Genomic DNA, 53,601 nt, shown 5'->3' with positions numbered 1-53,601 from the left:
GCCCCCACCGAGATCCTCGCCCGGCAGCATTTCGAGCGGCTCAAGCCCCTGGCCGGCGGTCTGCGCCTGCGCCTGATGACCGGCCGCGACCGGGCCGCGGAGCGCAAGAGCACGCTCGCCGCCCTCGCCGCAGGCGAGATCGACATCCTGGTCGGCACCCATGCCCTGTTCCAGGAGGCAGTCACCTTCCGCGATCTCGGCCTCGCGGTGGTGGACGAGCAGCACCGGTTCGGCGTCCATCAGCGCCTCGCGCTGGGCGCCAAGGGCGAGGCGGTGGACTTCCTGGTCATGACCGCGACGCCGATCCCCCGCACCCTGGCGCTGACCTTCTTCGGCGACATGGACGTCTCGATCCTCGACGAGAAGCCCGCCGGCCGCCAGCCGATCCGCACGATCACCCTGCCCACCGAGCGGATCGACGAGGTGGTGGCCGGCCTCGCCCGGGCCATCGCGGGCGGCGAGCGGGTCTACTGGATCTGCCCGCTGGTGGAGGAATCGGAATTCGTCGACCTTGCCGCCGCGGCCGAGCGCTTCGACGACCTGCGGCAGCATTTCGGCGATGCGGTCGGGCTGATCCACGGCAAGATGCCCGGCCCCGAGAAGGATGCCGCCATGGCCCGGTTCGCCGCCGGGGAGACCAAGCTCCTCGTCTCGACCACCGTGGTGGAGGTGGGCGTCGACGTGCCCGAGGCCACCATCATGGTGATCGAGCACGCGGAGCGGTTCGGGCTGGCGCAGCTGCACCAGCTCCGCGGCCGGGTCGGGCGCGGCTCGAAGGCCTCGTCCTGCCTGCTGCTCTACCGGGGCCCGCTCGGGCAGGTGTCGCGGGCCCGGCTCGAGATGATGCGCGCGAGCGAGGACGGGTTCCGCATCGCCGAGGCCGACCTGAAGCTCCGCGGCGAGGGAGAAGTGCTGGGCACCCGGCAATCCGGCATGGCCGCGTTCCGGCTCGCCCGCCTGGAGAGCGATGCCGCCCTGCTGGAAGCCGCCCGCGACGATGCCCGCATGATCGTCGAGCGCGATCCCGGACTGAAGAGCCCCCGCGGGCAGGCGCTGCGGGTGCTGCTCTACCTGTTCGAGCGCGAGGCTGCGATCCGCTTGATCGGCGCCGGATGAACGGTTTCGTTCAGGAACGTCCGGTGTTCCTGAACGGTGGGGGCGGGAATCGCCCTCGCTCGGCCAAGCCGGGAGGCCGATGCCGCAATGTCACAGGCTCTCGGGAAAGATCAATCTTATCAACAGCTTGTTGGGATCATGCGGAAGCTTGGCCGCGTCCCGGCGGCGGCCCGGCAGGCTCCGGACAGGCCTTGCGATCTTGCATCAGCCATATTCTTCCCTTAACTGGAGATGAACGAATGGCCCGGTAAGCCGGGACATCACGGACGAATCTGGAGGACGGACATGTCGAACGGACTGTTCCAAAACCTGCCGGGCTCCCACGAGATGGCCGGTATCCAAGCCCTGCCGACCGAGCCCTGGCTGCTGCCGATCTCGGATCGCGCCGCCGAGGCGGCCGGCAAGACCGCGGACGAGTTGCAGGCCGCCGTGCGGCGGGCCGCCCGCCCCTTCTGGCTGGCCGCCAACGGGCTGTGCATCGCGCTGGGTCTCGCCCTCACGCTCCAATGCGCCGCCGGCTGGGGGCCGACGCCCCCCCGCAGCGCCGTGACGGTCGCGCAGGCGACCCCGCCGACCATCGCTCCGCAGACGGCTTCGCTGCAGCGCTGAGCCGCCGCGGAACGGACGGGATTTCCAAGGCATTCCAGGCCGGTCCGCACCTGTGCGGGCCGGCCTTTTTCGTCCGCCCTGCAGGCGGCATCGGCCCCGCCTTCAGGGGCTTTCCGAGGGAGACGACGCAATCCGGCGGCGCGTCACGCCGCGCGGGCGGCCGCGACCGGGTCGCCGTGTTGCGCGCGCGGTGACGGGTCGATCTCGGAGCCGGGCGGGCGCCGCGCCCGAAGCGAGCCTGGCCCGGAAGCGCGGCCTCACGCGTCCTGCGGCTCCCGACGCGACACCGTTCCGCCGGCCTGCTGGGCGGTCCGCAGGGTCGCCGCCATGGCGTTGAGGCGCCCCTGCGGATCCTCGGGCTGGATCACCCCGGCCGACATCACCAGCTTGGCGGCGTCGTCGACGCTGATGGCGAGTTCCACCACCTCGGCGCGGGGCAGGTAGAAGAAGAAGCCCGTGGTCGGATTGGGGGCGCAGGGCAGGAAGACGCCGACGAGTTCGTCGGCGGGAGCGCCCCGGGCGCGCAGCGCGCCCTCGACCTCGTGGCCGGCGGGAGCCGACAGGAAGACCACGGACCATGTGCCCTTCACGGGGAACTCCACCAGCCCCACCGTGCGAAACGACGTGCCGTTGGCCGAGAACAGGGTCTCGAAGATCTGCCGCAGGCCCTTGTAGAGGCCGGAGATCACCGGCGTCCGCGCCAGCAGGACCTCGCCGAACTCGATCACCGAACGGCCGACGAGGTTGGCCGTGAGGAAGCCGAGCAGCGTGACCGCCAGGAACGCGATCACGAGGCCGAGGCCCGGGATCGAGAACGGCAGGTAATGGTCCGGCAGGTAGCTCGCCGGCACCAGCGGCTTCACGAACGAATCGATCAGCGCGATGAACCACCACGTGATGTAGGCGGTGATGGCGAGGGGGCCGGCGACGATGATCCCGGTGAGGAAGTAGGTGCGCAGCCGGCCGCGCGCGCTGACCCGCGTCTTCGGGGCGCCGCCGCCCGCGGCGGCGTCGGGCTCGGGAATCTGGATCGGCGGGGGAATCGGCGGGGGACTCGGCGCCACGGGTGCCCTCTCGGCCGCACCACGCGCGGCGATGAAGCTGCGGGGATCGTCCCCCGGGAGCAGAGGTAGCGGTTGCGCCTGTCCGCCTCAAGGGCGGCCCCCGGTCCCGGCGACCCTCAGGCATCCGGAGCGGGCTGCCGGACGGCGGGTGCCGGCATCGCGTCCCGGGGAATCACGGCGCCGCGATGCCCGATCACCGCCCTGGCGAGGCGATGGGCCTCGCCGGCGGCGGCCTCCGGTGCCAGCCCGGCGATGCGCGCGGCGAGATAGCCGGCCGCGAAACTGTCGCCCGCGGCCGTGGTGTCGACGACCCGCACCGCCGGCCCGGCCGGCACGGCGGTGTCGGCCGCCCCGTGCAGCACCCGGGCGACGGGCCCGGATCCGCTGGAGGCCTTGAGCACGATCTCGGCCCGACCGCGATGGCGCAGCACCTCGTCCGCCCCCGCCGCGCCGAAGAGCCAGTCCAGATCCTCCGCCGAGGCGAAGATCAGGTCGGCCAGCGCCAGGGCCGCGCGGAAGGCCGCCCGGGCCTCGTCGTGGTCGGGCCAGCCGCGGGGCCGGTAATTGGTGTCGAAGGCCACCCGACCGCCTCGGTCCCGCAGGCGCGCCAGCGTCCCGAACAGGGTGGCGCGTCCGGTCTCGCCGTAGAGTGAGAGGCTGATGCCGGACAGGTAGACGAGGTCGTAGCCGGCCAGTGCCGCCTCGGTCTCGGCGGCGCCGGGCTCGGTGAAGAGGTCCCGGGCCGCGGCGCGATCACGCCAGTAGTGGAAGCTGCGCTCGCCCGCGGCATCCGTGCGGATGATGTAGAGCCCCGGCATCCGGCCCGGCAGCCGCCGGACCCGGTCGAGGCCGATGCCCTCGCGGCCCCAGGCTGCCGCCATCGCGTCGCTCCAGACATCGTCGCCCAGCGCCGTCACGTAATCGACCCTGACGCCGAGACGCGCGAGATAGAGCGCGGTGTTCAGCGTGTCGCCGCCGAAGCCCTGGACGAGGGTCCCGTCCGGGCGTTCGGACAGCTCGACCATGCACTCGCCGATGCAGGCGACCCTCATGCGGTTCCTCCCGGTGTGCGGCCCACCTCCCCGCATTGTTCGGCCCGACCTGTCAACCGTCCGCCGGCGCGGCCGCACCGGATCCCGGATCCGCGCCCCTCCGTGCGGACCGGCGACCGATTGAACACGCGACCATGGCCGCCGGCGCGAGGTGATGAGAATAAATATTTGCTCCGTAATATTTATGAAGTCGTCTTGTAGCTCGGCGTATTAAAATATCTTAGTTATGAATATGGATCGCGATTTATCCAATATTCAATGAATAGCTCGGGGAAATATGGCGTTGCCAAGCCTCTTTCTCGGAATAGATCCAATGTTATCGCGGATGATCATTGTTTTGAAACATGCGTGAGCGAGACACGGTGCCAACTTTTGCGGGGGCACTGATCGAGAGCCGGTCGCGATGCGGTTCAGGCGGCGCGCCGCGGGGGCGGATGAGGGTTCCGCAGGCGGGATGTCCGTGTTGCGGAGCGTGGCAGGCGCAAGCCCGCAGGTCATGGGCTGCATCACGATGATCTGGGTCGGATTGGATGGGAATGCTGTATTGTAAAATAAATTCCGCAAAACATTTTACGTTATTGCTTGAACATTGAGCTTAATTATGAATTAATCGCAATAAAAACCCCTTGTTTGGATGTGTGGAACGATGATATGGTCCGCGCGGTGCTGAGATGTTCCATACTGCTTTAAGCGCTCTGACGTTTTCTTCGGGAGAGTTCCTGACTCTCACGGAAAGTCGTGGGATGAGCGGTGCGTGGAGCTGGGTCTTCGCGGGTGGGGAGCAGATCTGGTCTCCGGGATTCTACCGGTTGCTCGGTCTGGTGCCGAATGCCGCGAAGGCGCGCTATGACCTGCTGCTCAGCCTGATCCACCCGGAGGATCGGCACCTGATGCCGGCGCTGACCGATATCCGGCAGGGGCATGTCCCGCGCGAGGTCATCGTGCGGGTGATCCGGCCGAACGGCACGGTTCGCACCCTGTCGCTGACGATGGAGATCCGGTTCTCGACGGAGGGGCGCCCCGTCGCCCTCAACGGCACGGCGCTCGACGTGAGCGACCGGGAGCAGCTGGCGCGCCTGCGGCAGGAGGAGCGGCGGCGCCAGGGCGCGCTCTATCTCACGGAGCACATCACGACCTTCTCGATGGGCCTCGATCGCATCCGCGAAATCCCGTTCGCGGTCGCCCAGGTCCACGGCCTCCCCCTCGAGGAGATCTGCGCCGATCCGTATCTCCTGATCGTTCCGGAGGAGCGGAGCGCCTTCCAGGCGGCGGCCGCGGAGCGGATCGAGCGGCGGGCGTTCTTCCAGGGCACGGCCCACGAGCGTCTCGCCAACGGCGAGCTCTGGCATTTCCGGATTCTCACGATGCCGATCTGGGACCTGGACGGGACCTATCTCGGGCGTGGCGGCCTCAAGTACCCTGTCCGCAGCCATGCCCCCGTGCCGGTCGGCGCGCACGAGGGCCTGGAGCACTCCGTCACCGGGCACCATCTGCGCGCCGCCCGGGCCCTGCTCGACTGGTCGATGATGGATCTCGCCCAGGCGAGCGGCCTGTCGCATTCCACGGTGCGGCGCTTGGAGGAGGACAGCGAGCATCGGGGGAGCCGGTCCCGCCTGCACGCGGTCGATGCGTTGTGCCGGGCGGGCGTCCGCTTCGTTCCCATCGATGACGGGACCCTGGCCGTCGCCCGGGTCTGAGCCGTGCCCGCGCGCGGCGGGCCCCCACGGGGCAATCCTGCCGCGCCGGCCCGCAGCCCGGATCCGCGCCCGCCCGTCTCGGCGCCCGGATGGGGCGTCGAGGGGCGGTGCGGACCGGGTTTCGCTCAGGCCGCCTTGTGGCCCAGCTGGATCGCCTTGGCGATCTCCGAGCGCTTGGCGGCGTAACCCGGGGCGACCATCGGGTAGTCGGCCGGCAGGCCGTACTTGGCCCGGTAGCGCTCGGGCGTCAGGCCGTGCGCGGTCAGGTGGCGCTTCAGGGTCTTGTAGGACCGGCCGTCGATGAAGCTGATCAGGCCATCCTGCTGGATCGAGGACTCGATCTGTGCGGCGGTCGGGCCGGTCCAGCCCGCACCGGATCCCGAGGCGCTCCCCTGCAGGACCGTTATGGCCGTATGCACCTGATCGATCAGAACCGGCAGGTCCCCCACCCCCACCGCGTTCCGGGACACGTAAGCCGCAACCAGTGAAGCCGTGCACTTGATCAGATCTGTGTTCAGATCTGAGGCCTTTTCGTTCAATTCGATCGTATTCATGTATCCCCCAGTGTGTAGAAACGAAGCTTGAGCATCGGCGCACCGACAAATCCGAACTCTTGATCGTGATTTGCCGCCCGATCATGCTCCGAATTGCTTCGAGTCTGCCAAGATTGGCGCGTAACAATACAAAAACTGTGCGATTTGTCTACAGTTTATCTTAAGATGTGCTTTGAACACAATTTGTTCTTGCGAGGCAACATGAGGTTGCCCTCTCGGGAGGCTTCGCAAATATTGCGCAGTGGCGGCGTTTGCTGCGGCGGGCTGCGGCCGATGACTGCGAATGGTCGCGCGATGACAGGCTGTGAGCGGCCGAATCAGTCGCGGAGACGTGGGACAATCCGGGATGCCGCCGGGCCGCCGGGCCGCGGGAGGCGCGGGCGAGGCGGCGGCACGGTCGTCGTCCCGGCCATCCGCGACCGGCGCGGGGGCCCGTGCGAGGCCGCGATTAACAAAGTCCTCAGGCAAGTTGTGGATCGTCGTCTCGATCGTGCGCCTCGCGCGCTCCTCAGACCTCGTGCGTGTCGGGAGCCTCGCTCCGGCCGTGACGGCATGGCGGGATCTGTGCGAGAGGCTCGTTGACGCGCGCTTTCGAGGGCGACCCCTATGTCCGGACCGTGTTCGACCTCTATCCCGCGTGCGCTCTCGGCGCTCGACGCGCCCGGACCGGGCGGTGCGGACGCCGCCGGCGGCCGGATGGCGCCCCTCTGGATGCTCCTCGTCGGGCGGGCCGCGGTCCGCCGCCACTGGCACCTGATCGTCGCCACGGGCCTGCTGTGGTCGTCGCTCGGCATCCTCGTGGCGATCGATTCCCTGGATGGGGCGCTCCACGTTCCGGACCGGTGGTTCGGCCTGATCCTGCTGGCGGAGGGCGTGAGCTCCCTCGCCGCCGGCCTGTCCGCACTCGGCGCCGCCCGCCGGCTGCGCCTGTTCAAGGGCGTGCTGCTGTCGGTCATGGCGGTGCTGATCATGATGGCCACCCGGCACAGCACCTTCCTGCTCGCCATGATCTTCGGCATCGCCTTCACGGTGGACGGCGTGGTCCGGATCACGATCGCGAGCCTGCTGAAGTTTTCCGGCTGGCGGATGTCGGTGGCCCTGGGCGGCCTCAGCATCGCCTTCGGCCTGTTCCATCTCCAGCCCTGGCCGACCTGGTATGCCGGCACGGTGGGCTACTGCATCGGGATGTTCCTGATCCTGAACGGGGCCAACCTCGCGCTGGCCGGGCTGCGCACCCGGCGCCTGGGCACAGCCGAGCCGGCCGCCTCCGTCGGCAACGCCGAGCCCGGCAGCCTGACGGTCTATGTCTGGACCCCCACCGGGCAGGCGACGACCCCCGCCGGCCAGCGGCTGATCCGGCGCTACGTCGCCTCCGTCGACAAGGCGGGGCGGTTCTCCACCGGCCACGCCGCCCTGCAGCAGGGCGACGACCTCTACATCAGCCACTATCCCGCGGTGGAGATCGACCGTTCGCCTGCCAACCTGCGGTCGAGCCTGCGGGCCGGCCCCGAGAACGACGTGCCCGGACGCTTTCTGCCCTCCCACGAGGCGGAGGTGGCGGATTGGTGCCCGGCGACGGTGGCGGTGACGCTCAACGGCATCGACGCCGCCCGGTTGCGGGCGTTCTGGGCGTACTACAGCGCCGACACCACCTACAATTTCATCAGTCGCAACTGCTCCACCACGGTGGCCCAGGCCTTGGACATCGCGGTCGAGGGCGCGTTCAGCCGCGGCGGTCATCCCTGGCGGCAGCTCGCCGCGGCGCTGACCACGCCGGAATTCTGGGCGGCGGCCTTCCTGCGCAACGGGGCGCGGTCGATGACCTGGACCCCGGGCCTCGTGCTCGACTACACGCGGGCTCTCAGCGCCCTCGTCGATCCGGCCTCGCCGGTCCCGTCGATCGCGTGGCGGCGGGTCGGATGGCGTCTCCTGCGCAACTGGCGGGCACGGGGTCTGACGCCGCTGAGCCCGCTCACCCAGCAATCCTCCGTGCGGGGGGGCGGACCGACCGAGGCCTGACCGGGCCTCGACCGGAGCCTTGTTGGCCGAAGCCTTCTCGGTGGAAGCCTTCTCGGTCGAAGCCTTGGTCGCGGCGCCCCGCTCAGGGATCCTTGCGTAAAGCGGGGGGGCGACCGGCGGCGAGATCGGCCGCGATGGTCTGCATCACCGCGAGCGTGTCGATCTCATCCTGCTCGGCGCCGTGATCGCTGAGCTTGACGATCACCGTGCCGGTCTCGCGGTTCACGTAGATGTACTGGCCGTAGACGCCGATCGCCGAGATGTCGTCGTCCTCGCCCCCCGGGGCGTGCCACCACTGGGCCGAGTACTGCCAGCCGTCGACGTCGCGCCGGGCCGGCGTCATGATCCGCTCGATCCAGCGGGCCGGGACGATGCGGTTGGCGTTCAGCCGGCCCTGGTCGGCCACCAGCAGGCCGAGGCGGGCGAAGTCGCGGGCCGTCGCGTTGATGCAGCAGAACGCCTTCTCGACGCCGCCGGGCCGGTCGAGGTTCCAGGTGGCGTCGGCCTGGGCACCCATCGGCTTCCAGATCCGCTCCGAGAGGATGTCGGCCAGGGGCTTGCCCTCGACCCGGGCGAGGATCAGGCCGAGCAGCTCTGTGTCGATGCTGCGGTAGCGGCCCTTGCTTCCGGGTTTGAACGCCAGATGCGCGTTGTCGCGCACGAAGGCCGTGATGTCGCGCGTCAGGTACATCCCCGCGGTACCGGTCAGGGGATGCCGGGGATCGTAGTTCTCCGGCACCGCGATCCCGCTCGCCATGTCGAGGAGGTTGCGCACGGTGATCTGACCGAACACCGCGCCGTTCTTCAATTCGGGCAGGAGGGCGGAGACCCGGTCGGTCTCGGCGAGCTGGCCCCGCGCCACCGCGGCGCCGACCAGCAGCGAGACGATGGACTTCGCCACCGACCACGAGGGAAACAGCGTCTCCGGTCCGGTTCCCGCGCGCTGCCATTCGTGGATCAGCACCCCGTCCTGCACCACCAGGAAGGCGTTGGTGTGGGTCGCCGCCAGCACATCCATCAGCGGGACGGTCTTCCCCTTCCAGGGGACGCGGTCGAGGATCGGGCGCGGCCGGGCGGGCAGATCGCTCGCCCGCGCGGGGGCCTGGACGATCCGGCTCGGGAACCACGTGCCCACCGACGACGGCTCGATGACCGCAAGGGCCGTCAGGGTGACGGGGTCGGGGACGTTGATCAGCGCGGCGGCGGTCCAGGCGCAACCCAGAACGGCGGCGCCGCCCGCCGCCGCGATCACGCCCCAGCGGCGGCCCCGGCGCGTGCGGGCCGGAGAGTCCGGGATCGCCAAGGACGCGGTCATGCTGGGTCTGTGTCGCTCTGGATCGTCGCTGTCGCGCGGCCGCCATCGCGGCGGTGGGCCGGCGCGCAGCCACCATGCGCAGGAGGGCTTAACGAAAGCCCCAATCGGCCCACGCCCGGCCGCAGAACCGGGCGCGGTGCGCCTGGCTCATCGCCCGCGAAGGTCCGGGACGCTGGTTCGGAAATGTTCATGGATCTGTGGCCTTGTGTCGGGCGGCGGCCGCCGATGTCCTGCGGCCGATTCGAAGCAGACTTGGGCCGGCCCTGCGCTCCTCCGTCTGCTCGGGCGTCCGATTCCAAACAGGTTCTACACGCCTCGACCGCCCGATTCACGCAGCCTGTGCAGCCCGAAAGTTCGCCGTGCCATGAATCCGTTTCTGATCCTCGGGCTCGCTATCGGCGCTGAGGTCACCGCCACCCTGGCGCTGAAGGCCGCCGAAGGCTTCACGCGTCCGGGACCGACGGTGATCGTGGCCCTCGGATACGGGACCGCCCTGTGGCTGATGTCGACCAGCATGGACCTGCTGCCGATCGGCGTCGTCTACGCGATCTGGTCGGGGATCGGCATGATCGGCGCGGCGCTCGGCGGCGCGTGGCTGTACGGCGAGGCGATCAACCCGACGATGCTGGCGGGCATCGCGGTGATCGCCGTGGGCGTGACCATCCTGGCCGCCGGCCAGGGCCAGCACTGAGGCCCGGGTTCAGGCCCGGCCCCGAGGCGGGAACGCCCTCGCCACATCCTCGCCGCGAACGTGCCGTCAAGCTTGGCCTTCGCCCGGTCGGAGCGGAACACCGCCCGACGCGGCAGGCTGGGGGGAGCACGGAGCGCACATGCATGCAGGGTAGCGAGAGGACGAAGGTCGGTCCTGCACTGATTGTCCTGGCGGTAGCCGGGGGCCTGGGGGCCTGCAACACCGCTTCGCCGGTTCTCACGACGGGGTCGATCCCCGACCGCAAGCCGCCGATGGTCGTCAGCGATGCCGAGCGCGATTGTCTCGGCCGCGCCATGTATTTCGAATCGAACCGGAGCGACAGCGACGGGCTGGTCGCCGTCGGGACGGTGGTCATGAACCGGCTCGAGAATGCGGTCTTCCCGGGGGGCATCTGCGCGGTTGTCGGCCAGCCGGGACAGTTCGCGCCGGGCGTGCTCACCAAGCCGATGCAGGAGAAGGACCTGCTGAAGGTTGCCGATGCCGCCGATGCCGTCCTGGCCGGCGAGCGCCACCCGAAGGTCGGGAAGGCGATGTATTTCCACACCGCCGGCCACCACTTCCCCTACACCAACATGCACTACGTGGCCGTCGCCGGGGGCAATGCCTTCTACGAGAAGCGCGACAAGCGCATGGCGAAGCAGGACAAGCCGGATCCGCAGGACAAGCCGGGCGCACCGGCGGCGCCCGCCCTCCCCGCGACGGTCCTGACCTTCGCGGCCGTACCCGCGCCCCCGTCCGCGAGCCATTGACAGCGCACGCGCGACCCGGCCGCCGCAGCCTCTGAAGGCGGCTGCACGGCCGGGCTTCGATCACCCAGCCGCCGCGTCCGTCGCGCGCAGGTTCCGGGCCTCCTGACGAGCGGCCGCCAGGACCCGTTGCCGGCTCCGCGGCTCCCGCAAGGCATGCCACAGGCGGAGCAGCTCCAGGGTCGGCATCGGGTCGCAGTCCGATCCGGACGCGCCTCCGGCTTCGGAGCCGGATTCCTGGAAGAAGATCTCGACCGGACTTTCGAGTGCCTCGGCCAATCTCCTCAGCAGAACGTCGGCTTGGCCGGGCGGGATCATGGGGCCTCCTGTTTCTGCGCGGGCGATCGAACCCGATCCATACCTTTAAGTTGTATGCTCGGCATTCAACCAGGTTACCGCCCCGCCATGTCCGACGAAGACGGTTTTGACCGCATGGTGGAGACGGCCATCGCGGCCCATCAACTCCTGGCCCTACACGGCACGTCGACGATGCAGCTCCTGTCCCGGCTGCTGCTGATGGAAATCGGCACGGAGATCGCGGCGCGGCGCGATGCCGAAGCGGCCGCCAACGACAATCCAGATGTCCCGGAGGCGTAGAGCCCGTTTCGCCGGCCGCGGAAGCCGGGTGGCCGTCCTCGGCGAGACCGGCTTGACCCGCAATCATGCGCGCCGTGAAATGGAACGAGCGGGCAAATCTGTTGATCGGCCTCTCCGCCCGAGCAGGCGGCATTTACACCGACGGGTAAACGCCTAGCTTGTGGGTAGAAACTACCCACGAATCACGGATCCCTCGCCGATGATCGCGAAACGGGTAGCGCTCGCCGGTGCGCTTCTCCTGCTGAGCATCACGCCGTCCGCCTCCCAGCTGCGCCGTCCGATGACGTGTACGGAGGAGGCGTCCGTCGGTCTCGATGCCGCCACGCCGGAGGGGGCGAAGCCGCAGCCCCAGAAGGCCCGGACGTTCTCGCTGGTCACCAGCGGCGGCCTGCTGACCGTGATCTCGGCAGGACGCTCCGACTATTACGAGTGTCAGACCGCCTCGCCGCGTCTGAATGAGCGCACGCCGCGCAACGCGATCAAATGCCAGAACGGCGTCTATTTCCTGCTGATCGACCTGAACAAGCTGAACTTCGTCGAGGCGCAGCTCAATCCCGAGGAGCGCAATGCGATCAAGGTCAGCTACGGGAGCTGTCGAATCCTGTAGCGACGGAGCGGGATCGTCCGTCGGCGCGGCGACGGCCGGACTAATCCATACGGATCAGGACATAGGCGGCGGCGGCGACGGCCGCGAGAGTGAGGGCCACCAGCAGGGCCATCTTCCCGGATGGTGCTTCCGGCGGCTCTGGGGCGTCGGTCATGCGGCTCCTCCAGGCCGGTGAACGGACGATGACCGCCGTCCTGCCCGGTGATCGTCAGGTGTCGGGTGGCCTCTGGCGAAAGACCCCGGTTCTTCCCTTGGTTCCATGGACGCTTCCGGACTGCCTTCCGGCTCTCACTGGCAGAAGCGCGTGGCGGCGGGCGTCCACTGGCCGAAACCCGTCACCACCATGTTCGCCACGACCCGGCAGATATAGATCTTCTGCGCCGCGTTGTTGTGCGGGCCGGCATGATAGCGCGCCACGGCCATCGTCCAGCTGCCTTCCCGCTTCTTCAGGTCCCGGAGGAATTGCGTCGCGTAGTCCACGTTCGCGTGCGGGTCGATCATGGCCTCGACCGAGCCGAACTTGCCGCCGTGATAATGGTGATTGATCTGCATGCAGCCGAGATCGATCAGGCGCGCGCCCCGGCGGCGCGCCTCGGTGAAGTGGGCGAGCACGTCCTGGGGCCCGGTCGCGAAATAGGCCGTTCCTTCGATATTCATGGCATAGGGCTGGAGCGAGCCGCGTTTGCCCGTCTCCGTGAGGCCGACGGCGTAGAGGACGCCGAGAGGCACGCCGTAACGGGCCGAGGCGCGGCCCATCTCGGCCTCACACACGTTTGCGGCGGCCGGAACCGCGCTACAGATAAATGCCGCCGTCGCGAGGACGTATCGTCTCATCGATCCGCTCTCCGTCGCGCCGGCCGGTGGCCGAACGATGCGCCGCCTGTCGTTGCCCATCCTCCCGGTGACCCGGTCGAGCCCCCCCGTTCGCGAAGGAGGACTGACCCTGCGACGGAGCCCCTTCGGCAGAGCCTCCCGCATCGGCCGGTCGCGCTTGAGCGACCGTGACATCGGCTTGGTGGTGCGCCTGCTTGAGAAGGTCCGTGAGGATGGCCGCATCCCGCTGCAGGAGCGCGGCGGTTTCCGGCCGCGAGGCGCGCAGGTGCGTCTCGAGCTGGCCGTTCGCCAGTCGCAACTCCACGGTGACGGTTCCCAGCTCTTCCGGCCTCAGCTGGATCCTGAGCACCCGCAGCGGTCCGTCGGGCGCGGTCCCGGTCGCCGGGTCGGCGTGATTGCCGACCGCATCCGGACGGGCCGGCACCGCACGCGCGATCTCATCCTCGATGGCAGCGGCGATCACCGGCAGGGTGATGGCGGGCAGGCCCGTCTCTGTCCCGACGCTGTCCCCGGGGGTCGGGACGGAGCTGCCGGCCCGGCTCTGGTGGCCTGCGGCCGTGAGGATCGTACGGGCGATTCCGGGGACCGCATGGCTGTCCGCAGGCACGCTCAGGTCGGACGTGCCGGGCGGGGCGATGGCCGCGCGCACCGCCGTGTCTGCGGGATCCTGGGGCGCGAGACCGGTCGCGGCCCGAAGCGTCCGCGCCGCGGTGGCGATGATGTCGCCCAGTCCCGGCCGGGCGAGGTTCTGTCCGGCCACGAAGGGAGCCCCGGAGGCCGCCGGCGCAGCTTCGGCGGGCATCGCCGTGTCTGCCGGACCCTGGGGCGCGAGACCGGTCGCGGCCTGAAGCGTCCGCGCCGCGGTGGCGATGACGTCGCTCAGTCCCGGCCGGGCGGGGTTCTGTCCGGCCACGGTTGGTGCCCCGGAGGCCGCTGGCGCAGCTTCGGCGGCCCCGGACTCGGGTAGCGCTGCCGGGGGCAGCACGGGTTTGAAATGGACCGCGCGGTCGAGCACCGTGACGTCCGGTTTGGGTCCTGATCCGGCGAGCAGCCCCTGCGCGGATCCTGCTCCGCGCACCAATGCGGGTGCGGAACGGGCTGCGGCGTCGGGGGCTGTCAGGCGCGGCCCCGGAGAGCCGCCGGTCGCGGGGCCGTCGGAGGCGGCCGCCGGATGGGCGGTGTTCAGGACGTTGGCCAGCGCCGTTGCGGCGGCGCTTGCCGGATCGGCGGGGGAGAGCGCGGGTGTCACGGTCGCCTCGTCGGGGCGGCCCTTCGCGACAGGTCCCCGCGGCTCCGCGGCATCATCCCGGTCCTCGTCGGACGAGGGCGTGGAGGGGGGCTCCGCGATCTCGCGCAGGACATCCCCGAAGGCGCCGAACCGGCCCCTGTCCGGCGGGGTCCGGAGGTCGGTCTCCGGATGGGACCGCGCCATCTCGCGATCGGACTTCGGCGCGGGTCTCTGAACCGTGGCGGCGATCAGGGTCACGGAGTTGCCTTCTGGAGGAGCAGATCGATCTGGTCGATCGTGGCTTGGGCCTTGGGAATCAGTCTGGCCGCGCCATCGGTGGAATCCGCCGCGGCCTGCGCCTGTCGCGATGGCGCCGTGTCGGCCACCGGCCCCACGCGCGTGCCGACGAGACCGCGCCCGATCTCCTCGGCCGTCGCAAGCGCCGTCTTGAGGAGGGGGATGTCGCGGGCGGGAAGCTTGGATCGGTCGAGGGCCTGCAAGGTCCGCAGCCCGGGCTCGAAGGTCGCCAGGTCCACGATCTCGGCCGCCGCCCGGTAAAGGCGTCCCTGGGCCGCCTCCGGACTCTCGGGCCCGCAGAGCGCCAGGGCCTTGTCGGCGGCCAGGCGCGCCGAGGCGGTCTTGCCCTCCTGGATCGCCGTACGGGCGATCAGCAGGTACAGATCGCGCCGGCTCCCGGCAGCCAGTTCGTTGACGATCCTGTTGAGGGCCCCGAAGCGCGCCTCGTCCCGGCCGACATCGAACTGGGTCAACTGATAGGCGAGGCGCTGCCTGAAATTGCCTGCGTAGACCGAATGCGGAAAGCGGCGCAGATACTGAATCGCCAGGGCTTCGAACCTGTGCAGATCGCCGATCTGCCCGAGGGCGAAGACCTCGCGGCGCAGGGCTCCTTCCTCGCTGAGGGTCCCCGGCAGCAGCAGCCGCACGCGATCGAGCAGGGCGATCGCCCGGACCGGATTCTCGGTCACGATGAGCGAGGCCTGCGCGAGGCCGACCGCACCGACGAGCGTCGGCGGCAGACCCGCCGTGTCGAAATCCCTGAGGAGGCGGTTCGCGTCCGCATCCCGCCCCTCGATAAAGGCTAGAGCGCCGCGGGCCAGCGTCGCCTCCCGCTCGCCCAGCCCGTCCAGCGCAGTCAGGCGACGCAGGATCGCCGGCCCCCCGCCGCTCAGGGAGAAGACGATGGCGGCTCTGACATGATGCCCGTCGGCCCAGACTTCCGGTGCCGCAGCGAGAAGATCCGCGTTGATCCGGGCGATCAACCGCGGCTGACCCTCGTGGGCGGCGACCGAGCCGGACGCGACCCGGTCCTGCAGCAATTGTAGCGTCCGCACCGCGGCAACGGGACCGGCCCTCAGGCCCTGGGAGTCCAGGGCCGGCACGGACTCCGGAAGCGCGGGACGGTCCGCCTGCGGAACCGCCGCGGGCGCCGGTTCCGCGACGGCTGGATCCACGAGCCCTGTGACGAGCGCACCGAGGGCACCCAGCAGGATCCGCCTCATCCCGGAATTCCTTGGAGAAGGATCTCGATCCGCCGGTTCTCCGGCGCCTTGGGATCTGGCGCGTTGCGCGGCATCCGGTCGGCCGCCCCCTCAACGCGCCAGATCCGCGCCTCCTCGATGCCCGCTCGGATGAGCATGTAGGACGCGATACTAAGTCCACACTAGGCAATCGCGCTGCTATGCATCCTTTCCTCGCCAATCGGTGGTAAGCTCGTTGTAAAACAATGGTTTAGCTATCGATCAACTCCCGCCGAGTGCTATCAAACAACCTCGATCTCTGCGTCCGGGCACAATGTAGGGCACAGTGAGGATCAAGATGGCCACGATTAGAAAAAGGAATGGTAAGTTCCAAGTTCAGGTACGAATAAAAGGATCTAAATCGGCCACGCGGACTTTTAAAACAAAGTCAGAGGCGGTAGCATGGTCGAGAGAAACAGAAATTGAAAAATACCGCAGTCCTGACGCGCACACTCATCCTGTTTCTGATACGGAGACTGTCGGAACTCTGCTTGAAAGATACTATATTGAAATTCTATCGAAGCGATATTGGTATAAAAGAGAATGTTCTATATTAAGAAGATTTCAGAGATCCGACCTGTACAACATAAGGATCAACGATCTCTGTGAAGGCGATATCGCCCGCTACAGAGACAGCAGATTGAAAGTTGTTAAACCCGCGACTGTTGTAAGAGAGCTTTGTATCGGGTCACACTGTTTGACTATTGCCCAAAGCGAGTGGGGCGTTCGACTGACAACTAACGCATTCAAAAGCGTGCGAAAGCCGAAAATCCGGAATAGTCGAGAGCGACGTATTTCTCAAGAGGAATGGAATCGAATCTTAGAAGCCGATAGTCATAGAGGCAAAAGAGCGATGATACACATCATCGAATTGGCTGTCGAAACAGCAATGAGAAAGGGCGAACTTCTAAGAGCGAAATGGACAGATCTCGATCTCGATCAATCCACCCTCCACATACCAAAAACCAAGAACGATTATCCAAGAACGATTCCGCTAACACCAAAAGCTATGGAGATTATACGGTCGATGCAAAAAGACGGCAGCGAGGATAACATCATATCTGTAAACTATTTTACCCTAAGTTCTTGGTGGGCTGAATTACTCAAGGCTGCCAAAATTAGAAATCTACGCTGGCACGATCTAAGGCACGAAGGAATTTCTCGCCATTTCGAACATGGGCTTAGTGTACCCGAGGTCGCAATGATCTCAGGTCACCGCGATTATCAAATGCTGAGAAGGTACACGCACATCAATCCTGCAAATGTTGCCGCAAAGCTAGCCATGATATTTAATAAGGCGCGCTAAATTATCCCCGCGGTGAGGAATGTATTGAAGATTCCTCACCGCGATACAGAGCCTGTGGCAAGCAACCCTAAGTAACGAGCGGCAATTTAGAGGCGCATGGACGACGAGCGGGGAGCGTTATTATAATCTGGCGAGGGCGAGCCAAAATTCTCGATTGAAACGAGAAAACAAAAATGGTGCCTAGCGAAGTTCATGATGCACAACTGCAACTATAGCGCTCTATCAAAGAAAACTTACGCGACAATTTTCTTGATTTTGTTTCAATGTTGTGTTACGCGCAATACCTATTGAGTGATCTGAAACGTCATGATGCTAGGCCGCTCTTATATTGACAGGTCGTTAATCATCGTTTATACATTCGATCATTCGCTGCCGGTCTTTGTTCGGCCGACACCAGCGCATATCTCCCGCTATTACATGTAATAGTTATTCTGCCCGGACGATGTTCAGGCTAGTGTTGTTTCTATCTAAGGTATATTAATTCCGCATGTACGAAATTCTTCTGATTGCCGCCCCTTTGGGTAGTGGCAAAACGACTGCGCTTGCTTCAAAGGCCATCAATCTAGTTTCTAACGGCGAGTCGTGTTTGGTGGTTCAGCCGACCAAGCAACTTAACGAACAAACGGCCATGATGATCGCGAGTATGGATCCGTCTGTACACGTCGAAACTATCAACGGCAATACTTGTCCGAAACGAGCGGTTATCAGCTTATTCAACGCCCTTCTTCGTCCGTATGATAGGTCGCATATAATACTAACGACCTTCTCGGCATTCATCAATCTTCCAAGATCGATGAATAATCATCGCTTCCATTTGATGATCGACGAAGTTCCGATAGCATTTCAATCAACGGCCAAACAGCTTCCATCAAATCACGATCTCATCACAGATGCGATCAGGATCACTTCTTGTGGTATAGCCTACGGCGAGATCCTAATCGAAGACGAGAACACCATAAGAAAGATTTCTGAAAACTTGAAGGGTGATGCAATCCATGAAGTCCTGAGACCATTTGCCAGCATCATAGCAAATCAGAACTATAGGAATTTTGTAGAAAAGAAACAATATAATGATCTGAAAAGCGGCTCGATGGAAGATCCGTTCTTGCGTATCTATTCGATGCTAAACCCATGCACATTCAAAGAATTTGCATCGGTTAGGATGTATGGAGCAAGAGCACACGAAACCATACTTCACAAATGGTTCGCTAGTCAGGGCGTGGTTTTCCGAGACGATGCCGAAACGCTAGATCTGTTGCGATACAAGGCACATTTGAATGGAGATTTGATTGATTTCTACTACGGCTCTGAAACGAACTGGTCCTTGTATGCGCAGGAAAGTGATGCGACAATTAGAGAAAAGATTATAAATGAAATAATCAGGCGGTTCACCGGATATCCATTCTGTTGGTTGGACAACAAATCGTACGAAGATGCAAATCCTTTAAATGGCATTGCTGGCAATAATAAACTTCCTCATCATGCGCATGGGCGTAATGATTTCCAGCATCATGACAGAATTGCTATAGTAACGGCCTTCAACCTACCGCATACTGACGCGAATTTCTTGGCGGACTTTGCGAGCATTACAAGAGAGGAGCAAAAGATTGCGCACGATTATCATAATACGTACCAGACACTTGGACGTATTTCGATCCGTGATCCGAATAATAATAACAGGAAAGTGGTGATTTTGCCCGACAGGCAAAATGCCGAGTGGCAGTCATCATCGTTCCCGGGATCTCGCGTCCATTCACTTGGTGTAGATGACCGTAAGCCAAAGAAGAAAGGACGTGTCAGACAATACGATAACGCCACTGAACGGAAGCAAGCTAGTAGAAACAGGTTAGAAGAGGAACAAGACGCATTGGTTGAAAAGTACCAATTGGGCCGTGAAAGGATAATGGAAGCCGGATACCAGAAGTCATGTCACGATATCTCCTATAAAGATATAAGGAAAAACGTGACAGCATACAAAGGATCCATAATCAATAACACATTTGAAGGCATGTCATTCCCTATCACAATAACTGACAAAGAATACGGCTTGCTACTAAAGGGATTGCACAAACAGGTACTCGAAAACAAGGACGATAACAGGCTGATAATGCCGGCATTGTGCGTTCCAGATAGTAACACAAAACGAGCCGAACAGAATGCACTATGGGGCCGTCATCTTTATTTCGACCTTGACAACACCGAACTCAAACACCGAGCATTGTCGACTATCTTCCCTGATGTTGAAATGATCGTCTATAATTCTTTCAGTCACACCAAGGAGAAGCCTCGCTACAGAGCTATCTTTCTCACAAACGATAATATGACACCAAATGTATACAAGTTCTTTTGGTATCAGATTGTCCAGCGTATCGAGAATGCGGGTTATTATGGCTTCAAGGATTCTCGACCGAAGGGCGGGCGCAAGCCACACGGTATCGACAACAAGCCGAATGTCGTTTGTGCCTTCTATCTACCCTGTCAAGCGAAGAGCGGAAACAGCTTCTTTCGTCATTACATCAAAAATAGGAAGCCAATAGACGTACGAGAGTGGATCAAACACCCGATCACAACACGCTTTGATTCAGATGCGACGCTCGAAATAATAACAGCCGAACAAGCCGATCAATACGTCAGAGCACAACCCGCCATGATCGAAGCGGCCATGGCTCAGTATCGGAATGCAATTAACAGCATCGATCTAGAGACAGGCGCTAAGATCGGCAGCAACGACGCCATGTTCGATCTCACGCTAAAGCTAAGAAAGGAAAGGGTGGACCGTGTAGATGCTTTTTCGATCCTTACACAGGCGGCAAACGAAAGTAGATCGCCGAAAGATAGATTGGGAGACCGAGATAGATATATGAAGCGATACTGGTAAAAAATTCCAGCCGATCAAGAGAATTTCAAATGGAGCGCCGAATTTCTTTGGCCACTTTCGGTAGTGGCTCGGCGCCTCGACACAATTATAAAAGCCAAATAGAGTGTTTTGCAATGATCAACACTAATTATATCCAAATTAATCAAAATTCACTGGTTTCGAGCACGGGCACAAATAGCGATAATAGCTACATTCTGCGAAAGATGCTCCTGTGCGGTGCCGAGGAAGCAAATTATCGTTATCGTTTGTGTGAAGGTGACAAGGCCGTAGACTTCAGGCGAATGCTTTATCAATTCAAGGATATCATCGACGATCTTGATAGTATGCTAGATAATAGAGGCAGAGTAAAGCTCAATCACCGCATTGCAATAATTCGAGCGATCCAGGACTGCCAGTACCTATTCGCCCTGGATCACGCCGAGACGGTTGCCGATTATCGTAATTTGATGACCGACCTGACTCGTGACGTATGCCCCGAGTGTCACAGGGCGATGATGGCGGCCTGACGCGTCGGATAGGGGGTATCAGGCTCTTGGTACCCCCATCATCCGTCCACCGGTCTTGTTATCGTTCCGAGACGCTAGCCTTGAATAATTGTTCTGCGGTAGTCGCCAGCCGAGCATTCCAGGCCAATCGCGCGAACCATTCCTCGGGGATGGAAGATAACCCATAAGCGGCTCCTGCTATTTGGCCGGTAATCGCTCCTACCGTGTCGGCATCGTCACCGAGATTCACCGCCAAGAGCACGGCATCTCGGAAGTTCGACGTTTCGGCCACACACCAGAGAGCGGATTCAAGGCTGTCGATCACATACCCTGAAGATCGGATGTCGCTCCGAGCCCTACCGCGCCACGATCCGTCGATGATGGCCTGAATCCCCGGACAGAATGGGCCGTAGGATGCGGAGAGAACGTCCGACAACGGCTTTCCCCCGATAAGCGAGGCAAGAACCACCGCCAGCGCGTCACAACCGTCCACGGACTCGTCTGCGCCATGTGTCACGTAGCTCTGGCGACGGGCGGCATCCTTCAATCGGTCGTTATCGTTTCCGAAGCGCAAGGCCACAGGCGCCAAGCGCATGATCGAACCGTTTCCAGCGGTCCTCGGGTCAACCGGTCCCGCTACCGGATTATCTGTGCGCCGAAATGATTCCAGGGCCTTCCGCGTGGTGATCCCGATATCGAAACAGGATCCGGTGCACGAGTTCTCGCCAAGTTCATACCAGCGGCAAAACCGTTCCATCAGATCCCGTTCGTCCAATCCGTCACAGGCGAGAAGCGAGTCGGCGAGGCATAACGACATAGCTGTGTCGTCCGTCCACTGGCCCGCATTCAGATTGAACGGGCCACCGCCTACCATGTCGGTCACGGGCGGCTTTGTATCTCTTGTCTCGAATTCCAAGGTGGTGCCGAGCGCATCGCCAACTGCAAGGCCAAGGAAGGCTCCGAGGGCTCGATCCCGCACGGCTTCAGACATTCAGCGCCCCCTGTCCGAGGACGTATGCCTCCTGGGCCGGCGTCTCTATCGCTCCAGGTCGGACAGCGCGGACCCGTTCAATCGCCCTTCTCGGATCTTCGCCGATTATCGTAACGAGCCTAGCAGCGATCATGCCGGCACGACCAAGGCCACCCCGGCAGTGGACCACCACCGCCTGTCCGCGACGTAGCTGTGCGACGAGGCGAGGCCCTATGGTGCGCCAAGCTGCTGTAAACGCTGGCCTTGGAATAGAGACGTCGGGAATAGGAGCATGATGCCAAGCCATCCCCATGCCGCGGACAGCCTCGGGCAACCCTCGTACCTTCAGGAGGTCGAATTCGTGGGCTTCCAGTAGGGTAAGAACCGAGGAAGCACCCCAATCCCGGATCGCCTCCAAATCAGCCTGTAGGTCTCGCTCCCAAGCCCCACCAATCGACGTGTGATCCACTTTACCCGGGCAAAGGGTGATGCCTATTCGCCCGCCGTTGTCACCAACAGGGATTGTAGCGATTTGCAGCGGGTGCGTCAGAGATGTACGGAACGACAGTTGCGATCTAGTTATGCTGTGTGATTCGAAAACAGCTAGCCCACTGCGCCAAGTATCGATCTTCGTCATGGTGTCTCCTACCGAGGCACCTTATCATACAAAACGTCCCTGCCGTTCATTTTTGAAATTTGGATCATGGAAAACGACTGCGATTTCGAGCACTCCCGGCTTTCCGGCAAGTTCACTCGTAACGGTATTAGGGTCGAGGTTGAAATCTATCGGAATGCGGGCACGAACGACACATGGCGGCTAGAAGTTGTAAACGAGAACGGCGGCTGTACCCGCTGGCACGTGCGATTTTCCAGTGAAGAAGAAGCTTATCAGGCTTTCCTCGCGGTCGTCGACCAAGAGGGCATATCGTTCTTATTTAGCGCCGGCCCGGAGGCGCGGCACTGATATAGTGGAGCGCCCTAGCAGCCCGACGTCAGTTGCTATGCACACCGCTACCGCGATGTTCGAGAGGAGGAACCGTTCAAGAGTCGGTAGACGGACGCACGCCCCACCTTCAGTTCCTTGGCAATGACACTGGCACCCATCCCTTGGGCGGCGAGGGCTTTGACCCGTTCAGGATCGATGGTCGGCTTGCGTCCCTTGTAAACGCCCTCGGCCTTGGCCTTCGCAACGCCTTCCAATTGGCGTTCTCGCCGTATGGCCGTCTCGAACTCGGCGAAGACCCCAAGCATCTGCAAAAAACAGCGCCCCGCTGCCGTGGACGTATCGACAGGTTGCTCAAGGACCTTCAGGGACACGCCCTTCGCCTCCAACCGCTTCACGATGGCCGCGAGATCTCCGACCGAGCGTGCGAGCCTGTCGATACGGGTGACCGAAAGCGAATCCCCGGCTCTGGCGAACTGGATTATCGTTTCGAGTTCCGTCCGGCCTTCCAGCTTGGTGCCCGTCTGCGTCTCGGACCGGATGATGTCACAACCTGAAGCTTGCAAAGCCTCCTGCTGGATCGCTAAGCTCTGTGATGAACTCGAGACGCGCGCGTAACCGTAGGTGGCGATGGGGGACCTCCTGTCTTGTTAGCTTCTAGACCCACCCACCATAGCGTCTTGTAATGCCGATGTCGATCCTAATGAGACATCGATGCTGGCCTTTAAATGTCTCGTCCAGCCGTCTCGTAAGGGTATACGCAACCGGATCACAACGAGCTATCCAATGCCAGCATCCGACAAATATCAGGGTCGCGTAATGTTATGCGACAATAATCGATAATACATACGAACTCAAACCGAGACATGACAAAAATAGGTCGATAGAAAACGATGGCAAGTTCCGACACCGATGCTCTGCGAGTCTTTATTTCATACTCCCATGCCGACGAATGGCTGAAAGACGAGTTGATCAAGCATTTCTCGGCCTTGAAAAGGGGAGGATTTATCGACGTTTGGCACGACCGAATGATACCACCGGGCGGCCTATTGCATGACGAAATCGATGCACGCATCAATGACAGTCAAATATTTCTTTTTATGATCAGTAACGACTTCATAGGATCGGACTATTGTTTTGAGAAAGAATATCTTGAGGCCGTCAAAAGACGTGATGCCGGAGAGGCGGAAATTATTCCCATTATTGTAAGAGACTGCGATTGGGACGTAGGCAATCTGAAGAAATTCAATGCCCTTCCGCCAGATGCAACGCCTGTCACGAGGGGGGCTGGTTCGCGAACTGATGCCCAACAGCGCGATGCAGCTTGGCTGGAAGTTATCAAAGGTATCAAGACCGTAATCACAGCGTTAAAAAAAAAGCTTCAAGCACCTGAACTGACAACTGCCTATCTCTCAAGCTTGTATCAGATAGACTTTATCCGACACAACAATCTCCACGTTTTCGATGAAAAACTCGTTGCGATTGATCCAAACGTTTATGTAGAGGCCAACAATGAACAAGTTACGACCTTTGATCGACTTATTGAGGTTTGTCGCACCGAAAAGGCAGTCCTGATAACCGGCACAGACAGATCTGGAAAAACAGTAGCGGCAAAAGTTATCCAGGAGCGGCTGAGTGATCTAGGTAGCCATGCATCTTAATCAGCGGCAAGCAGATTAAAAATCGTAACATAGCAAAGATTATCGACGGCGCAAAGTTGAAGCAGTTCGGAATAAGCGTCTATCCGGATCTACGGTACAGAGTTGTTATTGACGACTTTGATGAATGCACCTTGAATGATAACATTAAAGAAACTATTGTACAAACGATACATGAAAAGTATGCGGGATCGATAATCACTTCTTACTCGAGTGCGCCTTCTGTGCTGTTTACCTCGAATGACTTGCCTACACCGTTCACAGCGCAAATAAAGCCATTGAATGACGCTAAGTTGTTTGAATTGGTGCGTAAGTGGCTGAATGCAGGGTACAATGAGGATGAAACAGCGAGCGATCTAGCAGTATTGACAACTTACGAGAAGCTACAACTTGTTTTTGGTCAAACTGAGCTTGAGAAATTTGCCTACACTGCAATTACGTTTCTCGAACTTATCGACACTGCAACTGGTTCCGATATCGCATTCTCCTCGTTCGCCGCTTGTTATGATACTCTTATCACTAGTAGGTTACAGAAAGCTGATATCAATTGGCGATCATTCGATGAAGCAAAGAACTTTCTAGCTTTGTTGGCGTATAGGGCATACTCAGAAAACGTTTCTGGTATCATATCCAGGGAGGCTTTCGAAGAATGTTTGGATGTATTCGAAGATCAATATCTTTCTTCGAAGAGTGGCCTAAGATCTATGGCAATTGGGCTTTTCATCAGAGAGGATGACGACGGTTATAGTTTCTATGAAGAGTACTTATGGTATTTCCTTTGCGCCAGATATGTTGTTAAGACTTTGCAGGTAAATGATCATCGAAAATATGTACAGTTTGTAAGTCAATGCACCGAAAACATCTTTCAAAAGAAGTTCGCGAACATAGTCATTTACATTGCATATTTCTCAAACGATAACTTTGTCCTAACGTCACTTCTAAACACGTTAGATCAGCTCTTCTCTAAAGCGGACGACTGGATTATCTCGGATGATACACGTGAAATTACACTAGGTTTAGTTCTGAATGAGAATTTGCTTCTGGACGCAAAGTCTGACGTCAACGAAAACAGAATGGCGTTACTGCAAGAAAAAGTTTCAGATATAATAGAAGACGCTGAACGCGTCGTCGCTAGGTACACGCTGCCGTTTCTCAACGTAAACATGGGTGATGATAAGTACAATACGCATGTCGATGATGAAGCGGCAGATGCAGAATCGTACATGAAAAGCGTTAACGCCTTACTCCGCATACATTCTATAATTGGGCAGATACTCAATTCCAGAACCGGAACATATGACGCTAAATTGATATTAGATTGCATTACGCGAATGGTTCAAGCTAGCGGTAGATATGCTTATCTGAATAACGCGATTGCGACAGTATTGTTTCATGATAAAGAGAATCAGAAAGATAATATCAGCAAAATATACGACAAGCCAAGACTTTCTGACGAAGAAAAATATGAGAAAGTGACTAGGATTTTTGCTTTCTGGTCGGTTTATCTTTCACATGCTGGATTGGCGCGGTATCTTAGCCAAGAACATTCAATTCGAGCCTTGGCAAGACTATCTTCCAAGCACGAAGGCGGAGAATCGCGAACCGCTAAAGGAAATATTCCCTACAACTTTTCTTTGGTCTTGGTAATCGCTCGATTGTATCATACGGGCAAGATAGACAAAGATTATGTCGAGGATTGTTTGAAGCGGTATGGAGATGACAGTGCGATAATGTCGCTTCTTCGAGTCGTCATGCATATATATGCTTACTATTTTCCTCTGGAGATAGAAGATAAACAATGGATAGCAACAAAACTGAATATGTCGCTCAAGAGAATAGAAGTGCAGAAGTTAAAGAGTTCTGGTTTATCAAGATTAAGACATGTTGTAAAGTAAGTTAACCGGGCTTGTGGCCCATGTGATTATCAATAGCATCTTGAGTGATGACTTTGACTTGATGTATAGTTTTCGTGTTCCTCGCACGCACGTTGCCGCGAGTATGGGGGAAACCGCCTTATAGCGTCCGCCATAATTCGGAGGGTCGGCGTTTCGTATCGCCGGCCCACCGATGCAACGCTATGGCCCGTTATTGCGTCTCGTAACCGTTCCTCGATCCCTGCCCCAAGTGCCCAGGTTTTCCATATGTCTCGGCGGCTGTCCTCGTATCTGGTCAGCGGTGATATCGATACACCGTTCCCTAATGCGGACGATATGACCAAGGGCATCAGCCGACGTTCCGCTACGGCTTCATGACCGGTTCTGGATCGTCGGCTGATGCTCAATCCCACCGCCCTTTTTGATGCCCGTTCTGTCGTGGCAGAAAGGTCGAATCGGCGTTCGTAAGGCGCCCCCGTCCTCACGAACCGGTCACAATCGGCCACACCAACCCCAGAAAACGCTGCCGATCTCGTCTTCCCCACACTCGCTGACTATGGTAGCCTATGCTGGCCTAAGACGCTGAAATAAAATGGTTTTTTGATTGTGGCAGGATGGTCGGCGTATCGTAAGCTGAGCATGTAGGACGCGATACTAAGTCCACACTAGGCAATCGCGCTGCGCTACGATCAGAGCGAGAGCGACGCCCCGGTGGTGCTGGCCAAGGGGGCGGACCTGATCGCCCTGCGCATCCGCGAGATCGCCGAGAGGAACCGGATCGAGGTGGTCGTCGACAAGGCCCTGACCCGGGCGATGTACGACCACGTGGAGATCAATCAGGCAATCCCGGCGGAATTCTACCGGGCGGTGGCGAATCTCCTCGTCTACGTGATGACGCGCAAGCGCCGCTGAGCGGCCGCGGGTGACCGGCCCGCGGATCGGGGAACCCGGCCTGGCCGGCCGGCGCCCCCCCCCGGCGGGCGCCGGCCCTCAGAAATGCGGGAGGGCGCGCCGCGGGGCGACGATCGCTTGTCGAACCCGGCCCCTGATCCTGGCGCCCGCGTTCCCCGGCCTCGAAGGCGGATGCGGGGAAACGCGGTGATCCCCGAAGGCCTCCTGCGAGTCCTCCTGCGAGGCCCCCGCTGCGCTCCGGCGCCTCGGGATCGGGTCGCGCTCGGGCGGATCGCAGGCCGCGAGACGGCCTCAGGCCGCCCGACCGTCGGCCTGCCGGCGCTTCGCCTCCCGGCGGAACCGGTGCAGCACGAACTCGGTGTAGCCGTTGGGCTGGCGCGCGCCCTCGAACACCAGGGCCTCCGCGGCCCGGAAGGCCGGGCCGTCGAAGCCCGGAGCCATCGGCCGGTAGGCCGGATCGCCCGCGTTCTGGCGGTCGACCACCGCCGCCATCCGCCGCAACGCCGCGTCGACCTGCGCCCGGTCCACGATCCCGTGGCGCAGCCAGTTGGCGATGTGCTGGCTGGAGATCCGCAGGGTGGCGCGGTCCTCCATCAGGCCGACCTCGTGGATGTCCGGCACCTTCGAGCAGCCGACGCCCTGGTCGATCCAGCGGACCACGTAGCCCAGGATCCCCTGGCAGTTGTTGTCGAGCTCCTCCCGGATCGCCTCCGGCGCAAAGGCGCCCTCGGCGAGGGGCAGGGTCAGCATGGCGTCCCGGGTCGCGGGCGCCCGGCCGGCCAGATCCGCCTGGCGGGCGCGGACATCCGTCCGGTGGTAGTGCAGCGCGTGGAGCGTGGCCGCCGTCGGCGACGGCACCCAGGCGGTGTTGGCGCCGGCTTCCGGGTGGGCGCCCTTCGCCTCCAGCATCGCCGCCATCTGGTCGGGGGCGGCCCACATGCCCTTGCCGATCTGCGCGTGGCCCGGCAGGCCGCAGGCGAGGCCGGCATCGACGTTCCCGTCCTCGTAGGCCTTGATCCAGGCGGTCGCCTTCATCGCGTCCTTGCGGACCACCGGACCGGCCTCCAGGGAGGTGTGGATCTCGTCCCCGGTCCGGTCGAGGAAGCCGGTGTTGATGAAGAACAGCCGGTCCGCCGCGGCGGCGATCGCCGCCTTCAGATTGAGCGTCGTGCGCCGCTCCTCGTCCATCACGCCGATCTTGAGCGTCCGCGGCGCGAGCCCGACGAGGGCCTCGACCCGCCCGAACAGCTCCACCGCGAAGGCGACCTCGTCGGGGCCGTGCAGCTTCGGCTTGACCATGTAGACCGAGCCCGTCCGGCTGTTGCGCAAGGAGCCGGTCCCGTTCAGGTCGTGCAGGGCGATCAGCGCGGTCACCGCCGCGTCGAGGAGCGTCTCGGGGATCTCGGCGCCGTCGAGGGTCACGGCGTCGGTGTACATGTGATGGCCGACATGCCGGACCAGCATCAGCGACCGCCCCGGCAGGGTCAGGCTTCCCCCGTCGGGCGCCGTGTAGGTGCGGTCCGCGGCAAGCCGCCGCTCGACGGTGCGGCCGCCCTTGGACAGGGTGGCCACGAGGTCGCCGCGCATCAGGCCGAGCCAGCTGCGATAGACCGCGACCTTGTCGGCCGCGTCCACGGCGGCGACCGAATCCTCCATGTCCATGATGGTCGAAAGGGCGGATTCCAGCACCACGTCGGCGATGCCGGCGGGGTCGGTGCGGCCGATCGGGCTCGTCCGGTCGATGACGATCTCGACGTGCAGGCCGTTGTGGCGCAGCAGGAGCGCGGTCGGCGCCTCGGGGGCGCCGGTATAGCCCGCGAGGTCCGCCGTGCCGGTCAGGCCGGCGCTCCGTCCGGCGCCGAGAGCAACGGCGAGGCGGCCGCCCGTCACCGAGAAGCCCACCGCATCCGCCCAGGAGCCGACGCTGAGCGGGGCGGTCGCGTCGAGGAGGGCCTTGGTCTTGGCCACCACGGCGGCGCCCCGGGCCGGGTTGAACCCGGTGCCTGGGGCGAGGTCGCCGTCCTGCGGGATCGCGTCGGTGCCGTAGAGGGCGTCGTAGAGGCTGCCCCAGCGGGCATTGGCGGCGTTGAGCGCGTAGCGGGCGTTCGAGATCGGCACGACGAGCTGGGGCCCGGCGATCTGCGCGATCTCCGCGTCCACGTTCTCGGTGGTCACCCGCACAGCGTCGGGCTCCGGCTGCAGGTAGCCGATCTGCGTGAGGTAGGCCGCGTAGGCGGCCGGATCGTGCGGCAGGCCGCGATGGTCGCGGTGCCAGGAATCGATGTCGGCCTGGAGGCCGTCGCGCCGGTCGAGCAGCGCCCGATTGTGCGGTGCGAGGTCGCGGACGATCGCCGCGAAGCCCGACCAGAACCGGTCGGCCGAGAGGCCGGTTCCAGGCAGCGCCTCCTCGGACAGGAAGGTGCGGAGATCCTCGGCGACGACGAGATTCGACATGCGATCCTCTGGGAAATGGGGCGCCGTGCGTCAGAAAAAGTCGAACGGCCCGTGAAATTTTTTTGATCTCACAGCGATAGACCGCTTGGCACCCGCCGAAAAGGCGGCAAAAGGGATTTGATTTTTTCCGCAGCGTTGAAAATGAACGACCAGAGCGACCTGGAGATCTTCGCCCGGGTGGTGCGGACCGGGAGCCTGACCCGGGCCGGGTCGGAACTCGGCCTGTCGGTGGCGGTGGTCTCGAAGCGGCTGAAGCGGCTGGAGGAGCGGCTCGCCGTGCGCCTGCTGCACCGCACCACGCGGCGGCTGGCGCCGACCGATATCGGCGCGGCGTTCTTCGAGCGGATCGCCCCGATCGTCGACGCCATCGCGGAGGCCGAAAGCCTCGTCTCGCAGAACGCCACGCGGGCGCGGGGGACGCTCCGGGTTACGGCGCCGAGTTCCTTCGGGCGCCTGCACATCGTCCCGCATCTGGGGGCCTTCTTCGCCCTCCACCCCGACCTCGTGCTGAACCTGGAGCTGAGCGACGATTTCGAGTCCATCATCGAGCGCGGCTACGACCTCGCCATCCGGGTGGGCGCGCTGGAGAGTTCCGGACTGACGGCGGTGCGCCTCGCGCCGGTGCGGCGGGTTCTGTGCGCGCGGCCGAGCTACCTCGATGTGGCGGGGCGACCGCAGACCCTGGACGATCTGCGCGGCCATGTGTGCCTCGCCACCGAGAACCAGAACCCCTGGCGCCTCATCGGACCGGAGGGACCCTGCACGGTCACCGCGTCGGGCCCCCTGCGCACCCATTCCAACGAGGTGGTGCGCGAGGCGGTGATCGGCGGCCTCGGGATCGCGCTCCGCTCCACCTGGGACGTGCACGCGGAGCTGCGCGGCGGGCTCTTGGAGGTGGTGCTGCCCGCCTACACGGCCGCGGCCTCGGCGGGCATCTTCGCGGTCTATCCGAGCCGCGCCTTCGTGCCCGCCAAGACCCGGGCCTTCATCGCGTTCCTGAAGCAGACCTACCGGTCGAGCGGGGCCTGGACGGAGGGGTGAGGGGTGGGCCGAGGGGCGACGCGTCCCCCTCCCCCGCAGAGGCGACCGACGTCACACGGCCGGCGCCGCGCGCTCCGCCTCACGAGGGAGAGGGGACAGGCACTCGTCGCTCACGACTTTGATGGCCGGCGGAAGACGGGTGAAACCGCCCGCCCGGAAGCGGGGGCGCGGATCCCACCCGATCGACGTCGCGCCTCACCCTGCCGCGAAGACATCGGGATCGGTCCGCGCCAGCATCCGCTTGAACGCCGCCCATTCGTTGTCGGGCGCTCCCTGGACGACGACGCGGTCGTAGCCGGCGGCGTATTGCCCGGCGGTCTTGGTTGCGATGGCGGCGGAGGGCCGGATCACCGGCGCGCCGGCCGCCTGGATCGCCAGCTGCGCCCGGCACGAGCGCTCCATGTTGTGCATCAGCCGGAACGCCTCGCCGACCGTGCGCCCGCAGGTCAGCAGGCCGTGGTTGCGCAGCACCATCACGGGCTTGTCGCCGAGATCGGCCACCAGCCGCTGCCGCTCGTCGAGATCGAGGGCGATGCCCTCGTAGGCGTGGTAGGCGACGCGCCCCGTGAACTGCATCGACCACTGGTTCAGGGGCAGCAGCCCCTCCTCCTGACAGGAGACCGCGACCCCCGCCACCGTGTGGGTGTGCAGCACGCAGATCGCGTCGGCGCGGGCGGCGTGGATGGCGCTGTGGATCGTGAACCCGGCCGGATTGATGCCGAGCCCCATCGGGTCCGCGAGCACGTGGCCGTCGATATCGACGGTGACGAGGTTCTCCGGCGTCACCTCCTCGAAGCGCATCCCGTAGGGATTGATCAGGAACCGGTGCCCGTCCCCCGGCAGCCGCGCCGAGATGTGGGTGTAGATGCTGTCGTCGAGGCCCAGCCGATGGATCAGCCGGTAGGCGGCCGCCAGATCGACGCGCATCGCCCGGACCGCCTCCTGAATCCCTCCGCCGGACCCGGCGTCCCGGTCCGCGACGATCGACGGCGTGGCTGCGCTCATGCGGCGGCTCCCTGCCGGTCGGCCTGATCGGGATCACCCCCCGGCGCGGGCGGTCCCGGTCTCCCGGCGCGGTCGAGCCCCGGAGGACGCGGTTCGGGCCGGGATCGCCGCCAGGGTGCACGATGGGACGCCATCCGGCAATGCGCGGGACCGGGCCGGCCGGCACCGCGGCCCGAGGCGTTCGGAGCCCGCTCCTCCGCACGCCCGCCGCGATGCACCGTGACGCGCCTCGGGGCGTCGGTCCGGTCAGCCGCCGGGAAGCCGGCTTTAGCAACGTTGCGTTCGGGCTTCGCGGCGTCCCGCGTCACCCCGGCGGCGTGAGGTTTGGGCCATGCCCCCGGCGGCGCAGCGCGCGGGGCCGCGATAGTGTGTCCGGATGCGTGGGCGCTCCCGATGTACGGTGGCCGTCTTTGCGAGCGCAGCGAAGCAATCCAGGGTCGCGCCACGTCCACCGGGGTCACGCTGCTGCCCTGGGTCGCTTCGCTGCGCTCGCGATGACGGGAGCGGCGCGGAGCCCCCTACCCCGCCAGCGCCGCCTCGATGCCGGCGCCGAGGGCCAGGAGGCGGCGGTCCTGCCCGTGGCGGGCGAGCAGCATCAGCCCCGCCGGCCGGGCGAGATCCGGCATCGGCAGCGACAGGCCGGTGAGATCGAAGAAATTGCCGAACGCCGTGTTGCGCAGCATCAGGCGATTGGCGTTCAGGAACGCCGCGTCGTCCGCCTCCAGCGGGGCGGTGAGCGGCGCCGTGGTGGCGGTCGCCGGGAGGACCAGCACGTCGAGGGGGGCGAGAACCCGGTCGAAGGCGGTGATCAGTTCGGCCCGCCGGCGCATCGTCCGGACGTAGCGCGCCGCCGTCGCGGTCCGGCCGGCCAGGATGCGGCGGTGGACCCGCAGGTCGTAGCGGGACGCTGCGCTGTCCAGCCAGTCGGCATGGACCGCCGCGGCCTCGATCGCCGCGATAGAGCCGTCCGGCATGGCCGCGTCCATCGCGGCGAGGAGATCGTCGATCGGGTGGTCGACGATTCGGGCGCCAGCCCGGGACAGGCAGGCCAGCGCGCGCTCGAAGGCCTCGGCCACGAGCGGCTCCGTCTCGGTGAACAGCAGGCCCCGCGGCACGCCGACGCGCAGGCCCGCGACGGGGAAAGCCTCCAACGGCACGGGCTCCGCGCCCGCCATCACGGCGTCGGCGGCCGCGCATTCCGCCACCGTCCGGGCGAGCGGACCCAGCGAATCGAGGGCGTAGGAGAGCGGGAAGGCCCCGTCCAGCGGCACGCGGCAGGCGGTCGGCTTGAAGCCCACGACGCCGTTCAGCGCGGCGGGGATCCGGACGGAGCCCCCCGTATCCGACCCGATCGCGATGTCGCTGGTCCCCTGCCCCACCGAGACCCCGGCGCCCGAGGACGAGCCCCCCGGGATGCGCGCCGGATCGGCGGCGTTGCCGGGGGTGCCGTAATGCGGGTTGAGGCCGAGCCCCGAGAAGGCGAACTCGGACATGTTGGTCTTGCCCAGGATCACCGCGCCGGCCCGGCGCAGGCGGGCGACCACCGGGGCATCGGCCCGCGCCGGCGCCCCGTCGGCCAGCAGGATCGAGCCGGCGCGCGTCGTCTCGCCCGCCACGTCGAACAGGTCCTTGATCGAGACCATCGCGCCGTCGAGGGGGCCGAGAGAGATCCCGTCCCGGCGGCGGGCGTCGGCGGCGTCCGCCGCCGCGCGGGCCTCGGCGGCGTAGAGCCGGGTGAAGACCGCCTTGTCCCCCTCCCCGATGCGGGCCAGCCGCGCCTCGACGGTCTCGCGTACGCTCATGATCCTCACCGCGCGATGTTGCGGGCCGTCGATGCAAGCGGAGGGCCCGGGCGGGCCCCCGCCCGTCAGAACGTGCCGGGATAGGCGCCGCCGTCCATCAGCAGGTTCTGGCCGGTGATGAACCCCGCCTGCCGGCTGCACAGGAACGCGCAGGCGGCGCCGAACTCGTCGGGGTGCCCGAACCGGCCGGCGGGGTTGGCGCGCGCCCGCGCCTCCAGGAACGCCTCCACGGTGGTGCCCGCCTTGGCGGCGCCGGCTGCGGCGTTGCTGCGGATCCGGTCCGTGTCGAAGGGGCCGGGCAGCAGGTTGTTGATGGTCACCCCGTGCCGCACCGTCTGCCGGGCGAGGCCGGCCACGAAGCCCGTCAGCCCCGATCGGGCGCCGTTCGACAGGCCGAGATGCTCGATCGGCGCCTTCACGGCGCCGGATGTGATGTTGACGATCCGGCCGAACTTGCGGGCGATCATCCCGTCGACGGTCGCCTGGATCAGGGCGATCGGCGCCAGCATGTTGGCGTCGAGCGCCCGGATCCAGGCGTCGCGGTCCCAGTCGCGGAAGTCGCCGGGGGGCGGCCCGCCGGCATTGTTGATCAGGATGTCGGGCTCTGGGCAGGCGGCGAGCGCCGCGGCCCGGCCGGCCTCGGTGGCGATGTCGCCCGCGACGGCGGTGACGGTGACCCCCGTCTCGCTGCGGATCTCCCCGGCGGTCCGCTCCAGGAGCTCCGCGTTGCGGGCCGTGATCGTCACCGCGACGCCCTCGCGGGCCAGCGCCAGGGCGCAGCCCCTGCCCAGTCCCTTGCTCGCCGCGCAGACGAGCGCCCGGCGCCCGCTCAAGCCGAGATCCATGGGGAGCCTCCGTGACCGGCCCTCGCCGCGAGGGCATCCGCCGCGTCATAGCCCGCCGGACGCCCCCCGCGGAAGCGATCCGGGACGGGGCCGCGGGCCTTTCAGGCGGTGTTCGGCCGGCGCCCGCCGCTCACCACGTGCGCAGGTCGCGGGCGCCGGGCCCGTCGGGACGCTCCTCCCGCTCCGGGGCGACGAACCCGGCCCACAACAGGGCCACCGCCCCGGTGAGAAGCGGAAGGGACGTGCTGAGGACGAGGCTGAGGGTCACGGCGATCCTGCCAGGCGGACGAGGTCGAGACGACGAGGTCAGGCTCTTTTGGTCCGAAAGTTGTTTTCGTGAGCTTAAGGTTGCCGATCATATTGAAGAGGCCGCGGCAAAATCTGAATGCGCTGCGCCGCTCCAGTCACCGCCTGCGCGGTCGGGCCTCCCCGTCCGGGCGGAATCTGCGGTCGTGGCGCTCCGCATCGGGATGTCGCACGGCTGTTCGAGGACGGATCCGCGGGGCGACGGACCGGCTGCCGGCTCACGACTGCATCAACCCGCGCGATCCCCAGGCCGACGCGATTCCCAGGCCGGGCAGGCCACGTTCGTGCGCTCCGTTGCGGAACGGCCTCTCCCCGAGATCACACCCGTCGTGGATCGCGCCGGAGACGGCCTATCGCCGCGCCTGTCCGACGCCTGCGTCCGAGATCTGCAACCGGACATCGCCGTGTCTCACGGCCGGATGGTGCCTAGGGCTGGGCGCAGCCTGCGGTCGGTGTCACGGCCCTTCCGGCAACCGCGTCGTCCAGCCGCGCCTGTCGCGTCCGCCGGGACACCGGGGGGCCGCTGCGCGCCGGCTCACGGCTGATCCGCGGCCTCGGACAGGGCGCCGAATTCGCTGACCATGCACTCGTGCATCCGGCGCAGCCACCCCCGCGCTTCCGTCCGCTCGGCCTCGGCCCGTTCGGCCCGTTCGGCCGCCGCACGGGCCTGCGCCTCGGCCTGCTCGGCCCGCTCGAGTGCCGCCCGCAGCAGCGATTCAGCGTGGCGGGCCCGGTCCTCCGCGGCGCGGCGTGCCGTCTCGGCCGCGCGCACCGAATGCTGCGCCTCCCGGACGGACTCGCGGGCGCTCGCCTGCAGGCCGCGGACCCGCGCTGCGACGCCGCGCACGGCGGTCAGGGAGGCCGACCAGTCATCCGCCTCCGCTTCGGCCGCGGGCCCGGCCGAAGCGGCGCCGGAGAACAGGGCGACGACCCGGTCGATCGGCGCGGCGTCGCCGTCGCGAGGCCCGACCGGGTAGGTCAGGGGATGGGACTCCATCGTCTCGGCCCGCGCCCGGGCGGCGCCGCTCATGCCGCCTCCTGATCGGTGAGGTCCGAGAACTCGGACAGGATCGCCTGCTGGACGCGTTCCAGCCATTCCTCGGCCTGCCGCGCCCGGTCCTCGGCGGCGCGGACGCGGGCCTCGGCGGCCCTGGCGCGTTCCTCCGCGGCGAGGACCTGGGCCTCGGCGCGCACCTGTGCCTCGCGCGCCTGCATCTCCGCCGTCCGGGCGCGCTCGTTGGAGGCGTGGATCTCCTCACGCACCTGATCCAGCACCTGTTCGATGCGCGCCTCCCGCTCACGGGCCTGCGCCTCGATCTCGCGGGCCTGGCGGGCTGCGGCCTGGACCCGGAGGATGAGGGCGTCCCAATCCTGCGGCGAGGCCGGCGGCTTCTGAAGCTCGGCCCGTGCGTGCAGCGACGAGACGACGCGCAGGACGTTGCCGAGGTTGGTTTCGGGCCCGGCGCCGGAGTCGCGCTGGGTCTTGTCTGCGGGTCGAAACCGAGGGTCGTTCAGAAGCCTCTGCAGCTCGCTCACGGATCCTCTGCTCCCTCTCGATCCAATTCCGATCCGCCTAGACTGTTTAGAATAGTTAACAAACAATTAAATGCGCTGCTGGCCGATTGTAGAATGTTAACACGATGGGCTCCGCCGCCCCGTGGGATCCGGCCCTGGCGATCGAGGCCCCGTCGCAGGCTCGACCGCGCGGGACGCGCCGGGCCCGAATCCGCGCGGCCGGGTGCCGTCGAACGGACCCGGTGGGCCTGCGCCCCGAGGCCGCTGCCGCGCTGCCGGATGTGACGTTTGATACCGAAATCGCGCGGGGAATGAACGCGAATACAGATCGTCGCAGGACGCGATGGCTGGTTCGTCAGGAGGTCACGATGGCCGAGGAGCGCTTGGACGAGCCCTGGAGGCCTGCCTTCAAGACCGGGCAGATTTTCTTCGGGCGCCCGCCGGAATGCTGCGATTGTCTCATCTGGGAGCTCAGGGCATCCGGTGCGATGATCGAGCTTCATCCGGAGGCGATGCCGCCGCACACCCTGCGCCTGATCTCGATCGCCCTGCTCCTGAACCAGCCGTGCGAAGTCGTCGGGCGCGATGGCCGGAGGATCGAGTTGAGGTTCTCCTCGGGTTTGGACCGCCTGCTCCTGGGGGCGCGATGACGCGGGCGCCTGTCCGGCCTGCGGGCGACCCCGCTCCGCCACGGCCCGTGCTCATCCGACGCCGAAGCCTCCGCCGCGGCCATCCGGGCCCATCGTCAGCGCGATGCACCCGCGCAGGTGCGCCATGACCGCTCCGCAAGTCATCGCCACGGTCGTCTTCCTGACCTCGGTCGGATCGGCGATGGCGCTCGCCCTCATGGCAGGCGCCTCGTCCGCTCTGGACGCGGTGACGCAGACGTTTGATCGCGTGCGGCCGGACGAAACACGCGACCGGACGCGCCGCCGCCCGGACACCCCTACGGCATCGATCCCTGCCGACGGCGCGGCCGACCCCGTGGGCGCTGCGACAGGAAGCCCGGACGCTTCGCCTGCGCTCTGAGAGACCCTGTTTCGCATCGCCGGACAGGGCCGAAGGGAGACGGGAGCGCATCGCCGTGACCGGGGTCGGGATCCATCGCTCGCCCTGGAGAGCCGCCGGGTTGTTTGCGGCCGCCCGCGGCTTCTTCGGCCTGTGCGCGGTGCTCGTCCGCCCCACGCTGTTCCGGCGCGGTCCGATGGTGTCCGTGGGGCCGCGCGGGATCGCTGCGCTACGCGACGCAGCTCAGCGAAACGCCGGTAGCCTGCGCGTGGCGGGTCCGCGGCCCTCGTGATCGCATGCTGCCGCGCGCGCTGCGGTACGCTAACCGACCTTGTCGTCCGGTTCGGTGGGCTCCACGCTCGTACCGAGCGCTCCACCGCGAGGCAAATCCACCGGACCGTGCCCGTCCCGGTTCAATATGCCGCCGTGATCTGGATTGCGCCCGTGGTTCGGGTGCGTCGCCTGCCGCTGGGCCTGTGCCAACTCCCTGTGGGTCGGCAGCGGCCGCCAAGGAGCGGGGGCGGCCCCCAGGCGAAGGGCCGTCGGGGTGCGCGTGAAATACACCGCCAGCACCACCCACGGGACGACGAAGACAACAAATGCGGTGAGACCCATGACGACGCTCCGCGAATCTTTGCCAGCAATAGTGAGAACGCTGTCGGTCCACTGCTGATCCCGCCGGGTCGAAATCAATCTCTGTCGCACCGCAACACAGGTTTCGTTGGTGGACGCGCGATGCCGCATCGCGTCGGCTTGGCAAGATCGGAAGCGGAAACGCCGATACGCCTGACCACGCTCCGTGATTTGGCTCGCGGCGTGCGGAAGCGGGCGGTGCCGCCGCGAAGCACCCGCAAGCCGCCTGCTTGAAGTCTCCGGATCGACCGTCTGGGCCGCCTCGTCAGGCCCGCACCGGGTGGATATCCGCCGGACAGATTTCTGGCGGCTCAACCACACAGGCCGCCATCACGCGTGGGCGAATGCCCTGACGCGGCCGAGCGCCTCGCGGCGATGGGGCCGTCGGCAGATCGCTACCCCAGCGCGATCAGCATCCAGGTGCGAGCCTTCGCCATCAGTTCCCCGTCCCCGGCCGACGGATCGGATGCGATCACGCGGCCGATGATCTGGCGGGCGTCCGTGCCACTCATCCCGATTCCCTGCGCGAAGCCGCTCAGGCGCTGCATCAGGCGATTGGCGGTGGCTTCGCGATCCAGATCGGCCTCGGGCTCGCTCATCCGTTCACCGGGTGCGCCAGCAGGATCGCGGTCCGGACCATGGTGCGCGTCCAGGCTGGCGTGTCGGTGGTGAGCGCATCGGCCGCATGGGCGTGCGTTCGGATGGTCACGACGAGGTCGAGGCTCCAACCCTTCGCAAGCGGGTACGCGTCGGTCGCGAGGTCGGCCGGCACCGCGTCGACCGCAGCATCGATCTCCTGATCGGTGACCTCAGCGGCTTTCCGGAATTCGGAGACGGTCGGGTCGGTGGCCACGCGAACCTGCGGCTGATGCCCGCTGAACCCGCCTCAGATTCGCCGAACCTGAGGAACCTGTTAGAAAACCGTCTTCGGTCAAAAAAACCATCCAACCTCGCTCGGTTGGATGGTGGGCGCGACAGGGATCGAACCTGTGACCCCTACCATGTCAAGGTTCTTACCCCCACCCAAGCCGTTCAAATCATTGGTGAAGGCCTTAGGTCTCGAAGGGGGAAATCGGGCGATGTTCGATTTCCGTTCAGGGCCGACCGGTTCAGCGAACCGAAGAGCACTACCTAACCGGAGGTTCGGGCGGTTAGTCCGGCTTGGGCTTGGTGCGCTCGCGGGCTGGCATGGCCTCTCGGCGTTCAAGCTCCCGCATCACGGCCTCCCGCAGCAAGTCCGTTTTATCCTCGTCCTCGGATAGCACGGCTTCCATGCGCTTGATCCACCCCGCCGGCAGCGGGGCGATGATCTTGTCGGGATAGCGCATCTTCCGGCCCATCCGTCCGCGGCTATCGCATATGGGAAATTCGCTCAACTCCGCCTCTTTTTCGCATATGCCTTATTGACGACCGATAACGCATATGCGAAAACAAATCAACAGAGACGGAGCCCACCGATGACCCGCACCGCCAACATCCACCTCCACACCGAGACTTTCACCAAGCGCCACGAGTGCGGCACCGTCAGCAAGAACGTCATCAAGGTCGAGCGCATCCCCGGCACCGACAACAGCGTCGTTACGATCCTCACCGACGAGCGCACCATCGGCGAGCACTACAGCCCGATCGTCGTTCGCATGATCGGCAACAAGGGCCGAGACGGGATGCTCTGGAACCTGCACACCGCCCGGAAGAACTGCGAGGAGCGCGGATACCAGAGGGCGGCATGAGCCGCCCCGCCATCCACGAGCGGGTCGCCTACTCGGCCCGCTACTTAGCTTCTCAGCCGATGGCGCACTTCCCCGGCCATGCGCGTGGCGGCTTCGTGGTTGGCGAGGCCGCATTCAAGCGCGGTGTTCTGATCGGCGTGGCCCCTGACTGGACCGATATCGCGTTCGTCCGGTGGGACGATCAGCCCGAGATCGCGATCACCACGCACATCGACAACCTCGTGCCCGAGCGTGAGATCGCGCGGGACGCGGACCAACACCAGCATTCGGAGGGACAAAATGTCGGACGGCACGATTGATCGCATGAAGCTCGCGAAGCTCGATGGACTGGTCCAAGATCTGCTCGACGAGATCGAGGACGCAGGAGCAGGCGATGTTGCGGCCGAAGCGCTGTTCGAGCCGCTGAGCCAAGCCAGCGCTGCTCTGCATTCGGTTCTGACCCGATACGCGACCCTGACGAAGCCCGCGACGCCAGGCTGGCAGGGCATTGAGGCAGATGAAGCCCGGATTGCGGCCTGGGTCACGGACCGCTTCGGCGCCGACAGCCTCGACAATGCGATGGAGCGAGCAGACCGCCTTCTTGAGGAGGCTATCGAGATGCAGCAGGCGATCTATGCGGCGGCCGGCTGCTATCCCGAGGTCGCGATCCGCCGCGCCAACGATCTCGTGCAGCACGTCAACGCCAAGCCGGCCGGCGACCCGAGGCAGGAGATGGGCGGCGTCATGACGTGCGCCCTTGCGCTCGGCCGTCGCCTTGGTGTGCGGCTGGATCTCGCCGCCCAGGCCGAACTGACCCGGATCGAAGGGCTGTCAAAGGCCCACTTTGACAAGCGCCATCAGGCGAAGGTCGATGCCGGCGTTGCGGCTCAGCACGAGCGTCCCTGACCCCGCCTAACCCTCCCCCACAGATAGGAGAGAAGCGATGGCACGGACCTTCTACGCGCAGAGCGACGCCCCGACCCCGACGCTCACTGTAGGCGAGCTGATCGCACGCCTGCAGGATTTCGACCCCGCACAGCCGGTCGTTTTCAAGTCACCACGGAATGGCTGTTTCGGGCCGGGCACGGCCTACAGCATTGAGGGCGTGCGGTCCGTCATCTTGCCTGCCGAAGCCGTGCATCACCCCGCCTGCATCCGCCACGACGAAGAGACCGGTGAGCCGGAAACCGTCGAGGCGTGGACCGAAAATTGGCACCGTTGGGAAGGCGTCGAAATCGCCTAACCCTTCCCCGCAGACAAGGAGAGAATGATGGCCACCTATAGCGTAATGCTCCCGATCACCGGCTACGTGGTGGCGGATGTCGAGGCTGACTCTGAGAAAGAGGCTATCGAGAAGGCGCTAGATCTCAACTACAGCGCCAAAGACATCGAGGAATGGGAGGTCCACGAGTACACGAACCGCGGCAACGTTGCCTACGGGGTCTGCACGGAAGCCTCGGCCGAAAAGCTCGACGATTGATCCCAGGAGCGACACACCATGGCCGAGACAACCGTTAAGCCTAAGCTCCGGACCTTTGAGGTCGAGGTCCGCCAGATCGTGCGGGTTAAGCTGGATCCGGCAAAGTTCACACCGGAGTTCATGGCCGACTTCCGGCGCGACTTCTACCCGCTGTACGGTCTGGACGATCACGCCGAGCACCTTGCGCAGCTCGTGGCCCGTGGCGTCGCCGAACTCAGCCCATATCTGCCGAAGGAGTTCGTGGAGGGCTACGGCCCGATTGGCGAGATGGGCATCTCGGCAGAGGTCCACGACTGCGAGCAGGATGTCCTGCGGGAGTTATCGGATGCCTAGCCCCTCCCCCGCAGAAGACGACGAGCCCGACGTGATGCAGCAGCCTTGGTGCTGCCTAACGTGCTCGCAAACTTTCCGCTTCGGCAAAATCCGCATGCACGACGGCGGCCTTCATTGCCCGCACTGCGACAGCATAAACCTGCACCCGGCTGACGGCGCGGCGACCGAACTCGACAGCTATGGAGGCGAGATTGGCACGCTCAACTGACCGGCTCCCGGAAGACGACCCCGACGTGATCGACATGCACGTTGAGCGGATACTGGCGATGAGCCCTGAAGAGCTGCGTGCCGAGGTGGTCGCTCAAGGCGATGACCCAGACAGGCTTGCGGATGTCGCGCGGCAGGCCTTTGAGCGTGCGAAGGCGCAGGTCGCGGCGATGGGCAAAGGCTGATCCGAACCGAGCGCTCCTGCCCAAGGCCGAGTTCGGCTCAGATGATCGCCCTGTCCGCATCGGCGATATGGAACTGCCCTGCTTCGTTCTTGAAGACGAGCGTCGGATCCTGTCCGCGAGCGGCATGCAGGCCGCACTTGGGATCGCACAGGGCGGCAGCATGCGCGCTGGCATGAGTCGGATGGAGCTTTTTGCGGCCGGAAAGATCATAAAGCCGTTTATTGACAATGAGTTAGCCGATAGAGTCCGGAACCCCGTTCACTTCCGCACGCCGAGCGGTAATCAGGCCTACGGGTATGAGGCCGACACGTTGGTCATGCTGTGCGAAGCTGTCCTGTCCGCTCGGGATGCCAGGGCGCTTCAACCGCAACAGATGCCGATTGCCTACCAGTGCGAACTTGTCATGCGCGGCCTCGCTCGGGTCGGCATTGTCGCCTTGGTCGATGAGGCAACCGGCTATCAGCAGGTTCGCAAGCGCGATGCCCTCGCCAAGATCCTAGAGGCGTACATCTCGAAAGAACTGCTACCATGGGCTCAGCGCTTTCCGCTGGAGTTCTACGAGGAGATCTACCGGCTTCATGGCTGGGACGGCCTAGACCCGGCCAGCCGCTCCAAGCCGGGGTACGTCGGCAAGCTCACCAACGCACTGGTTTATGAGCGACTACCGGACGGCGTGCTAGAGCAGCTTCGGACGCAGAACCCGAAGGACATCGACGGCAAGCGCAAATTCAAGCATCACCAATTTCTCACCGACGAGATCGGCAACCCGCATCTTGAAAAGCACTTGTCGAAGGTCGTGGGCTTGATGCAGGCGTCGGACACATGGATGGAGTTTAAGCGCCTGTTCAAACGGGTGTTCAAGGTGCCGGACAACGAGCCGCCGCGTGGCCGCGGGTCCGTGCGGATCTGAGGGCCGAAAACGCAAAAGCCCGACGCAGCGTTCGCTGGCCGGGCTCGGGTCTTCTCGGGGATACCGGAACGACGCGCGGGGAGAAGCGCGGTTCCGCCTACTCAGGCGGCGCGATGCCGACCGGCAGGGCGATGCTCTGCCCGAGGCCGGAGTTCTGGATGTGGGTGGCCGGCAGATCGGAGACCCGGTCCTTGAGCCATTCCACCACGGGCCGGACATCGGGTCGGATGTGAACGACGGCGATCCCCAGCACCAGCGTCACGCCGAGTATGATGGCGACCCGGCGCCAATCGGTGCGAGCCCTCCCCTCGTCGCTTGTCTTGACCGCCAGAACGGTGAACATGGCGCCAAGACCGAGAAGATAAAGCAGGAAGCCGTTCATGTCGCTCTTGATCATCCACTCGGGGAAACCGGTCATCCGCCACAGCAGGAGCCAGATGCCCCCGAGGAAGAGGCCCAGAAGGATGAGGAAAAGCCCGATCACGCTCTGCTGAGCAGACACCGGGGCTGGCTTCATGATGATCGCCAAGAACGACCGCGTGCAGATCAGGATCCCGGTGCCGCTGATCACGATCATGAACACGCGAAGCCACTCGGTCTGCTCGTTCGTCGGGAGAAACGGGGCGACGATCCAGTAAGCAACCGCCAGTCCGAGCGCCGACAGAAGCACCAAGCTCCGGCGGAAGCGGGCAACAAAGGTCAATGTCGGCGCTCCAGAAGCTTCAGGGCATCAATGGCAGCGGCGAGACCCGGCTCCTGATCGGCGCGGTGCCGCTGTCGTTCGAGCCGTTGATCGCTGCGGCGGCGGATCTCACGGCGGGTGGCTTCGATCTTCTTCCGGTCCTCGACGGTAGAGGCCGCGACCTCGCTGGCGACCTTCTGAGCCCGCTCATGGGCTTCCCCGCTCTCGGCGATGGCAGCCTCAAAGCGCTCCAGCTTCGTCTTGACGCGCGTCGGATACAGCCATGACATGAGGCGTCTCCCGATCATGCTGCTCCCCGATCATGACGAACGAGAAGGTTGACGACGGCATTGACCCCCGCGTGATGGTTCGCGACCGCGTGGCGCGTTTCGCTGATTTCTTTCGCGGTCTCGTGAGCTTGCTCCCGCAGGGCTTCGGCGGCTGCCGCTTGGGCCGACTGCATCCGTTCCAGCGTGGCGGTTAGCGCCAGCGTGGCGGTCTTCTGGGCCGATACCTCGCCGGTCGCCAGTTCCGTGAGCTTGCCGGTGCGCTCCCAGGAGCGGATCAGCAGCCAGAATAGGATCCCGACCGCGATGAGGAGCAGGACGCAAAAGGCGCCGAGCACCTTGTACTGGAACAGGACGTCTGCGGCGTCTGCGGCGGCTTTGGTCGCTTCGGCCGTCTGAGCGAAGGCCTCCGTTATCAGCATCGTTCAGGCTTGCCGTGCGGGTTGGTTCTGACACAGGGTGCAATCAGCCATGGTGGGCGCGGTCCTCATCGCGTCTGCTGTGGTCAGTGGCGCTAGCCGGAAAGCTTCCCGGCAGACGGCTGGCGCCACGCTGCATCGCCTTTGGCCGAGCGACGGCGGCCTGGATCAGCCCTGCGTGATGCCGGGGAGCTTCGCGGCTTCGGCCACGGACGGGACGACGTTCGAAAGCGGGATTTCGGAGGCCGTCTTCGGCTTCGTCACCACCGCATCGACCTGCGGGAGATCGGCCGCCGACTGGATGATGCCGTGCGGGCGGTTCTTGATGAGGCCCCACAGTCCGGCGCCCGCGAGCAGGATGCTACCGACGACGGCCTGGAACTCCGCCGTGCCGAGGTAGGCCAGCGTTTCCTTGGTGATGAGCCCGCGGCTGGCGAGGATGCCGGCCACGAAGCTGATCACGAGGCAGACCATCGCGATCAGCTGCGGAGAGACGACAGCCTTGGTGGTCGCAGCCTCAGTGGGCGCGACAGGCTTCTGTTGGGTCATATGCGGTCCTCAACCGAGATGGGGTTCAAGCTGCCGCCAGAGGTCGGCTGGGATGCTGTCCAGCTCGTCCTTGGTGAAGGTCGGGTGATTGAAGAAGCTGCACGCCTGGAGCTTCGCCACGACGTCCTGCCGTAGGCGCGGGAGCGCGTCGTGGACCGGCTTCGTGTTGAGGGCCATGCTGATCAGCGCGCCCTGCCCGGCCGTGATTTTGTACGGCACGGGGAACGGGTATTTGCGAGCCATGGCGCGGCTCACTTGGTCTTCGTGCCGGTCACAGCCACAGGCTGGCCGTTCACGATGATCGTCTTGGTGACGGTCTCACCGACCTTCGGCTCGGCAGCCTTGGCGGGGGCCTTCTTCGCCTTCTCGGGCGCCTCGCCGGCCGTGTAGGAGGTCGGGGCCGCGTTGCTCAGCGCCGTGCAGGCGATCTGCGCCACCTTCGTCACCGGCACGCTCACCGAGGCGATATCGGGGTTCAGGGCGACGATGATGTTCTGAACCGAGGTCACGGTCGGGAGGAAGCCGCAGGCGGTCTTGGTGGCCGTGCGGACCTGATTGATGATCGCCGTGACCTTCTGGATCTGGGCAGTCGAGAGGCCGACGCCGGAGAGACCGGCGGGGGTCGTAACGCCACCGTTGAGGGCGTCGTTGATCTGGCCCTGGCTGGCGGTGAGGTTGCAGGCAGACACGGCGACGCCGACGCAGCCAAGCGCCAGCGCCCGAACGAGGGTGCGGGTCATGAGAATTCTCGCGATGTGGGATTGCCGGAGCCGCCGGTACGGACGCAAAAGCCGAAACGGGTTATCCCGTAACGGAATGAAATCAGTGGGTTAGGGGCAACTCATGCAAAAATTGCACAGGTTCGCTGGCCTTTAACTGAAAGCGCGGCGGCTTTGCCTGAACGCGCGGAAGTGCTATGTTCTGAAGGTCAGTGCGGCGGCGTGGAAAGCAGACACGCGCGGTTGGCGGAAAAGGTGCCTACCGGAAGACGCTGAAAGTCGTAAGGCAAAGCTGGGCGAGCATGGCACTCCGCCGAAAGGCGGCTCGAAGGACCAGCGTAGTTGCAGGTTCGCATCCTGCACCGGATAGCCGGAGTAGCGTCCGGCCCGCACTGACATCATCTCGGAAACTGAGCGGCGACGCCGAACAGGATCGCCAGAGCCACCGCAGAGCCGAACAGAATGGCGAAGGCGGTCGGCCAGCCGGGGTGACTGGACATCAGCGGTGCTTCGCCTTCTGAACGACGTGATGCACGGGTGCCGCTCGTTTCCGCACAGGGACCGGCTTCTTCGGCTCCACGGCGTGCTTGTCCGCGACCGGCTTGGGCTTGGCGGGGGCTACGGAGGCCGCTGGCGGCGTCGAGGCTTCTGCGGCTGGCTCAGTGACGGCGCCGTGCTTCGCGGCGATCAGCGCGGCTCTGAACTGATTGAAGTACCCGGCGATCAGCGCGGCCTTGTCCGTGCCGTTGATGATGGCGCGGGCGGCCTTCGGATTGCTCTTGCCGTGGCCGAAGTAGTCTGACAGCTTCTTGCCCGTGAACCAGCCCGAGATCATCCCGTGGAACAGGATGGTGGCGGCCGCGTCCATCCGCATCGCCAGCGCGGGGGTCTTCACGAGGTCTTCGGCCGCCGTCAGCACGCCGAGCTTGCGCAGCTCCGTCGTGGCTTTGCGATAATTGTAGTCCCATGTGAGCTGGACGAACCCGCGCCCCCAGAACCCGGTTTTCCCGTAAGCCCGCCCCTTGCCGCGCCCGTACTCCTCAATCGGCTGCATCGTGCGCGCCGTCTCATGGATCGTTGTGGCGAGGACGTAGGCCAGCGGATCGGTCGGAAGCGCAGCCGGGCAGGCGTCGAAGATCGCATCCATGCCCTGGACCTGCTCAGCCGTCAGGCTGCCGCCGAACAGGGGCTTGCGGACGCGGTCGAAGAAAACAGCGCGGTCGAGCGAAGCGGTCATCGGCCGGCTCCGTCATGCTGCGGGGCGCCGCCGAACTCGGCGACGTAGCCAGCCTTCCAGTCGCCGAGAAACACGGCCTGGGCCTGCTCAACGGTGATGAGACCCTTCTTGAGCTTTTGACAGACGCGGTCCTCCAAGCGGTCCTTATCGTGGAACGTCCAAGGTCCGTCGCCGGCCTCGACCCAGAGGTTCGTCACGTCGTTGGCCCCGCCGGCACAGAGCGGAACCCGGTGGTCGATCTCGAACGGCGCCATGTGGTCCGTTCCGGGGATCGCATCGTGCGGACCCTTCATCCCGTAGCGGCGATAGACGGCCAGCTTCTCGGCGCCCGTGACGTTGCGGACCGTCGCGGTGTTCACGCCCACGATCTCAGCCCGGTCAGTCGTCCTCACCGCCCCCGGCGTGAGCACCGGATCGGGCTCGGTGCCGTCGCTGGCGGCATGGGCAGGGGTGGAGAGCGCGCAGGCGAGTGCCAGCGCCGCGAGGATGCGATGCATGCGGGGTTCCGATGTGATAAGCTGTGCGGATGTCAGAGCGCGATTACGCAGTCCGAGAATTGGCCGCATTGCTGGAAGCTGATTTGAAAGCTTCGGGCGCGAAGACAGTTGGCGAAGCTCAGGCCGTCATCAACGAGGCTTTGTGGAGCCTGATGAGCCCGCCGCACCTTGAGGTCGTTGAGCTATCGGAGGCTGACAAGCGAGATCGGAAGATGACCGTGCGCCTGATTGGCCCGAAGCTGCCCGGCTGATGCCTCGTGCCATCCTCGCAGAGCCTGCCAAGGCATAGGAGGGAAGGATGACCGACTTTCGCGACATGACGCCGGCCGAGCTTGAGAAGTCGATGGCCGACGATCTCTATCGCTTCATCATGGAGCATTGCCCGACGCGCGATCCTCAGGAAAACTGCGACCGCATCACGGGCTATCTGTACGACTTCTCGCAACACATTGAGACGGTCGCGCATCCACTCACAGAAGCCCAGAAGGCTGCGCGGATGAGCGCGCGGATTGAGTGGGTCCCGAAGACGGCTTGGGGCTGGCTTTCGATGCTGCGGATGCAGAACGAGGAGATTGATGCTCGGGAGCCGATCCCGATGGAAGGCGCCAAGGGGATCTACAAGATCAACGTCGCGTTCTGAGCCTACCGGTGCGCTGTCACCCGAAACGGGATCGACGGAGACGGCAGGCTGATCAGCGCAGACGACGTGAAGCCCAGCGCGACTTGGTTCGCCCCTGAGACGTACCACCAAGCGAGGTTGATGCCGCCGGGGATTGCAGCGGTCGGCTGAACGGAGATGTCCTCTCCGGCTGCGAGGCTGTCGCCTGCAACGACTGGAGACACTGCCAGCGTCACGGTCTGCGTCGTACCGAGGCTGATGGTCAGGGCCGTCGTCAGAGTGCCGGTGAACTTGGCGTGTCGACCTGCGAGCGCAAGCACGTCCGCTCGCGTCATCAGGTCGTTGGCGGCAGCCGCAGCCCTGCCAAGCTGCTTGCGGGGCATCGCTCAGCCCGTGATGACAGCGCGGAGAGCGCCGGCCGCCGGCGCAGTCGCGAACGTAAAGGCGACCGTGCCAGTGCTGGGCCGAACGGTGTCGGTCTCCACCGTCTCCCCCGTGTTCACCAGATAGAGCTGAGCCACCACGTCGAGCGTGCCGAGGTTGTGCGAGACCGTGATCGTGGTCGAGGATCCGTCGCCGACGTTGGTCGAGAACTTCCGAGCGACGACCGTCGTGTTGATCGCAAACTGGGTGCCCGTGAGGATTAGCCCCGTCCCGGCCGTGTAGGCAATGCCGGCGCCGAACTTGGCGAAGGCGATGGCCGTTGTGCCGACTGTGATCGTGTCGTCGGTAGTGACGGTGAAGGCTGTCCAGCGGAGATCCGTCCGCGTTGGTGACGGTGAAGTCCCATGCGAAGTCCTCCCCGTCGAAGAACGCGTCGGGGCTGCTAGCGGTGATCGCCATGAGTTAGGGTCTCGCAGCGGGGATCTGCCGGGTGGGGAGGTCAGTCGCGGAACCAGCCATTCGAGCCGGCATCGTAGCGGAACGCGATGGGGGCGGTCTGGCTGACCGTGCCGGGCGAGCCGTAGATGCTCTGGCCAGCGCCCGAGCATGAGACCACGCTGAGACTGGTGACAGTCAGGCCGGAGGTTGCAAAAACGGCACGAAGCCCGTTAGGCGGATTGCAAGGCAGAGCCACCGTGCCAGAAGCCAGCGTGCCGCTGCCCGCCAGGATGTATTTGCTGTAGGGCGACGGCCACGTCAGGTTGAAGCCAGTCCCCGGGTTGCCGGCGACCAGGGCCTGATCCCATGCGATGCCTTTGCGTTGGCAGCCGAGCCAATCGTTGCCGATGTTGTCGAGCCGCTTACCGCAAATGCTGTAGCTTTTAGCATTCGGCATGTTAATCATCGTATAGCCGGGGCGCGACGGGTCCACGTCACTCTCACACCCGATGCACTCAGTGGCTGACGAGTAATTTTGCGACGACCAAAGCGTCAGGCTGGTCGGCCCTCCATCGGCGGAAAGTCCGAACCCGATGAACTTGTTGGCGCCAACGTAGGTGTTGCCGGTGTAGTTCGGATCATCTCCATTCGCGACCCCGATGACGGTGGTGCCGTGCAGGTTGCACATGCCCCCAACCCAAAGGTTGGTGTCGGCCGCGCTGACGATCGAGATGCACTTGTTCTGCACGTAGAACAAATTGATCTGGTCGAACGTGTTGTGTGTCGTGACCTGGGCCAGCGGGTACGGCGCGTTGCCGCCGCTCGCCGTGCCGGAGCCATACTTGCCCTGGATGATCCAGCAAATTCCGCAGCCGTAGACCGTGATGTCGTGGAAGCGGTTCCACGTCACGTTCGACCCGAGATTGCTGTCCGTGATGTTGGTTGCGACTTCGCCGCCGAGGCTGAGGATCGTCGCGCCGCTGGTGCTCGACAGGAACCCTTCGATCAGTAGCCTGCCGACCTCGGAATGGTTCATCGTCCCGAAGGACATCACTGTCGCGGTGTAGAGCGCGAGGCTGCCCGGGAAAATACGGAAGTCCGTAAACTTGGCGCCGGAGAGCTGTTCGCCAGCGACCTTGGAGATGCACGGGTCGGCCGAGCAGTACCAGACACCGACACGCGGGCCGGGGCCGACCACCTCAACCATGCTGCGGAGCTGGACGCCGCCGGCCTTGAACGCCGTGAAGGCCGGGAACTGAACCCGCCCACCGCCGGTAGCCGCCTTTGCCGCGATGGCCTTGTTGATCGCAGCGGTATCATCGACGGAGTTGTCTAACCTCGCCCCACACGTCTTCGGACTGAGCGGCCCAGTTAGGTCGAGCTTCCAGCGTCCACCATCGGCCGCAACGATGACGGAACACCCGTCATCCGCCGTCGTGGTGTCATTTGTCCAGAAATACCGCCCCCCACCGCCATCTCCGACAGTCGCGTAGCCGAGCGTCTGAACGCTCTTGAACAGCGTAGCGCGCAGGTTGGTGCGCAGATCGGCGACGGTGTTGGTGCCGGCGAGCCAGCCGATGAACCACGATAAGGTGCTCTGGGCCGCGGCGTTGCTCGGCGCTGGAACGCTCGTCCCCGACACGTCACCGGTAGACCCAGAGCCCTGGATCTGGATGTTGTACGGCTGAGAGGTGAACTGGCCGCTTTGGGAATTGTAGGTGCCGAGGGTGGGGCCCGAGGGGAACCGCAGCTTACCATTCGGGTCGATAACCGGCATCGTCCCGCGGATGGTGGCGAGGGTCGAATTTACCGAGCCGAGCGTGCCGTAAAGCTCACTATCGTTCTTGTTGAGCTTAATCATCGCATTGCGGAATGGATCTCCCTTGTCGTTGTTCGGCGTTACGCCCACGACGACAGGATCCTGGCCAGCGCCGACTGGGTAGCTGCCCGAGAAGAGCAGCCCCAAGGCCAACAGCAGCGATGCGAGGCGCAGGCTCATCATCATCCCTCAGTAGTCTGCGCGGCAGGGGGCGCCTTAGCGGCGAGTACCTGCGCCGCACGGCCCTTCGCGATCAGCTTCAGCGTTTCGAGCTGCTGAGTGCCATTAATCGTGCGAGGGTCAGTTACGTCGATCGCTTCGGCCCCGGCCGCCATTAGACAAAAAAGACGAACCGAAGGCTCATTGGAAGCTGCAAGGGCGAGTTGCTCATCTGAGGTGAACAGGCCCATGAATTTGAGAAAGTTCATAGGCAAGATAACCGGGGTCCCATCGACCGACAGGCCATACGGGGTCAGCACTTCTTGAAGCGAGGCGTTCGTCTGATTGCCTTCCTCGTCCCGCGGCCACACGGTCGGGATACCGCCGATGGCCCTCCAGTCCGCGAACCCCGCGTCATCCAGGTCAAGGATCTTCTGAGCCTTTGACCCGTACAGGCGGTCGTCGTCGGCCTTCCAATACCAATTCCGAGGATCATAACTAGGCATAGGTGCTCACCGAGTCTGCGGATCCAGCAGCGTTGCCGGGGAAAACGTTGGGGCCGGCGCCATTCACGAGGATGCGCCCGCCGGTCGTGGCTAGGTATCGCGCGCCGACGGCGGGACCTGAAATAGACACGCCGGTAAGAAGCGCGATGACGCCATTCGCGCTTGCGATGGCCGCCGCGCTTGTGAACGACGGGGTCCCTTGGATCGACAGGTTGCTCGCCAAGGTGATGAAGCCGCCGGAGGCGTTGAAGATGCTGCCGGCGAACCCGGTCCCGATGCACCCTGAGAAGAGCGTGGCCGAGCCACCCTGCGTCGCGAGGACGTAAGGCTGCCCGGTCGATACGCTCGACGCGAACGTCACGTTGCCCGTACTGATGCTGCCAGAGCCGACCGCGCCGAGGTGCGAATTGATCGTCCCGGTATTTTGAACAGTCAGGCCGTTAAGCGAAAGGTTCGTCCCGACCGCGCCGAACAACGAACTGCCGCCCCCGCTAGGGCCGACGCCCGAGGCGCTGTAGAGAGCTTGGTTCGCCGGATCGCCCTGAATGATGACTTGGCCGCCGACGTTGATGTTGCCGGGCGGCGCATAGGTTCCGGGGTTGCCGAGCTGAATGGTCAGCGGCTTGCCGGGCAAATAGAACCTGTTGGCCCCGTACTGGATCGCCGAAGCGATCGTCGGGAAGGCCGCAGCAGCGGTGTTGGCTGAGCCATCCGGCGATGTGTTGGTCGCGTCGGTGCGAACGTAGAGCGTCGCGGTGGTGGTGATGCGCGGGACCTCGCCATTTGCGAAGCCAGCGAGAACCCATTGCCCAGCCTGGGAGTCGTACAGGAAGTGCGCGATCTGCCCAGCGAGAAGGTCGCCCATCTGGAGGGGCGTGCCATTCTTGCGAACAGCCGTCTTGGACCCGAGGGCGTTCAGCGCGATCGTGACTGAGCCGGTGTTGGTGTTGGCGACCCGGACGAAAAGCTGCCGATAGTTGGTTAGCTGGGGCGGGGCAGGGTCGAGGGCGACGCTGATGGCGTTAGCCGTCGTGGAAGTGTCCACGCCGAAAATGGCACTTGAGAGCATCGCCGCAATAGAGGCTCGCAGCTTGGCAGCAAAGCCGACTACGTCGCCATCATCGTTCGCATCGACGAGACCGTATGCCACCAGCACCTGTCCAAGAACAGAGGCCCCGAACGCACCTTGCCGCCAAACCTTGTTGACGTGCGCAGGATCTGCGATGCCGTTCTGAAATCCTGTTTGCCGTGCAGTGTCGGAAGCATAGGCGCTATCGCTCAGAACGAGCGCACCATCGCCAGTTGCGAACGGGAGGAGATTGTTGGTCGGCATGCGAAAGCGCCCTCATGCGCCGGCAAAGGCGCTGCGGTTCTGCGAGCGGGAAGGAAGGGTGATCTGCTAAGCGGCGATTTGCGCGGCGACGGCGGCCGGAGCGTTGCCCCATGCACCCGCGCCAAATCCGGCAACACTCTCGGTTTCGGGCCCGAAACCGAATAGCGGGGCTTGATCAACGGTCGTGACGAGTGTTGTGAGCCTTGCGCCCATGGCCTTGATGGGGAAGAGCCCAGCAGCGAGGATAGACAGATCCAAAGCCGCCGGAAGCTTACCGGCGAACCCGACCTTCAAGCTGTACCCGAGCGATGGTGCGCCGAGGACGTTTGGTCCCTTCCACTTGCCGGATCCGAAGCCGCGGGCAGCGTCCCCGAAGGAGAAGTAGTTGATCGGCGAAGCTGCGGGGGCGGCATCGTCCACGACGATTAGCGCTGCCGGGTCCGTGAAGTAGGACCGCAGAATGGCTAGAATGCCCTCGCTCGTACCGTCCCAGGAATTGGCGAGGATCTTGGCGTAGAGTAGTCGGCGGTAAAGGTCGTCGGGCAGGACGGACATGCCCTCTCCGGGATCAAGTGGACTCCTCCAGTAGCCGGATCCGAAGCCAAGGATGGGGTCGCCGAAGGCGAAGAACGTGTTGGGCAGCGGCACCGGGACGAGGCGAGACCGGCCGACCCACTGCCCGACGACGTCGAGCTGCGCACCTTCGGCATAGTCGAGGTCGAACGCCAGCGGCAGGGTGCTGATGACGGCCTGCGCGTCGGCATAGGGCTGGACGTTGACCCGCACCGTGGCGACGAACCGCGCCTTGGTGCTCTGCCACGGGGTGATCAACGCGGCATAGTCGTTGGCTGTCCGCGTGTTGGTCTGGTCGACCGTGACGACCGTAGTGTCGGCTGTGACATCCGTCGTGTCGACGGTCGATGGGGCGGACGAGTAGGCCATCAGGGCGCCGAGCAAGCCAGTTGGCCGTTGACGAACATGGCGTACCGCCCAGGCTGGTCAGCAATCGGTGGGCAAATCTCGCATCCGCAAGTTGGGCAAGGAGGCGCCTTACCGACGGCCGGAGGCTCGTCGCAATCCAAGCGCCGAAACCAAGTTGGCGACGCCTTGTCGCTAGTCAGCACATTCTCGACGATCCGCCAGACAGGATGCCCGTCAGGGCAGGTCAGGACATCCCCAGGGCGTGCGAGGATCACGCCCTCAGACCTCGGCGCGGCCGCTCGGATGCAGGCATCATCGGAGATGCGAGCTGCACGAGGATAGCGTGAGCTGACATTCATGGCACGATGCTCGTCGTCACGCTGTCGGGCGCGCAGGTTGCGCGCTCGTCATAGGCCAAGGGCACATCGGCCTGCAGTGGCACGTTGCCATTGCGAGCGATGGCGAGCGAGATGATCTCGTAGCCCATGCCCTCGACCGTTCCGTTGAGCTTTGCGGGCACATAGGCTTGATCGCGGTAGACGCTGTTGCCGATGCCGAGTGCGTTAGTCCAGTCCGAGAGAGCCGTCCGCACGTCCAGATCCGTCTTAGCCGTGTAGGAGGCCAATTTGCGGACCTGGAGGGCATACGAGATCGGCACCTCGACCGAGCGCGAGAAGGCGATGTTGCGCACGATGCCGGCGGCGTCCGTGCTCTGCATCACCGTCGTGCCGTAGGTGCCGGCGTTGCCCTTCTTGCGGCGGATGATATCGGCGATCACCTGAGCGTCACCGCCGTCGATCACAGCGCAGATGGAGTGCCCCGGCAGCCCGTTCGCATCCGTGTAATCGGTGTCGTTCTCATACATCCGGCAGCGGATGGCGCCGG

The 53,601-nt window shown here is 64.2% G+C and carries 65 protein-coding genes (2 of these 65 cut by a window edge); 29 read left to right on the top strand and 36 right to left on the bottom strand.

Annotation, left to right across the window (positions count from 1 at the left end; all coding sequences use genetic code 11):
* Positions 1 to 1,116 carry the 3' portion of an ATP-dependent DNA helicase RecG gene (recG, locus tag ABC766_RS00725; protein ID WP_170861803.1) on the top strand. 1,116 nt of this gene lie to the left of the window's left edge, so 1,116 of the gene's 2,232 nt are visible here — the last part of the coding sequence; the start codon falls outside the window, past its left edge; it ends in the stop codon at positions 1,114 to 1,116.
* Positions 1,117 to 1,401: 285 nt separating this feature from the next.
* Entirely contained in the window at positions 1,402 to 1,725 is a 324-nt protein-coding gene (locus ABC766_RS00720; RefSeq protein ID WP_043357302.1) for a hypothetical protein, read from the top strand.
* A 257-nt stretch (positions 1,726 to 1,982) separates the two neighbouring features.
* Here ABC766_RS00720 and ABC766_RS00715 read toward each other — a convergent pair whose 3' ends face one another.
* Positions 1,983 to 2,789 (bottom strand): DUF502 domain-containing protein, encoded by an 807-nt coding sequence (locus ABC766_RS00715; RefSeq protein ID WP_374701387.1) that lies wholly within the window; start codon positions 2,787 to 2,789, stop codon positions 1,983 to 1,985.
* Between the two features lie 116 nt (positions 2,790 to 2,905).
* Positions 2,906 to 3,841 (bottom strand): sugar kinase, encoded by a 936-nt coding sequence (locus ABC766_RS00710; RefSeq protein WP_345820619.1) that lies wholly within the window; start codon positions 3,839 to 3,841, stop codon positions 2,906 to 2,908.
* A gap of 743 nt (positions 3,842 to 4,584) precedes the next feature.
* Here ABC766_RS00710 and ABC766_RS00705 point away from each other — a divergent pair.
* A complete protein-coding gene (locus tag ABC766_RS00705; protein WP_342145594.1) occupies positions 4,585 to 5,538 on the top strand; it encodes a PAS domain-containing protein in 954 nt (317 codons plus the stop codon).
* 125 nt (positions 5,539 to 5,663) lie between these two features.
* Here ABC766_RS00705 and ABC766_RS00700 read toward each other — a convergent pair whose 3' ends face one another.
* Positions 5,664 to 6,092, bottom strand: a complete 429-nt coding sequence (locus ABC766_RS00700; RefSeq protein WP_043357295.1) for a MucR family transcriptional regulator — start codon at positions 6,090 to 6,092, stop codon at positions 5,664 to 5,666.
* Between the two features lie 606 nt (positions 6,093 to 6,698).
* Here ABC766_RS00700 and ABC766_RS00695 point away from each other — a divergent pair.
* A complete protein-coding gene (locus ABC766_RS00695; RefSeq protein ID WP_043357293.1) occupies positions 6,699 to 8,111 on the top strand; it encodes a DUF4105 domain-containing protein in 1,413 nt (470 codons plus the stop codon).
* A gap of 82 nt (positions 8,112 to 8,193) precedes the next feature.
* Here the strand turns inward: ABC766_RS00695 and ABC766_RS00690 are convergent, their stop codons facing one another.
* Entirely contained in the window at positions 8,194 to 9,426 is a 1,233-nt protein-coding gene (locus ABC766_RS00690) for a serine hydrolase (RefSeq protein ID WP_345820612.1), read from the bottom strand.
* A gap of 364 nt (positions 9,427 to 9,790) precedes the next feature.
* Here ABC766_RS00690 and ABC766_RS00685 point away from each other — a divergent pair, with 364 nt between their 5' ends.
* Both ABC766_RS00685 and ABC766_RS00680 read left to right on the top strand, forming a co-directional pair.
* Positions 9,791 to 10,117: a DMT family transporter gene (locus ABC766_RS00685; RefSeq protein ID WP_043357283.1), complete on the top strand. Its 327-nt coding sequence runs from the start codon at positions 9,791 to 9,793 to the stop codon at positions 10,115 to 10,117.
* Positions 10,118 to 10,260: 143 nt separating this feature from the next.
* The gene (locus ABC766_RS00680) at positions 10,261 to 10,887 is read left to right on the top strand and encodes a cell wall hydrolase (RefSeq protein WP_342145288.1); all 627 of its coding nucleotides are present in this window, start codon (positions 10,261 to 10,263) and stop codon (positions 10,885 to 10,887) included.
* A 60-nt stretch (positions 10,888 to 10,947) separates the two neighbouring features.
* Here the strand turns inward: ABC766_RS00680 and ABC766_RS00675 are convergent, their stop codons facing one another.
* The gene (locus ABC766_RS00675; protein ID WP_342145287.1) at positions 10,948 to 11,202 is read right to left on the bottom strand and encodes a hypothetical protein; all 255 of its coding nucleotides are present in this window, start codon (positions 11,200 to 11,202) and stop codon (positions 10,948 to 10,950) included.
* An 87-nt stretch (positions 11,203 to 11,289) separates the two neighbouring features.
* Here ABC766_RS00675 and ABC766_RS00670 point away from each other — a divergent pair, with 87 nt between their 5' ends.
* Together ABC766_RS00670 and ABC766_RS00665 are read left to right on the top strand one after the other, a co-directional pair.
* Complete coding sequence (locus tag ABC766_RS00670; protein WP_043357287.1) at positions 11,290 to 11,481, top strand: hypothetical protein; 192 nt, start codon at positions 11,290 to 11,292, stop codon at positions 11,479 to 11,481.
* A gap of 199 nt (positions 11,482 to 11,680) precedes the next feature.
* On the top strand, positions 11,681 to 12,088 hold the full coding sequence (locus ABC766_RS00665; protein ID WP_043357279.1) for a hypothetical protein: 408 nt from the start codon (positions 11,681 to 11,683) through the stop codon (positions 12,086 to 12,088).
* A 288-nt stretch (positions 12,089 to 12,376) separates the two neighbouring features.
* Here ABC766_RS00665 and ABC766_RS00660 read toward each other — a convergent pair whose 3' ends face one another.
* Genes ABC766_RS00660 through ABC766_RS00650 form a run of 3 tightly spaced genes read right to left on the bottom strand, consistent with a single transcriptional unit; the run spans position 12,377 to position 15,670 of the window.
* Entirely contained in the window at positions 12,377 to 12,922 is a 546-nt protein-coding gene (locus tag ABC766_RS00660) for a transglycosylase SLT domain-containing protein (protein WP_075380073.1), read from the bottom strand.
* Positions 12,882 to 14,408 carry a flagellar hook-length control protein FliK gene (locus ABC766_RS00655; protein ID WP_345820607.1) on the bottom strand — a complete coding sequence of 509 codons (1,527 nt, stop codon included), beginning with the start codon at positions 14,406 to 14,408 and terminating at the stop codon, positions 12,882 to 12,884. The genes ABC766_RS00660 and ABC766_RS00655 overlap by 41 nt, the downstream gene beginning before the upstream one ends.
* Positions 14,405 to 15,670: a chemotaxis protein gene (locus ABC766_RS00650; RefSeq protein WP_342145285.1), complete on the bottom strand. Its 1,266-nt coding sequence runs from the start codon at positions 15,668 to 15,670 to the stop codon at positions 14,405 to 14,407. Before ABC766_RS00650 ends, ABC766_RS00655 begins: the two co-directional genes overlap by 4 nt.
* 316 nt (positions 15,671 to 15,986) lie before the next feature.
* Between ABC766_RS00650 and ABC766_RS00645 the strand changes: the two genes are divergently transcribed.
* The 3 genes from ABC766_RS00645 to ABC766_RS00635 all read left to right on the top strand — a co-directional run bounded on the left by ABC766_RS00645 (position 15,987) and on the right by ABC766_RS00635 (position 20,378).
* Positions 15,987 to 16,994 (top strand): site-specific integrase, encoded by a 1,008-nt coding sequence (locus tag ABC766_RS00645; protein ID WP_345820605.1) that lies wholly within the window; start codon positions 15,987 to 15,989, stop codon positions 16,992 to 16,994.
* Between the two features lie 487 nt (positions 16,995 to 17,481).
* Positions 17,482 to 19,872 carry a DEAD/DEAH box helicase gene (locus ABC766_RS00640; RefSeq protein ID WP_345820603.1) on the top strand — a complete coding sequence of 797 codons (2,391 nt, stop codon included), beginning with the start codon at positions 17,482 to 17,484 and terminating at the stop codon, positions 19,870 to 19,872.
* A gap of 29 nt (positions 19,873 to 19,901) precedes the next feature.
* Complete coding sequence (locus ABC766_RS00635; protein ID WP_345820601.1) at positions 19,902 to 20,378, top strand: hypothetical protein; 477 nt, start codon at positions 19,902 to 19,904, stop codon at positions 20,376 to 20,378.
* 58 nt (positions 20,379 to 20,436) lie between these two features.
* Here the strand turns inward: ABC766_RS00635 and ABC766_RS00630 are convergent, their stop codons facing one another.
* Entirely contained in the window at positions 20,437 to 21,348 is a 912-nt protein-coding gene (locus ABC766_RS00630) for an ADP-ribosylglycohydrolase family protein (RefSeq protein ID WP_345820599.1), read from the bottom strand.
* Positions 21,341 to 21,964: a cyclin-dependent kinase inhibitor 3 family protein gene (locus ABC766_RS00625; RefSeq protein WP_345820596.1), complete on the bottom strand. Its 624-nt coding sequence runs from the start codon at positions 21,962 to 21,964 to the stop codon at positions 21,341 to 21,343. The genes ABC766_RS00630 and ABC766_RS00625 overlap by 8 nt, the downstream gene beginning before the upstream one ends.
* 66 nt (positions 21,965 to 22,030) lie before the next feature.
* Here ABC766_RS00625 and ABC766_RS00620 point away from each other — a divergent pair, with 66 nt between their 5' ends.
* A complete protein-coding gene (locus ABC766_RS00620) occupies positions 22,031 to 22,291 on the top strand; it encodes a hypothetical protein (protein ID WP_345820593.1) in 261 nt (86 codons plus the stop codon).
* 47 nt (positions 22,292 to 22,338) lie between these two features.
* On the opposite strand, the gene ABC766_RS00615 is transcribed toward ABC766_RS00620, so the two are convergent.
* Complete coding sequence (locus ABC766_RS00615) at positions 22,339 to 22,902, bottom strand: recombinase family protein (protein ID WP_345822650.1); 564 nt, start codon at positions 22,900 to 22,902, stop codon at positions 22,339 to 22,341.
* A 261-nt stretch (positions 22,903 to 23,163) separates the two neighbouring features.
* Between ABC766_RS00615 and ABC766_RS00610 the strand changes: the two genes are divergently transcribed.
* The 3 genes from ABC766_RS00610 to ABC766_RS00600 all read left to right on the top strand — a co-directional run bounded on the left by ABC766_RS00610 (position 23,164) and on the right by ABC766_RS00600 (position 26,714).
* Positions 23,164 to 23,931, top strand: coding sequence for a toll/interleukin-1 receptor domain-containing protein (locus ABC766_RS00610; protein WP_345820592.1), 768 nt, complete (start codon positions 23,164 to 23,166; stop codon positions 23,929 to 23,931).
* A 56-nt stretch (positions 23,932 to 23,987) separates the two neighbouring features.
* Positions 23,988 to 25,823: a hypothetical protein gene (locus tag ABC766_RS00605; RefSeq protein ID WP_345820591.1), complete on the top strand. Its 1,836-nt coding sequence runs from the start codon at positions 23,988 to 23,990 to the stop codon at positions 25,821 to 25,823.
* Positions 25,824 to 26,474: 651 nt separating this feature from the next.
* Positions 26,475 to 26,714, top strand: a complete 240-nt coding sequence (locus ABC766_RS00600) for an EscU/YscU/HrcU family type III secretion system export apparatus switch protein (RefSeq protein WP_345822649.1) — start codon at positions 26,475 to 26,477, stop codon at positions 26,712 to 26,714.
* Between the two features lie 291 nt (positions 26,715 to 27,005).
* On the opposite strand, the gene ABC766_RS00595 is transcribed toward ABC766_RS00600, so the two are convergent.
* Positions 27,006 to 29,168, bottom strand: coding sequence for a malate synthase G (locus tag ABC766_RS00595; protein ID WP_043756884.1), 2,163 nt, complete (start codon positions 29,166 to 29,168; stop codon positions 27,006 to 27,008).
* A 141-nt stretch (positions 29,169 to 29,309) separates the two neighbouring features.
* Here ABC766_RS00595 and ABC766_RS00590 point away from each other — a divergent pair, with 141 nt between their 5' ends.
* Positions 29,310 to 30,209 (top strand): LysR family transcriptional regulator, encoded by a 900-nt coding sequence (locus tag ABC766_RS00590; RefSeq protein ID WP_279898004.1) that lies wholly within the window; start codon positions 29,310 to 29,312, stop codon positions 30,207 to 30,209.
* Positions 30,210 to 30,404: 195 nt separating this feature from the next.
* Here the strand turns inward: ABC766_RS00590 and ABC766_RS00585 are convergent, their stop codons facing one another.
* The 6 genes from ABC766_RS00585 to ABC766_RS00560 all read right to left on the bottom strand — a co-directional run bounded on the left by ABC766_RS00585 (position 30,405) and on the right by ABC766_RS00560 (position 35,703).
* Positions 30,405 to 31,214 (bottom strand): class II aldolase/adducin family protein, encoded by an 810-nt coding sequence (locus ABC766_RS00585; RefSeq protein ID WP_075380084.1) that lies wholly within the window; start codon positions 31,212 to 31,214, stop codon positions 30,405 to 30,407.
* Positions 31,215 to 31,732: 518 nt separating this feature from the next.
* Positions 31,733 to 33,016 carry an amidase gene (locus ABC766_RS00580; RefSeq protein ID WP_345820587.1) on the bottom strand — a complete coding sequence of 428 codons (1,284 nt, stop codon included), beginning with the start codon at positions 33,014 to 33,016 and terminating at the stop codon, positions 31,733 to 31,735.
* Positions 33,017 to 33,081: 65 nt separating this feature from the next.
* Positions 33,082 to 33,861, bottom strand: a complete 780-nt coding sequence (locus ABC766_RS00575) for an SDR family oxidoreductase (RefSeq protein WP_043379573.1) — start codon at positions 33,859 to 33,861, stop codon at positions 33,082 to 33,084.
* Positions 33,862 to 33,991: 130 nt separating this feature from the next.
* Positions 33,992 to 34,129, bottom strand: a complete 138-nt coding sequence (locus tag ABC766_RS00570) for a hypothetical protein (RefSeq protein WP_164706393.1) — start codon at positions 34,127 to 34,129, stop codon at positions 33,992 to 33,994.
* A 573-nt stretch (positions 34,130 to 34,702) separates the two neighbouring features.
* Positions 34,703 to 35,197 carry a hypothetical protein gene (locus ABC766_RS00565; RefSeq protein WP_279897999.1) on the bottom strand — a complete coding sequence of 165 codons (495 nt, stop codon included), beginning with the start codon at positions 35,195 to 35,197 and terminating at the stop codon, positions 34,703 to 34,705.
* A complete protein-coding gene (locus tag ABC766_RS00560; protein WP_043345988.1) occupies positions 35,194 to 35,703 on the bottom strand; it encodes a hypothetical protein in 510 nt (169 codons plus the stop codon). The genes ABC766_RS00565 and ABC766_RS00560 overlap by 4 nt, the downstream gene beginning before the upstream one ends.
* A 221-nt stretch (positions 35,704 to 35,924) precedes the next feature.
* Between ABC766_RS00560 and ABC766_RS00555 the strand changes: the two genes are divergently transcribed.
* Together ABC766_RS00555 and ABC766_RS00550 are read left to right on the top strand one after the other, a co-directional pair.
* Positions 35,925 to 36,332 (top strand): hypothetical protein, encoded by a 408-nt coding sequence (locus ABC766_RS00555; protein WP_345820582.1) that lies wholly within the window; start codon positions 35,925 to 35,927, stop codon positions 36,330 to 36,332.
* Between the two features lie 124 nt (positions 36,333 to 36,456).
* Entirely contained in the window at positions 36,457 to 36,711 is a 255-nt protein-coding gene (locus tag ABC766_RS00550) for a hypothetical protein (RefSeq protein WP_043379566.1), read from the top strand.
* A gap of 300 nt (positions 36,712 to 37,011) precedes the next feature.
* On the opposite strand, the gene ABC766_RS00545 is transcribed toward ABC766_RS00550, so the two are convergent.
* From ABC766_RS00545 to ABC766_RS00530, 4 genes are all read right to left on the bottom strand, one after another.
* Positions 37,012 to 37,305: a hypothetical protein gene (locus tag ABC766_RS00545; protein WP_075380087.1), complete on the bottom strand. Its 294-nt coding sequence runs from the start codon at positions 37,303 to 37,305 to the stop codon at positions 37,012 to 37,014.
* Between the two features lie 413 nt (positions 37,306 to 37,718).
* Positions 37,719 to 37,922 carry a hypothetical protein gene (locus ABC766_RS00540; RefSeq protein ID WP_043345991.1) on the bottom strand — a complete coding sequence of 68 codons (204 nt, stop codon included), beginning with the start codon at positions 37,920 to 37,922 and terminating at the stop codon, positions 37,719 to 37,721.
* The gene (locus tag ABC766_RS00535; protein WP_345820580.1) at positions 37,919 to 38,176 is read right to left on the bottom strand and encodes a hypothetical protein; all 258 of its coding nucleotides are present in this window, start codon (positions 38,174 to 38,176) and stop codon (positions 37,919 to 37,921) included. Before ABC766_RS00535 ends, ABC766_RS00540 begins: the two co-directional genes overlap by 4 nt.
* A 298-nt stretch (positions 38,177 to 38,474) precedes the next feature.
* The gene (locus ABC766_RS00530) at positions 38,475 to 38,651 is read right to left on the bottom strand and encodes a hypothetical protein (protein ID WP_345820579.1); all 177 of its coding nucleotides are present in this window, start codon (positions 38,649 to 38,651) and stop codon (positions 38,475 to 38,477) included.
* Between the two features lie 129 nt (positions 38,652 to 38,780).
* Here ABC766_RS00530 and ABC766_RS00525 point away from each other — a divergent pair, with 129 nt between their 5' ends.
* The 9 genes from ABC766_RS00525 (at position 38,781) to ABC766_RS00485 (ending at position 42,147) form a co-directional block, all read left to right on the top strand.
* Complete coding sequence (locus tag ABC766_RS00525) at positions 38,781 to 39,053, top strand: hypothetical protein (RefSeq protein WP_345820578.1); 273 nt, start codon at positions 38,781 to 38,783, stop codon at positions 39,051 to 39,053.
* Positions 39,050 to 39,352 carry a hypothetical protein gene (locus ABC766_RS00520; RefSeq protein ID WP_345820576.1) on the top strand — a complete coding sequence of 101 codons (303 nt, stop codon included), beginning with the start codon at positions 39,050 to 39,052 and terminating at the stop codon, positions 39,350 to 39,352. Before ABC766_RS00525 ends, ABC766_RS00520 begins: the two co-directional genes overlap by 4 nt.
* On the top strand, positions 39,333 to 39,938 hold the full coding sequence (locus ABC766_RS00515) for a hypothetical protein (RefSeq protein WP_345820574.1): 606 nt from the start codon (positions 39,333 to 39,335) through the stop codon (positions 39,936 to 39,938). The genes ABC766_RS00520 and ABC766_RS00515 overlap by 20 nt, the downstream gene beginning before the upstream one ends.
* A gap of 37 nt (positions 39,939 to 39,975) precedes the next feature.
* A complete protein-coding gene (locus tag ABC766_RS00510; protein WP_345820573.1) occupies positions 39,976 to 40,275 on the top strand; it encodes a hypothetical protein in 300 nt (99 codons plus the stop codon).
* 27 nt (positions 40,276 to 40,302) lie between these two features.
* A complete protein-coding gene (locus ABC766_RS00505; RefSeq protein WP_345820572.1) occupies positions 40,303 to 40,512 on the top strand; it encodes a hypothetical protein in 210 nt (69 codons plus the stop codon).
* Positions 40,513 to 40,530: 18 nt separating this feature from the next.
* Positions 40,531 to 40,845, top strand: a complete 315-nt coding sequence (locus ABC766_RS00500; protein ID WP_345820570.1) for a hypothetical protein — start codon at positions 40,531 to 40,533, stop codon at positions 40,843 to 40,845.
* Positions 40,838 to 41,053 carry a hypothetical protein gene (locus tag ABC766_RS00495; RefSeq protein WP_345820568.1) on the top strand — a complete coding sequence of 72 codons (216 nt, stop codon included), beginning with the start codon at positions 40,838 to 40,840 and terminating at the stop codon, positions 41,051 to 41,053. The genes ABC766_RS00500 and ABC766_RS00495 overlap by 8 nt, the downstream gene beginning before the upstream one ends.
* 25 nt (positions 41,054 to 41,078) lie before the next feature.
* Positions 41,079 to 41,237 carry a hypothetical protein gene (locus ABC766_RS00490; protein ID WP_345820566.1) on the top strand — a complete coding sequence of 53 codons (159 nt, stop codon included), beginning with the start codon at positions 41,079 to 41,081 and terminating at the stop codon, positions 41,235 to 41,237.
* A 67-nt stretch (positions 41,238 to 41,304) separates the two neighbouring features.
* Complete coding sequence (locus ABC766_RS00485) at positions 41,305 to 42,147, top strand: P63C domain-containing protein (protein ID WP_345820564.1); 843 nt, start codon at positions 41,305 to 41,307, stop codon at positions 42,145 to 42,147.
* 97 nt (positions 42,148 to 42,244) lie between these two features.
* Here ABC766_RS00485 and ABC766_RS00480 read toward each other — a convergent pair whose 3' ends face one another.
* The 8 genes from ABC766_RS00480 to ABC766_RS00445 form a co-directional block, all read right to left on the bottom strand.
* Positions 42,245 to 42,817: a hypothetical protein gene (locus tag ABC766_RS00480; protein ID WP_345820563.1), complete on the bottom strand. Its 573-nt coding sequence runs from the start codon at positions 42,815 to 42,817 to the stop codon at positions 42,245 to 42,247.
* Positions 42,818 to 42,846: 29 nt separating this feature from the next.
* A complete protein-coding gene (locus tag ABC766_RS00475; protein ID WP_345820561.1) occupies positions 42,847 to 43,119 on the bottom strand; it encodes a hypothetical protein in 273 nt (90 codons plus the stop codon).
* Positions 43,120 to 43,133: 14 nt separating this feature from the next.
* Entirely contained in the window at positions 43,134 to 43,538 is a 405-nt protein-coding gene (locus tag ABC766_RS00470; RefSeq protein ID WP_345820559.1) for a hypothetical protein, read from the bottom strand.
* Positions 43,539 to 43,703: 165 nt separating this feature from the next.
* The gene (locus tag ABC766_RS00465) at positions 43,704 to 44,084 is read right to left on the bottom strand and encodes a hypothetical protein (RefSeq protein ID WP_345820557.1); all 381 of its coding nucleotides are present in this window, start codon (positions 44,082 to 44,084) and stop codon (positions 43,704 to 43,706) included.
* A gap of 9 nt (positions 44,085 to 44,093) precedes the next feature.
* Complete coding sequence (locus ABC766_RS00460; protein WP_345820553.1) at positions 44,094 to 44,327, bottom strand: hypothetical protein; 234 nt, start codon at positions 44,325 to 44,327, stop codon at positions 44,094 to 44,096.
* Positions 44,328 to 44,335: 8 nt separating this feature from the next.
* Entirely contained in the window at positions 44,336 to 44,824 is a 489-nt protein-coding gene (locus ABC766_RS00455; RefSeq protein WP_345820551.1) for a hypothetical protein, read from the bottom strand.
* A gap of 478 nt (positions 44,825 to 45,302) precedes the next feature.
* Complete coding sequence (locus tag ABC766_RS00450) at positions 45,303 to 46,040, bottom strand: hypothetical protein (RefSeq protein ID WP_345820548.1); 738 nt, start codon at positions 46,038 to 46,040, stop codon at positions 45,303 to 45,305.
* Positions 46,037 to 46,537: an HNH endonuclease signature motif containing protein gene (locus tag ABC766_RS00445; RefSeq protein WP_345820547.1), complete on the bottom strand. Its 501-nt coding sequence runs from the start codon at positions 46,535 to 46,537 to the stop codon at positions 46,037 to 46,039. The genes ABC766_RS00450 and ABC766_RS00445 overlap by 4 nt, the downstream gene beginning before the upstream one ends.
* A gap of 29 nt (positions 46,538 to 46,566) precedes the next feature.
* Here ABC766_RS00445 and ABC766_RS00440 point away from each other — a divergent pair, with 29 nt between their 5' ends.
* Together ABC766_RS00440 and ABC766_RS00435 are read left to right on the top strand one after the other, a co-directional pair.
* A complete protein-coding gene (locus ABC766_RS00440; protein ID WP_345820546.1) occupies positions 46,567 to 46,788 on the top strand; it encodes a hypothetical protein in 222 nt (73 codons plus the stop codon).
* Between the two features lie 47 nt (positions 46,789 to 46,835).
* Complete coding sequence (locus ABC766_RS00435; RefSeq protein WP_345820544.1) at positions 46,836 to 47,177, top strand: hypothetical protein; 342 nt, start codon at positions 46,836 to 46,838, stop codon at positions 47,175 to 47,177.
* A 2-nt stretch (positions 47,178 to 47,179) separates the two neighbouring features.
* On the opposite strand, the gene ABC766_RS00430 is transcribed toward ABC766_RS00435, so the two are convergent.
* From ABC766_RS00430 to ABC766_RS00405, 6 genes are all read right to left on the bottom strand, one after another.
* Positions 47,180 to 47,539, bottom strand: coding sequence for a hypothetical protein (locus ABC766_RS00430; RefSeq protein ID WP_345820542.1), 360 nt, complete (start codon positions 47,537 to 47,539; stop codon positions 47,180 to 47,182).
* A gap of 500 nt (positions 47,540 to 48,039) precedes the next feature.
* A complete protein-coding gene (locus ABC766_RS00425) occupies positions 48,040 to 49,977 on the bottom strand; it encodes a hypothetical protein (RefSeq protein ID WP_345820540.1) in 1,938 nt (645 codons plus the stop codon).
* A 2-nt stretch (positions 49,978 to 49,979) separates the two neighbouring features.
* On the bottom strand, positions 49,980 to 50,462 hold the full coding sequence (locus tag ABC766_RS00420; protein ID WP_345820539.1) for a hypothetical protein: 483 nt from the start codon (positions 50,460 to 50,462) through the stop codon (positions 49,980 to 49,982).
* Entirely contained in the window at positions 50,455 to 51,795 is a 1,341-nt protein-coding gene (locus ABC766_RS00415) for a hypothetical protein (RefSeq protein WP_345820536.1), read from the bottom strand. Before ABC766_RS00415 ends, ABC766_RS00420 begins: the two co-directional genes overlap by 8 nt.
* A gap of 66 nt (positions 51,796 to 51,861) precedes the next feature.
* On the bottom strand, positions 51,862 to 52,737 hold the full coding sequence (locus ABC766_RS00410; RefSeq protein ID WP_345820533.1) for a DUF2612 domain-containing protein: 876 nt from the start codon (positions 52,735 to 52,737) through the stop codon (positions 51,862 to 51,864).
* A gap of 334 nt (positions 52,738 to 53,071) precedes the next feature.
* Positions 53,072 to 53,601 carry the 3' end of a baseplate J/gp47 family protein gene (locus ABC766_RS00405; RefSeq protein ID WP_345820532.1) on the bottom strand. The gene runs 661 nt beyond the window's last position, so only the last 530 of its 1,191 coding nucleotides appear in the window; its start codon lies off the right edge, out of view; it ends in the stop codon at positions 53,072 to 53,074.

Source organism: Methylobacterium fujisawaense, assembly GCF_039619325.1.
Classification (GTDB): Bacteria; Pseudomonadota; Alphaproteobacteria; order Rhizobiales; family Beijerinckiaceae; genus Methylobacterium; species Methylobacterium fujisawaense.
Note: the sequence above shows the minus strand (reverse complement) of the source record. Positions and strands in the feature narration are given on the sequence as shown.

Coding starts and splice junctions, on each gene's coding strand:
- ABC766_RS00640 (WP_345820603.1), top strand. CDS start 17,482: ATGTACGAAATTCTTCTGATTGCCGCCCCTTTGGGTAGTGGCAAAACG.
- ABC766_RS00590 (WP_279898004.1), top strand. CDS start 29,310: ATGAACGACCAGAGCGACCTGGAGATCTTCGCCCGGGTGGTGCGGACC.
- ABC766_RS00540 (WP_043345991.1), bottom strand. CDS start 37,922: ATGAGCGAGCCCGAGGCCGATCTGGATCGCGAAGCCACCGCCAATCGC.
- ABC766_RS00610 (WP_345820592.1), top strand. CDS start 23,164: ATGGCAAGTTCCGACACCGATGCTCTGCGAGTCTTTATTTCATACTCC.
- ABC766_RS00505 (WP_345820572.1), top strand. CDS start 40,303: ATGGCCACCTATAGCGTAATGCTCCCGATCACCGGCTACGTGGTGGCG.
- ABC766_RS00465 (WP_345820557.1), bottom strand. CDS start 44,084: ATGACCCAACAGAAGCCTGTCGCGCCCACTGAGGCTGCGACCACCAAG.
- ABC766_RS00450 (WP_345820548.1), bottom strand. CDS start 46,040: ATGACCGCTTCGCTCGACCGCGCTGTTTTCTTCGACCGCGTCCGCAAG.
- ABC766_RS00595 (WP_043756884.1), bottom strand. CDS start 29,168: ATGTCGAATCTCGTCGTCGCCGAGGATCTCCGCACCTTCCTGTCCGAG.
- ABC766_RS00675 (WP_342145287.1), bottom strand. CDS start 11,202: ATGATCCCGCCCGGCCAAGCCGACGTTCTGCTGAGGAGATTGGCCGAG.
- ABC766_RS00515 (WP_345820574.1), top strand. CDS start 39,333: ATGTCGGACGGCACGATTGATCGCATGAAGCTCGCGAAGCTCGATGGA.
- ABC766_RS00470 (WP_345820559.1), bottom strand. CDS start 43,538: ATGCTGATAACGGAGGCCTTCGCTCAGACGGCCGAAGCGACCAAAGCC.
- ABC766_RS00575 (WP_043379573.1), bottom strand. CDS start 33,861: ATGGATCTCGGCTTGAGCGGGCGCCGGGCGCTCGTCTGCGCGGCGAGC.
- ABC766_RS00430 (WP_345820542.1), bottom strand. CDS start 47,539: ATGCCCCGCAAGCAGCTTGGCAGGGCTGCGGCTGCCGCCAACGACCTG.
- ABC766_RS00645 (WP_345820605.1), top strand. CDS start 15,987: ATGGCCACGATTAGAAAAAGGAATGGTAAGTTCCAAGTTCAGGTACGA.
- ABC766_RS00720 (WP_043357302.1), top strand. CDS start 1,402: ATGTCGAACGGACTGTTCCAAAACCTGCCGGGCTCCCACGAGATGGCC.
- ABC766_RS00445 (WP_345820547.1), bottom strand. CDS start 46,537: ATGCATCGCATCCTCGCGGCGCTGGCACTCGCCTGCGCGCTCTCCACC.
- ABC766_RS00670 (WP_043357287.1), top strand. CDS start 11,290: ATGTCCGACGAAGACGGTTTTGACCGCATGGTGGAGACGGCCATCGCG.
- ABC766_RS00460 (WP_345820553.1), bottom strand. CDS start 44,327: ATGGCTCGCAAATACCCGTTCCCCGTGCCGTACAAAATCACGGCCGGG.
- ABC766_RS00580 (WP_345820587.1), bottom strand. CDS start 33,016: ATGAGCGTACGCGAGACCGTCGAGGCGCGGCTGGCCCGCATCGGGGAG.
- ABC766_RS00700 (WP_043357295.1), bottom strand. CDS start 6,092: ATGAATACGATCGAATTGAACGAAAAGGCCTCAGATCTGAACACAGAT.
- ABC766_RS00550 (WP_043379566.1), top strand. CDS start 36,457: ATGACCGCTCCGCAAGTCATCGCCACGGTCGTCTTCCTGACCTCGGTC.
- ABC766_RS00420 (WP_345820539.1), bottom strand. CDS start 50,462: ATGCCTAGTTATGATCCTCGGAATTGGTATTGGAAGGCCGACGACGAC.
- ABC766_RS00635 (WP_345820601.1), top strand. CDS start 19,902: ATGGAGCGCCGAATTTCTTTGGCCACTTTCGGTAGTGGCTCGGCGCCT.
- ABC766_RS00705 (WP_342145594.1), top strand. CDS start 4,585: ATGAGCGGTGCGTGGAGCTGGGTCTTCGCGGGTGGGGAGCAGATCTGG.
- ABC766_RS00410 (WP_345820533.1), bottom strand. CDS start 52,737: ATGGCCTACTCGTCCGCCCCATCGACCGTCGACACGACGGATGTCACA.
- ABC766_RS00665 (WP_043357279.1), top strand. CDS start 11,681: ATGATCGCGAAACGGGTAGCGCTCGCCGGTGCGCTTCTCCTGCTGAGC.
- ABC766_RS00685 (WP_043357283.1), top strand. CDS start 9,791: ATGAATCCGTTTCTGATCCTCGGGCTCGCTATCGGCGCTGAGGTCACC.
- ABC766_RS00695 (WP_043357293.1), top strand. CDS start 6,699: ATGTCCGGACCGTGTTCGACCTCTATCCCGCGTGCGCTCTCGGCGCTC.
- ABC766_RS00500 (WP_345820570.1), top strand. CDS start 40,531: ATGGCCGAGACAACCGTTAAGCCTAAGCTCCGGACCTTTGAGGTCGAG.
- ABC766_RS00525 (WP_345820578.1), top strand. CDS start 38,781: ATGACCCGCACCGCCAACATCCACCTCCACACCGAGACTTTCACCAAG.
- ABC766_RS00545 (WP_075380087.1), bottom strand. CDS start 37,305: ATGGGTCTCACCGCATTTGTTGTCTTCGTCGTCCCGTGGGTGGTGCTG.
- ABC766_RS00690 (WP_345820612.1), bottom strand. CDS start 9,426: ATGACCGCGTCCTTGGCGATCCCGGACTCTCCGGCCCGCACGCGCCGG.
- ABC766_RS00585 (WP_075380084.1), bottom strand. CDS start 31,214: ATGAGCGCAGCCACGCCGTCGATCGTCGCGGACCGGGACGCCGGGTCC.
- ABC766_RS00620 (WP_345820593.1), top strand. CDS start 22,031: ATGGAAAACGACTGCGATTTCGAGCACTCCCGGCTTTCCGGCAAGTTC.
- ABC766_RS00520 (WP_345820576.1), top strand. CDS start 39,050: ATGAGCCGCCCCGCCATCCACGAGCGGGTCGCCTACTCGGCCCGCTAC.
- ABC766_RS00530 (WP_345820579.1), bottom strand. CDS start 38,651: ATGCGCTATCCCGACAAGATCATCGCCCCGCTGCCGGCGGGGTGGATC.
- ABC766_RS00650 (WP_342145285.1), bottom strand. CDS start 15,670: ATGAGGCGGATCCTGCTGGGTGCCCTCGGTGCGCTCGTCACAGGGCTC.
- ABC766_RS00495 (WP_345820568.1), top strand. CDS start 40,838: ATGCCTAGCCCCTCCCCCGCAGAAGACGACGAGCCCGACGTGATGCAG.
- ABC766_RS00415 (WP_345820536.1), bottom strand. CDS start 51,795: ATGCCGACCAACAATCTCCTCCCGTTCGCAACTGGCGATGGTGCGCTC.
- ABC766_RS00475 (WP_345820561.1), bottom strand. CDS start 43,119: ATGTCATGGCTGTATCCGACGCGCGTCAAGACGAAGCTGGAGCGCTTT.
- ABC766_RS00710 (WP_345820619.1), bottom strand. CDS start 3,841: ATGAGGGTCGCCTGCATCGGCGAGTGCATGGTCGAGCTGTCCGAACGC.
- ABC766_RS00625 (WP_345820596.1), bottom strand. CDS start 21,964: ATGACGAAGATCGATACTTGGCGCAGTGGGCTAGCTGTTTTCGAATCA.
- ABC766_RS00425 (WP_345820540.1), bottom strand. CDS start 49,977: ATGAGCCTGCGCCTCGCATCGCTGCTGTTGGCCTTGGGGCTGCTCTTC.
- ABC766_RS00485 (WP_345820564.1), top strand. CDS start 41,305: ATGGAACTGCCCTGCTTCGTTCTTGAAGACGAGCGTCGGATCCTGTCC.
- ABC766_RS00435 (WP_345820544.1), top strand. CDS start 46,836: ATGACCGACTTTCGCGACATGACGCCGGCCGAGCTTGAGAAGTCGATG.
- ABC766_RS00680 (WP_342145288.1), top strand. CDS start 10,261: ATGCAGGGTAGCGAGAGGACGAAGGTCGGTCCTGCACTGATTGTCCTG.
- ABC766_RS00565 (WP_279897999.1), bottom strand. CDS start 35,197: ATGAGCGGCGCCGCCCGGGCGCGGGCCGAGACGATGGAGTCCCATCCC.
- ABC766_RS00660 (WP_075380073.1), bottom strand. CDS start 12,922: ATGAGACGATACGTCCTCGCGACGGCGGCATTTATCTGTAGCGCGGTT.
- ABC766_RS00510 (WP_345820573.1), top strand. CDS start 39,976: ATGGCACGGACCTTCTACGCGCAGAGCGACGCCCCGACCCCGACGCTC.
- ABC766_RS00440 (WP_345820546.1), top strand. CDS start 46,567: ATGTCAGAGCGCGATTACGCAGTCCGAGAATTGGCCGCATTGCTGGAA.
- ABC766_RS00630 (WP_345820599.1), bottom strand. CDS start 21,348: ATGTCTGAAGCCGTGCGGGATCGAGCCCTCGGAGCCTTCCTTGGCCTT.
- ABC766_RS00455 (WP_345820551.1), bottom strand. CDS start 44,824: ATGACCCGCACCCTCGTTCGGGCGCTGGCGCTTGGCTGCGTCGGCGTC.